The organism is Paenibacillus sp. CMAA1364 (assembly GCF_054373195.1).
In genome coordinates, this window is sequence record NZ_JBITNB010000008.1 from 1 (window position 1) to 57671 (window position 57671).

Here is a 57671-nt window from a genome sequence, read left to right on the forward strand (position 1 = left end):
TCCCATACAAAAAAAGGGGCCCCTAGCCATTTTCATGACTTATGGGACAGCCCCTATTTCATCTTGTTCGCCATTCCGCTTGCCATTGGTTCGCTTGTATACCTTTTTACAGATGTACTATTGCACCGAAAATATAGTCTCTAGTTCAGGGATATATTCCTTGACCATACGACGAACCTGATATATACCAACCTTGCAGATGGGGTTCTTGAAATTCACGAAAGAAAAAGGATATAAAGAACAAGTGCCAGACTACAACTTTTCGTAGTCTGGCACTTTATTTGTAGGAGCATATCGTATAAGATTGTTCACACTGAGCACTCCACACATACGGAGTGCGTTGCAGTACTTTTACTATAATTTCACTAACACTACTAGGAGGAACACATATGTCTAGAACATATTCACGTACGTATATTGAGAATGTCAAGCTTGAAATGATGAATAGATTAGGATTAAAGCAGGTGTTTTATAAGGAACAACTGGGTGATGGCTTAATTTTTGAAGCGGTGGGATTTGATAGAAGAACACAACATCGATTTTGTTTTAGACCGAAAACGGGAACAATTGATGAATTTGTTTCAGGAAAATGGATGAAAGTGCGTAATTTTATAATAAAAGGTTGAGTCTGAGAAAATGAGAACATCGACTACAGAAAGGAGTGAAATCATCATGAAGGTCATTGTCATTGGAGCGGGAATTGCTGGAGCTTCGACCGCATACCAATTGGCTAAGCAGGGAGTAGATGTCCTCATCATCGATCGGAAAGATGAAGGACAGGCTACGGATGCAGCTGCTGGCATTATTTGTCCCTGGCTGTCGCAGCGGCGCAATCAGGCTTGGTATCGGCTTGCGAAAGCTGGAGCGCGTTATTACCCTGTGCTCATTGAAGAGCTTGAAAAAGAAGGGGAAACCGAAACCGGCTATGCCAAGGTCGGTGCCCTCAGTATACATATGGATCCGGAGAAGATCGACAAAATGGAAGAGCGAGCCTACAAGCGTATAGAAGACGCGCCAGAAATCGGTGAGATTACCCGGCTTGATGAACATAGGACCCGTGGGCTCTTCCCGCTGCTCGAGGAAGGATATTCTTCCATTCATATTAGTGGGGCTGCGCGTGTTGATGGCCGAGCGTTGCGTGATGCTTTGCTTCGATCTGCCCAAAGGAACGGGGCTGAACTTATATATGGGGATGCTAAGCTAGAATTTCAATCCAACCGTGTAACGGGCGTAACGGTTGGGGCGAATCGCTATCCGGCTGATATCGTTATCGTATGTGCAGGGGCTTGGGCGCAACCGTTGCTAGAACCTTTAGGCATTGATTTCAAGGTAACTAATCAGAAAGCGCAAATCATGCACTTGCAGATTCCAGATACCAATCAAAATACTGGCAACTGGCCGGTCGTTATGCCACCTTCTGATCAATACCTGCTCGCCTTTGAACAGCAGAGAATCGTGGTAGGGGCGACGCATGAAAATAATGTTGAAGGCTACGATACGAGGATTACGCCCGGAGGAATGCACGAAATCTTGAGCAAATGTCTTACATTCGCATCTGATCTGGCGGAGAGTACGTTCCAGGAAGTGAGGGTGGGCTTCCGTCCTTTTACAGCCGACTTTCTTCCGGTCTTAGGCGCCATTCCAGCTTGGGAAGGACTTCTTACGGTAAACGGTCTAGGTGCCTCCGGATTAACGATGGGCCCTTATATCGGAGTTCAGTTGGCTAAGTTAGCACTTGGAATGGAATTAGATATCGATCTAACCGATTATGACATTCGTAAAGCGATCTTGACGTAAAACCATATATAAAGAATAACCGCACCATGATTTTGATAATAGAGGACTGAATCAATGGACATACAGCGTGCATACCAATACAGCTCCTGCGATAAATCGCAGGAACGCCTACGGAGACGTTAATCGAATTTGAGACTTAAAAACAAATGATAAAATGATGATATCCTTTTTAGATCGCTAGCTTAGATGAGGGCGGTCTATTTTCATTTCTTTTACTGATACTGTTGATTGAATCTCTTTTTGAATTCGCCTGGTGGAATGCCCATCTCATCTGTGAATACGCTGGTGAAATAGTGAACTGTATTAAATCCTAAAATGACCGAAATTTCTTTAATGGTAAGGTCAGCATCTGTAAGCAGCATGCTGGCTTTTCTGATTCTTTCTTTTTTGACATAGCTTGAAAAGGATTGACCGAGCTCTTGTTGACATATACGTGACAAATGTCTTCCTGAAATGTGAATATAGTTGGCTACCTCATCTAATTTTAACGGTCGAGATAGGTTGTCATGGATGTATAGCTTTGCACGGTACATTAAAGAGGAGTAAATGGTATATTCTTTATTTGGTTTATCACTAGGAAGTGGTGGAGTAAATTGTCCAATGACACTTGAGTAAAAGGAAGAACACAAGCCTTGCATGCCACCATTAAACCATATATACGAATTACAGGACATGGTGAGTAAGGATGTCCACAGCTTAACGACGGGTGTCTGTTCTGCATCTTTTATAAAGAAACGTTCCGTTTTTTCAAGTCGGGCGAAAAGCTCAATCAACTTTGCTGTTGAGTTATCTTTATGGAGTTCAAAGGCGACGAATATGATTTCGAGCCCAGCCTCGCTTAAAATTTGGTGTTCAACGAATGGGCGGGAAAGGAAGAGTGTTCCACTTCGCAGCGGAAAAGATTGCTTGTCATCTTGGTACACTCCCTCGCCATTAACGATATAGCACATTTCAAAGAAGGAATGTTCGTGTGGCTTATTATTATAATGATTAGGATGGGCGCCCCAATAGTGAACTAATATAGAAGCATCGGATCCATTAATTTGCGTCACTTCTTTATTCAGTACCATGGAGCCATCTGCAAATAAATGAGTCCATTCCATACCGGTCACCTGCCTTAATAAATGAAATGAACTAACGATGAATTCGCCTTTATAGTAGCATATATTAACACGAGCGTGTATCTCATGTCCTTATTTTATAAACTTGTGACTGAATTTTAAAAAGACGATAACAATAACTCTGATTATACTGAAATTATGAATCAATGAAGTTAGGCACTTGGCCGAGAAGGATGTGAACACGACGCATGAACGAATATTCGATTGCTTTTGATGTAGGAGGATTATTTATTAAATCCGCAATTTCAAATAATGAAGGAGGGATCGTCCCTAATTCTTATGCCGTTTATCCCGCAAAATCAAAAGAAACCAAGAATGAGATCATCGATCACTTAGTTAATATTATTAAGCAGCAAGCGAATAGCATTTTGGATCCTCATTTTGAAATTACGGGTGTGGGGTATGCTTTTCCAGGTCCGTTCGATTACGACAATGGTATAAGCTACATTAAGGATGTTGATAAATTCGAGTATTTGTATGGAGAGAACGTTCACGAACTTATCATTAACCGCCTGCGTGACGAGGCTTCTTTCAGTACAAAATTAAGCGATCGATTTCAAATTGTCTTTGGCAACGATGCAAGTTTATTTGCTTTAGGTGAACGCTTATCAGGCAAGGCGATGCATTACAACAGATGTATTTTCATAACGATCGGAACGGGCGCTGGTTCAGCATTTATGAACAATGGAGAGTTAGTAACAGATCAAGAAGATGTACCGCCAAACGGTTGGCTTTATAATCAGGAGTTCGGGGATTCGATCGTCGATGACTATATTTCCAAACGAGGTATTATTAATCTGGCACGTGATTTGGGGATTCATATGGTAGATGATGAGGTCAAAACGCTTGCGGATATGGCTAGAGCGGAAGACCCGAAAGCTATTTTGTTATTTCAAACGTTTGGTCGGACGATTGGTAAAGCTTTGAATAGGAATATCCAAATCTTTAAGCCAGATGCGATTATCTTTGGAGGTCAAATTACAAAGTGCCATGATTTATTTATCGATGGTATTCGAGAAACACTTCATAATAAAACACTTCCACTCGAGTTCTCAAGTGATACATCACTTAGCACATTTAAAGGCGCATCGGTTTTGCTACAACACAAAGATCATGAAAGGTGGGAATCAATTGACTAATTTCGACTTTTATCCAGAAACTGTAGTAACGGGTGCACATAACAATGCTTGGCAAGGTTATAGCCATATTCAACAAGAGCTTCAAACAGCGATCGAGAGATTAGGGAAGACGAAAACAATAGTAGTGATTGACTGTTATCCTGGTGTGAGAATGGAAGAGCTACAATCTAATCTTATCTCAGCTATGCGGGCGGCTCATACGGTGTATGCTGATGACTTATATTATTCGAATGAGAAAGTAACAGAAATGATTCAGTTTAACTTAACAGAGGATCGTGTATTTGGAAGAATGGCGCTTCATAACTTCAGTGATTTTCTAGATGCTAAGCTTATTGAAGAGGCAAGAGATGCGATTACTAACATTGATCAAGGATTAGTTATTGTTTATGGCGTCGGTGCTAGCCTAGTCTGTGAACCAGATCTACTCATTTATGCGGATATGGCCAGATGGGAAATTACGACAAGATATAATAATAACGCCATTTCCAATTGGAAAGCGGACAATCGTAACGAGGATGCTGTTCGGAAAATTAAGCGGGGCTACTTTTTCGAATGGAGAGTCGCGGATCGCCATAAGCGTAAACTGTTCGAGAAGATCGACTATCTTTTGGATACGAATCAAGACAATGACCCTAAGCTGGTTGACGGGACAAGCTATTTGGCTGGTCTTGAACAAACGGTGAATCAGCCGTTTAGAGTTGTTCCATACTTCGCTCCAGGAGTTTGGGGTGGTCAGTGGATGAAAGAAAAGCTGGGCCTTGATCCATCGGTGAAAAATTATGCTTGGAGCTTTAATGGTGTGCCTGAAGAAAATAGTCTCTTTCTGAAATATGGCGATGTACGTGTCGAGGTACCTGCAATGAACGCCGTATTTAGACATCCTGCACCTTTATTAGGGGAAGCGGTTTATGGGCGATTTGGGGCGGAATTCCCCATTCGATTTAACTTCCTAGATACGTTTGAAGGACAAAATCTAAGCCTACAAGTTCACCCTACCGTTGAGTATGTACAGCAGACATTCGGTGTCCATTATACGCAGGATGAAAGCTATTATGTGATGGATGCAGGGGAAGGCGCAACGGTTTATATGGGTACAAAAAATGATATCAACCGCAATGATATGATCGCAGATTTGGAGAAATCCTATGCAGACGGCAGTCATTTCGATGATGAGAAGTATATCAATCAATTTCCAGCTAAAAAGCATGATCATTTCCTGATCCCAGCAGGAACGATTCATTCGCAAGGTACGAATTCATTAGTTCTAGAAATTAGTTCAACGCCCAACTACTTCACGTTTAAGCTATGGGATTGGGGAAGACTTGGCATGGATGGGCTGCCGAGACCAGTCCACTTGGAGCATGGTTTTAATACGATCCAATGGGAGCGAGATCAGACTTGGGTAGAGCAGAACATCGTTAATCGTGTCGAAAAGGTTGCTGATGGAGAAGGCTGGGTCGAAGAAAGAACCGGCTTACATGAACGGCAGTTTATAGAAACTAGAAGGCATTGGTTCTCGAGCCCAGTTACCCATCATACGGATGGTGGCGTCAACGTCCTTATCTTAATTGAGGGAGAAGAGGCGATCATCGAAAGTACGACAGATGCATTTAAGCCATTCATTCTTCACTACGCTGAGACGATTATCATACCAGCAATTGTTGGCGAATATCGGATAAGTCCTCATGGGAATAGTGTCGGCAAAGAAATCGGCACAATGAAGGCTTACGTTAGAACTTAAAACAAAGTAACATAAGATGTTTTTTGGATTCATGAAATGAACTTTATCAAAAAGGGCGTATTTCCATGTCAGATTTGAATGGGAATACGCCTTTTTTTTATGCCGAGAGTACATTTGTTTTTAATTCCGACTTTACGGGGCGGATTAATTTGAATATAGTATTGAAAAGATTAATTGGGATTGAAGAAAATTTGGAAGCATAACGAAAGGGGCGTATTTCACCTATGAATCCACTAAATGAGGTTGATCAAGCTTTAGAAAATCAACTAATAGACGTTCGAAGAAATTTACATCGTGAGCCTGAACTAGCATATGAAGAATTTAAAACGACAGAGAAACTACGGAAATGGCTGACGAATGCCAATATTCATATTCTAGACCTGCCGTTACAAACCGGACTCATCGCAGAAATTGGACAGAGTGACGGCCCCATTGTAGCCATTCGCTGTGATATTGATGCACTTCCGATAGAAGAACAAACTGAATTGCCTTTTGCTTCTGAGATATCTGGGAAAATGCATGCGTGTGGTCACGATTTCCATACGGCTACTATATTGGGGGCTGCCTTCTTATTGAAGGATCGTGAAAGTGAATTGCCTGGAAGAGTTAGAGTATTGTTCCAGCCAGCAGAAGAAACAGGACACGGGGCGGAAAGTGTCTTAGCAACAGGAGGCCTCGAAGATGTTACTGCAATATTTGGGTTACATAATTCACCAGACTTACCTACAGGTGTCTTTGGAACGAGAACGGGAGCTCTAACAGCTGGTGTCGATCGGTTTGAAATAACGGTAAAAGGTGTTGGTACTCATGCTGCTACTCCTGAGAAAGGTGTGGATAGCATTCTCCTTGCGGCTCAAATCATTACAACGTTACAAACCATAGTAAGCCGACAGAACAGTACTATGGAACCGATTGTGTTAATTGTTACCCGAATTAATGGGGGCTTCACGTGGAATGTACTACCAGAAAAGGTTGAATTAGAAGGTACGGTTCGAACTCATAATGAAGAGATTCGCCGCCTCATTCCAATACAAATGACTCGATTAATTGAAGGGATTGCTGCAGCAGCTGGAGCAGAGGCAGAGTTACATTGGTATCCAGGTCCACCAGCAGCTATAAATGATGGCGAATGGGCTGATTTTACGAAAGAAATCGCCTTACATGCCGGATATGAGGTACACGATATCCCACCGCAAATGGGAGGAGAAGACTTCTCATTATATTTACAGCAGATACCGGGTGCCTTTGTAAATATAGGAACCGGTCCTGCCTATGCTTTGCATCATCCTCGATTCGATGTTGATGAGGCTGCGATATTACCAGCTGCTAAATATTTTGCTTCATTGGCAGAACAAGCATTGTTGAAGCTGATAGAGAAAGCTTAATCCTAAATACGACTGGGGGGAATGTAAATGATTGAATTAAAGGATGTTTACAAAACATTCACTCGGAAGGGGATCACTATTGATGCGCTAAAAGGAATCGATTTAAAGGTTGAAAAGGGCGATATATTTGGGGTTATCGGTTATAGTGGTGCGGGGAAAAGCACATTAATTCGGTTAGTCAATTACTTGGAAAGACCCACTAAAGGACAAGTGGTGGTTGCTGGGCGTGATTTAGGAACATACAACGATAAAGAACTACGAGTTGCTAAGAAGAATATAGGTATGATTTTTCAACATTTCAATCTATTAGAATCTAAAAAGGTATTTGATAATGTGGCAATCCCTCTCGTTCTACTAAAAAAGAATAAGAATGAAATACGCCAGCGGGTACTGGAGCTGCTAGAGTTTGTTGGATTAAGTGACAAAGCGGGGAGTTATCCGAGTGAATTATCAGGTGGACAGAAGCAGCGTGTCGGAATTGCTAGAGCGCTTGCCTCGAATCCGTCTATCCTTCTGTGTGATGAAGCGACATCTGCTTTAGATCCACAGACGACACATTCTATTTTACAGCTTTTAAAGAAAATCAATGCTGAATATAACATTACAGTGATGATCATTACACATGAAATGTCTGTCATTCAAGAGATTTGTAACAAGGTGGCGGTGATGGAAGACGGCCGGATTATTGAACAAGGAAGCGTTCTCGAAGTATTCGGACATCCCAAACATCAGGCTACGCAAAATTTTGTGAAGACGGTTATTCAAAATAGCATTACACCAAGCGTGCAAAAATCCATCAAAAAAGAACCCGGAAGTCTGATTTATAAACTTAATTTTGTGGGGGAAAGGGCCTCTGAGCCTATCCTGTTTGAAATGATTCGCTCCTATGATATAAAGGTCAATATTTTATTTGCGAATACGACGGAGATTCAAGAAACAACATTGGGAACAGTGATTATTCAATTCGATGGTGAGACATCAGAAATTAACAATGCTTTATCTTTTTTGACAAAAGGTGGAGTCGGTGTAGAGGAGGTAGAATCTAATGTTTTCGACCACAGTAACAGGTGACCAATTTATGAAGGCGATTATAGAAACGATTCAAATGGTAGGGATTTCCTTGTTTGTGGGCTCTCTGATAGGGATCCCATTTGGAATATTGCTTGTAATCACTCGTCCGGGTGGGGTATTGGAGAACAAAACGCTTTACGCCATAATAAATCCGATTATCAATATCATTCGCTCATTGCCTTTTATTATTTTACTAGTTGCGATTGTGCCTTTCACACGATTGATTGTTCATACTTCGATTGGAACAAACGCAGCAATCGTACCGCTGATTATCTATATCGCACCTTATATAGGACGGTTGGTAGAGAACTCCTTGCTTGAAGTGAACCCAGGAATTCTTGAAGCTGCTGAGGCGATGGGGGCTACTCCATTTCAAGTCATATGGTACTTTTTGTTGCCAGAGGCCGTCGGATCATTAATCCTGTCTTTGACAACGGCAACGATTGGCTTGATAGGTGCAACTGCAATGGCCGGAACGGTAGGGGGCGGCGGCGTCGGAGACTTGGCTATCGTATATGGATACCAACGATTTGACACTGTTGTCGTAGTTGCCACCGTGATTATTCTTATTATTTTAGTGCAAGGTATTCAATCTTTAGGTAACACACTAGCAAGAAAAATTCGCCGTTACTAGTCATTATATAATATGGGAGGAAATCGACAGATGCGTAATTGGAGTAAGCAAGACAGATTTAAAGCGATATTATCCGGAGAAAGGGCGGATCGTCCAATTGTGAGTGGATGGCGCCATTTTATCGACAAAGAACAAAATGCTGATGATTTAGCACAAACTACGATTTCTTTCACGAAAAAATATGATTGGGATTGGGTCAAGATTAATCCAAGAGCGACTTATTTAGCGGAAGCATGGGGTAATCAATACGACTTTACGGATTATCAGACCGTATTTCCGCGGCAGCACACGACTGCTATTGAAGCAGCGGCTAATCTGTGGGACATCGAAGTCAAAAAGGCTATACATACAGCACCTTTGGCAGAGCATTTAGATGCGGTTAGGCAAATTCGTCAAGGGTTACCAGATACCCCTCTAATCCAAACGGTATTTTCACCATTAACTGTGTTGCTATTTATTGTAGGCCGTTCTGCTTATGTTACAAAAACTGTGTTTGGTATTGAGCACCCAGTAACCTTGGAATCCTTGTTTAAGGAACATCGAGCGGCAGCACACCATGCGTTACATGCGATCTCATTAACATTAGCTGATTATGTACAAGAGCTACAGCAAGCAGGTTCTGATGGTTTGTTCTACGCTGTGACGGGTACAGCTCACCCTGGATTATTCGACGAAGCTATGTTTGATGAGTTGTCCAGACCTTATGATTCTATCGTCTTAGAAGCTGCAAGCTATGGCAAAAACATTCTTCATACTTGCGGAGCCTATGCCCAACCTGAGAAATTCAACGATTATCGGATTGATGGGATCAGTTGGGATACTATAGCCGAGGGAAATCCAGGTTTAGATGCAAATCTCAAAGCTACTAAAGTAGGTGGAGTTGATCATGGTTTGTTTGCTGTAAACAATATTGCACAAATCAAGCAGCAGGCCAAAGAAGCATTGACGTTAATGAAAGACCAGCCGTTTATTCTGTCTCCAAATTGCGCGATCCCACTTAATGTGACGGATGAGGCATTGGAACAACTAAAAAAATCTGTATTTGAATAGGAGCAGAAGATATGAAAAAGATAATGATAGTATTAATGATTGGTGTCCTAGCAGTATTAGCAGCTTGTGGTAATAACCAAGAGGATAACTCTGGAGATAAGAAGAAGCTTACCTTTGGATTTGGTGTGGGTACCTATGAAGAACAATTCCGTCAATCGATTCTACCGATCTTAGAGAAACAAGGTTATTCCGTTGAAATCAAAACGTTCTCGCAAAATATGCAAGTCAATCCAGCGATGAAGGAAGGCTCAATTGACGCAAGTATATTCCAAAGTACATCTTATATGGAGGCCCTCAACAAAGAGATTAATGCGGATATGGTAGGAATCGCTTATGTGCCAGGTGCTCCGCAGGGTCTTTATTCCGTAAATCATACGACACTAGACGATGTTAAAGATGGTACAACCGTAGCTGTTCCGAACGATCCGGTGAATCAAGAACGTGCACTGCGTATTATGGAAGAATTGGGTTGGGTCAAAATAAAGGATGGGGCAGGCGTAGCGGATTTTAACATTAACAGTATGGAATCGGATAAATATGATATTGACATAAAAATATTGGACCCGGCTCAAATCCTAGTGTCCCTTCAAGATGTTGATTATGGCGTTGTAAATGGTAATTATATTGCTAATTCGGACAGAAAGATTACGGATGCCTTGAAAATAGAAAATACGCCTATGGAACACAGAATTATAGTGTCTGTTAATAAAAAGGATGAAGACTCTCAGTGGGCCAAAGACTTGAAAGCAGCTTATGAATCCAAAGAGTTTGAAGAATATATTCTTGGAATAAAGAAATACGATGGTTTTATCCTGCCAGAAGCTTGGGACAACAATTAATTAAGGAAGTGAGCAGATTGACAAAAGAAAAGATTCATTTTATTGGTGGAGGACAGATGGCGGAAGCTATCATTCGCGCATGTATATCCAATAACACCCTATCTGTTAACCAAATCAGTGTATCAGACATGAATGAGGTTCGTCTTCAGTTTTTGAATACCAAATACGGAGTAGATACGGGGAGTTCGCAAGAGCATAGCCTGTCTATAGCAGATATGATTGTAGTTGCAGTTCGCCCACAGGATGATTTGACTACACTTGGACAAATCGTACAACAATTTGCTTCATCCACTGCTGCAATCGTATCGATTGTGGCGGGTGTGACGAATGATCAGTTAGCTGGTTATTTCGGATCTAACCGGCCCATTATCCGGGTCATTCCTAATACTTTGACTGATACAGGGTACGGATATAGCGGAGTAGCGTTAAATGCTAACGCTACTCGTGATCAAGTAGAGCCTTTCTTACTTGGATTTGGAAAGGTACAATATTTGGATGAGGCATTAATGGATGTCTTCACCGGATTTGGTGTGGCTGGTCCTAACTATATCTATTATTTCATTGAATCTCTTGTGGATGCAGGTGTGCTTGCCGGACTGCCGCGTGATCAAGCCCGTAGGGTTACACTGGAGAATTTGATGGGATCGGTAGCTATGCTGCAGCAAACAGAGCTACATCCAAGACAGCTCCTTGATATTAATAATTCACCGGGCGGTGTCGGGATGCATGGCTTGTACGAGTTGAACAACAGTGACTTTGCTGCCGGCCTCCAAAGAAGTGTTCTTGCAGCTGTAAAGCGTACTACTGAGTTAGGAGTGAAATAATCATGGCAACGTTGAAATGGGATCATTTAGTACACTATGTCAATGATCTGGCCAAACCGATTGAAATCTTTGGGGATCATGGTTTGGTTGCTTTTAAGGGAGGCTCTCATAAAGATTGGGGAACCTACAATGCCTTAAGTTATTTTGGACTTACCTATCTAGAGTTTCTAGGCATTGAGAATCTTGAATTAGCAAAAGAAACGGAACATAACCTTGTGGTGAAAGACGCGGTAAGACTTCTGCCGGAGCATGAAATTATAAGCAGAGTAGTTATCCGGACGGATGATATTGAGGAAATAGCTATTTCCCTGAAGGTAGCAGGCTTATCATTATCTCCTATCATCAATGGTAACCGTCTGGATAACGAGGGTAGATTAATAGAGTGGCGTATGATGACTATTAATGGCGACTTTCAAGGATTAGTCTATCCTTTCATCATACAATGGAACGCGACAGATGCAGAGAGATTGGAAAGACTGACATCAACTGGAGTCATTCAGCCCCATCCTGCAGGGGATTCTGAAATCGTGAAAGCAGTATTCAAAGTTTCTGATCCAGCAGCTACCGCTAAACATTGGGGAACGATATTCGAAATGCCTGTTGCAGAGTCAGAGGATGATCGGTTCTGCCTTAAGATTGGAGATAAGTCGTTTGATTTCGTACAAGGAGACGAGAACCAATTCAAGCAGGTGATTTTTGAAACGGATTCGATAGCACTAAAAGGGAAAACCATCAAAATAGGTGAAGGTGAGTATGTATTCGTTTAAGGGTGATTCAAATTATTAGAGGCTTCCACGGCTTAATGCCAGCGGGAGTCTTTTTGGTGAGGAGAAAGAGGCCGCTCTTCTCCAGCACGGCAATTAGCATGATTACGTATCATTAAGGATTTAGAAAATGAAGCCCAGTTCATCATAGCAACTCATTCTCCGACGTGGATATAAATTGCATAAACTAAATTATATTAATAAAATATAACAATACATGTATAGTTGTATACATGAGCAACCAACCGTACAATGTTTGATTGATAGATTGGAAAGTATGTTATTGATGAAGACGACATTGGAGGAATCTCAGCCGGAAGCAAGGACGAGCGCTCGGTCTATACTCACTGCAAGCGGAAAAGGGAGGTAAAGTATGAATATACTTATTATTGAAGACGATCCTAGCATCCAGATGTTGCTTAAATTAAGCCTAGAAGTTGAAGGGTATCATCCGAAAGTTGTAGGCACCGTAGCAATGGGATTAATAGAGATTGAGTCTGGTTATGCGGATATTATACTACTGGATATCATGTTGCCTGACCGTTCTGGATTCGAGCTTCTTCAGATACTCCAACGACAATATAGTGCAGTTCCGGTGATCGTTCTCACTGCAAAGAATGCAATGAATGACAAGATATTAGGATTCCAACTTGGAGCCGATGATTATCTAACGAAACCTTTTGAGACACGTGAACTGATTGAACGGATTAAGGCAGTTATGCGGCGGATGAAGGTAGTGGTGTCTACCGAATTCATTCGGATTGGACCTATTGAAATTGACAAGCATGAGCGTTCCTGTAAGATTGCCGATCAACTCCTAAAAATGACTAGTAAAGAATTCGACTTTATGTGGTTGTTATGTGCTAATCCGAAGAGGGTGTTTACGAGAGAGGATTTGCTAGATCAGGTCTGGGGATACGATTATTATGGTAATACACGATCCGTGGATATGATGGTGAATCGTCTTCGAGAGAAAATGAGACCGAATGAACATTTGGTCGCCACCGTACATGGTTCAGGCTATAAGCTGGAGGTATAGCATATGGGGCTGCGCAATAAGATGTTTATCCAACATGCCGTTACAATCGTTATGTTACTCATGGCGATGTATTATATCGTTAATTATACGCTTAACAAAAGTATGATCGAACGTGATACCCAGACGTTAAGTCAGTATTCTGCGTTGCATAGGATTGAGGCCTTGAAGATTGTGAGTGATAAGAAAATCAATATTGAACAATTATTCTCTGGTACGTATGCACCTTTTATTGCCTCACATTTAGCTTCGAACAGCAACTTCCAAGTACAATTGTTCGCATTAGATGAGACGATTGTCGGTAGCAGCAGTGATAAGGAGAATCTGCTCAAACGTAATGATATCAAGATAGCACTTTCTGGGAACACAACGACCGTTATTACCGCTGGAGAAGGTACGCAATATCTTATCTATTCAGTGCCCTTTTGGTATGAGGGGAAGATGGTGGGTGGATTTCGTTATTTATTGGACCTTCAGGAGAATATAGAAACACTTAACAAGATGCGTAGATGGTTTATAGGAGCAGCAATGAGCGGTTTGATTTTTTCGCTTTTGGCCAGCTATTCCTTTTTATCTTTTTTAGTGAAACCTTTGCATGCGTTACAACAGGCACTTAAGTCCGTTTCGATCGGTGATTTTAGTAGAAAGATAGAGATAAGCAGTCAGGATGAAGTAGGGGGATTGGCTAAGGATTTCAACCATATGTCGGATGCGCTGCAACATCACATTGAAATGCTGCATTATGAACAAGGGAAACAGAAGGCCTTTTATGATAACATCACCCATGAGTTAAAGACACCACTCACTTCAATTATCGGATTCTCTGATTTAATTGCAAGAATGAACCGAACGGAAGATATACAAGACTGTAATATTTACATTCGTAGAGAGAGTGCGCGGTTATTAACGATGGTGGATGATCTACTGCATACATCGCTTAAAGGCAAGGAAGCATGGCGTATCGTACTCGTACGTACTGATGTAGGGACCATTATTACTGACAGCTTACGTATTCTTCAACCAACACTCAAGAAATCAACGATAGCTATCACGGTGGAAATCCCATCTTGTGACGTATATCTAGATCCCGAGCGAACACAACAGGTGATATTTAATGTGATTGATAATGCCATTAAGCATAGTGAATGTACACAACTTCATATTGAACTTACGCAGAATGAATACTATGGTCAGGTTCGTATTGTGGATAATGGGAAGGGAATATCGTATCAGGATCAGCAAATGTTATTTCTACCCTCAGATGAAAAACAGGATCGTGTGATCACTAACGAATCTCATGGATTGGGATTGCCCATCTGTAAGCAGTTCATGGAACTGCAGGGGGGGAGCATTGTTATCAACAGTATGGACGGACAAGGGACGGAAGTTCAGCTCAGGTTCCCAGTAAATACATAAATGTAATCGCTGTTACAAAATTGATACAAATCTAAAATTCTTTTGATATATGTGGAGGTTAAAGTAAATGACAGAGGATATGAAAGGGCTTTCATGGTTTCGTCTCATCCTGTTACAAGTCATTGTGGGTAGTCTATTAATCGTAAGTTGCTCATACGCCTTTCGTACACCTGTTGACGTTGTGCATATTGTACCACCTAAACAGAATAGTCTCGACCGTGTTGCTGGAGTTCCAATGCGCATGGATATTACATATCCAGGTCTAGGAACCCTCACCATTGAGGATCCGAAGGAACTATTGAAATTGAAATCCTCTTTTTCGGGACTATTATCTGTAGGTACTCAGCGTAAATCGAACCAGGTTCCGCGGTTGTTGTTGACAGGAACGATGGCCTACTTGGATCAAGAGGATATTCCATTCCAAGTGGAGACCAACGCGTTTCACTTCGGTGAGAGCTTGGTCAATTCGCTCAATGTGAGTGCTAATATCCGTAAGTTGCAAAGTACCCTCATCGATAAGCTCCTAACTCCGGGGAGGATTGGGTCTGCAGTTGAGAACAAGAAGAACGACGTATTCTCACTTCAGCAGGGTGTACTTACAGCTCTCTCGCAACAAGAGAGACAGGAATTAACGTCACAGATCTTGGCAGCAACGAGCATTATCGATTTCAGCCATTTTAATGACTTGCAACAACCGCCAGACACACACATTGTCATTCAACTTTCGAGTAACTATCGAGAGAAGAAGCACTGGATCCACTTAGATCGATATAACAGTGCATACATTGTGGTATATGACCTTCTAGATGAGACGAACCAAAGAGCTTATTTCAAGTTAAACGATACCTCATATTAAAATTGAAGGGATGGTTTAATCTATGGCAAGAAATAAAAAGAATAATAGTTCGGCCATTATTTTATCGGTCATAGTGATTGTGCTAGTAGCGGGGTTCTTTATGTTCAAATCTGGTATATTTGGTGGCAAAGAAAATCAGAAGATCACCGTATATTCCATCTTCCAAGAGGAAGAAGCTCGTAAATTACTAGATAAATTCAAAGCTGAGACGGGAATTGATTATGATATTCTACGCTTGCCAAGCGGTGAAGCGGTATCTCGTGTTCAGAATGAAATGCCAAATCCACAAGCAGACTTCCTGATGGGTGGACCAGCGGACTCCCACCAAGTGTTGAAAGTAGCGGGTTCATTAGAAGCTTATGTCTCTCCGAATGCTTCTGATATTCCTGATAATATGAAGGACAAAGAGGGATTCTGGACAGGATTCTATCTCAATCCAATTGCGATCGGTATTAATGAGGAACGTTGGAAGGATAAGTTCGGTAGTGATCCATATCCTGAGTCCTTTAAGGATCTACTCGATCCTAAATTCAAAGGTGAGATCGGTATGTCTGATCCAGCAACTTCAGGTACTGCTTATACAGCAGTAGCTTCACTGGCCCAAGTATGGGGTGATGATGAAATGTTGAACTACATTAAGCAGTTGCTACCGAATCTGAAAGAAAGACCGAAGTCTGGCATTGAGCCAATTCAGAAAGCTGCTAAAGGCGAGTACACCATTGGTGTGACTTTCCTAGGTGACCAATTGAAGATCAAATACCAAGGTAATCCGATTGTTAGTATTGTACCTGAAGCCGCAGGTTATGAAGTAGGGGCATTGTCGATTGTAAAAGGTGGACCTAACACAGAAGCTGCGAAGAAATTGATGGACTATATGCTTACAAATGAACCAGGTGAGTTGTATACGCAATCAGCATACGCTGTATCTGTTAAAGCTTCTGTACCGATTCCAAAAGGTGGTATCGATATTAAGACTACGAAATACAACGATGCCTATGATTTGTTGAAAGCAGCTTCCCAACGTAAAGAGTTGCAAAGTGCATTAAAAGATTTGAAATAAAGGAGCCACTGGGGCATTAAGCATGGCTATACATAGTCAGGCTAATGCCCCTTAATTGAATAGCAGAAAGGTGGGAGTCGCCCCCTATGAAAGAAAAAAAGGGCATTGGGGAGTCGATCAAGAGGCTCTTCAAAGATCCGTCGTCACTCGTGCTTGTACTGACCAGTTTTATATTTCTTATTTTGTTTGTCATTTATCCGCTTATAGTTGTTGTATTTACATCAGGTTTTGACAATTGGGCAACATTCTTTAGTAAACCACGTTATGGTAGAGCGTTATTAAATACGATAGTCAGCTCATCGCTATCTGCACTTACTGCAACTGTGTTCGGATTCATATACGCGTATGCCATTCATTACAGTAATATCAAGGGTAAGAAATTCTTCCGATTTATTGCCTTTATTCCATTATTAGCTCCTTCGGTCATGAGTGGATTAGCATTCCTATTACTATTCGGGCGTGGCGGCATGATCTCTCAATGGTTAAATACCAATTTCAATTTCGAACTTGATCTGTATGGACTCCCAGGTCTATGGATTGTTCAGACCATTTCCTATTTCCCGCTGGCCTATATGACCATAACGGGTGTGTTGCGAGCGATATCACCGAATTTAGAGATTGCAGCGCAGAATCTTGGAGCAAGAGGTTTTAACATGTTCCGTACCATTACGCTTAAACTTGCACTACCAGGTGTTATTAACGCCTTCTTGCTAGTTGCTATTAACTGTTTCGCTGACTTCGGGAATCCGAAGCTGATTGGTGGTAACTATACACTTCTAGCTGTTGAGATTTACGGAGAGATCATTAATAACGAAGCAGGACTTGCTTCTGTAATGGGGATTATTCTAGTGATTCCTGCATTGATTGTATTTTGGGTTCAGAATAAGATCTTATCCAAAGGCTCCTACTCTACAATTACAGGTAAGCCAGTATCCGGATTGAAACGAATTACAACATCCAAGAAAGTAGATGCGCTACTCTTTACTTTTAACAGCATGATCTCATTGTTCATTATGTCAATGTTTGCAATTACGATTCTATTTGCCTTTACGAAAAATTTCGGTCGAGATAATACATTCACACTGGATCACATTATGAAGGTTGTATTTAGTTCATCCAGTCCAGCTGTATTGAACAGCTTAGTGTTATCGTTAATCAGTGCCGTACTGGCTGTAGCATTCGCTTTAGTTCTTGCTTATATTGTTGTCCGGAAGCCTTTTCCGGGTAAAAGACTACTTGATTTCAGCGCGGTTCTACCGATTGCCCTTCCAGGGACATTCGTGGGTCTTGCACTAATTGTTGCTTTTAGTAAAGGTCCGATCGTCTTGCAGGGATCTGCGGCGCTCATTGTCATTGCGATGTTACTCAAACAGATGCCGATTGGGTATCGTGGATTGACCGCATCTTTTAAACAAGTGGATAAATCGATCGAAGAAGCATCCAATAACCTGGGTGCGAATAGCCGTAAGACGCTAACAACGATTGTATTTCCAATGCTGCAGAAAACTGTTGTAGCGAATTTTGTCTATGCGTTTATGAAAAATATGAATACACTGAGTACGATTATCTTCTTAATAACTCCAAAATGGGTTGTTGCTGCCGTGGCGATCTTTAACTACGCCGAGACAGGAACCTACTATTGGGCAGCGGCTGTGGCTGTGGGGTTAATGGGTACTACATTAGCTACACTTGGCGTAATCAAGTTGATCTTCCGCTCTAAAGTGAAAATATTCGATTTCTAATGATAGAGAAGGGAGAGGGCACGATGGAATCCAACATTCTACTTGATCTAAGAAATGTAAATAAGGTATTTGGCGAAAACCATGTCCTGAAAAATATAAACTTACAGATTGAAAGAGGGAAGTTCATCACCTTCCTAGGTCCGAGTGGCTGCGGCAAGACGACATTACTACGATCTATCGCAGGTTTCTACACGATTGATGAAGGTGAGGTATGGATTGACGGGAAGCTAGTAAACGATTTACCCCCTTACAAACGGGGAACACCAATGGTGTTTCAGGAATATGCACTTTTCCCGCATATGACGGTATTTGATAATATTGCCTATGGGCTAGATATTAAGAAACGACCTGAAGCGGAAGTGCAACAACGAGTTAAGGATGTTATGACTCAGGTCAAATTAACTGGACTAGAAGAGCGTTATCCCCATGAAATGTCTGGCGGTCAACAGCAACGTGTAGCGATGGCCCGCGCCCTAGTCATGAATTCACCAATCATTCTTCTGGATGAGCCACTTAGTAACCTCGATGCTAAACTACGTGAAGAGGTACGGGTAGAACTACGAACCATTCAGCAGGAGCTTGGAATCACCGTCATCTATGTAACACATGATCAGCTGGAAGCGTTATCGATGTCGGATCAGATCGTGGTCTTTAATAAAGGGGCTATTGATCAGCACGGTACACCGCATGAAATTTACTATAAACCACGTACACGATATGTAGCTGACTTTATTGGTACTACCAATTTTATCGAGGCGGTAGTCACGGAGATTAAAGAAGGCAAGGCCACGATTTGCTACGGTCAATTAGGTGATAACGTTACGATTTCTACGGATGAGAAGTTGACAAATGGTGAGAAGGTTCTTCTGAGTATTCGCCCAGAGTCATTACGTTTAAATCAACTAGAGACGGATGAGTTTCACATCTTCGGAGTCGTCAAATCGTCTATGTTCTTAGGTGAGAAGGAACGATACTTTCTAGCTGATCAATCCGGTAAGGAATGGATTGTGGATGCCTATGATATTGGTCAGAAGACCTTTGAAGGTCAAGTCCAAATGAGTGCAGCGACTGATAAGATCCATATTATTAAAAAAGGTATTGAATAAAATCAAGTAATACCCTAAAAAGGAGAACGGCTGTTTTCCTTCTTTGGGTTGTATATAAGGCAGTTTAGAAGATGACTAAGTGTTAGCAAAAGGGAGGAGACATGTCACTTGAGAAATAGAAGCATTATTATTGCGATGGTAGTGGCAGTTGCGCTTATTCTAATATCGTTTTTTCCCGGTAAGCAAAGTAACCAGCCGCTCAAGATATATGTGATATTTCAGGAGGATGAGGCACGTATTCTGCTGGAAAAATTCAAGAAGGAAACAGGTCATTCCTACGAGGTCATTCGGATGTCCAGTGGAGAGGCGAATTATCATCTGTTGACGATGAACAAGATAGGCATCGATGTCGTCCTTGGGGGACCAGCTGACCTTCATGAGCAGCTAAAGAATAAAGGAAGATTAATTCGATATTCACCACGTATGGTTGATAATATACCCGAAATATACAAAGATAAAGCCGGCTTCTGGACGGGTATGTATATGGGTGCGTTGGCCATCGGCGTGAACGAGCAAGTATGGAAGCAGGATCCTCAACTTGCGCCTTTAGCACTGCCGGTGAGATACGAAGACTTATTACGACCAGAGCTTAAAGGGAAAATAGAAATTCCCGATCCTGAAACATCAGGAACGGGATATACATTATTGGCTTCGCTTGCCCAGGAACGAGGCGAGGAGAAGGCTGTGCAACTTATGCACGCCCTGAAGATGCAAAGCTCGTCGACGACATTCTCAGGAATTGGCTCTGCGCAGCGTCTTGCTGTTGGTGAAGTCGCTGCGGTAGTTAGCTTCATGGGAGACCAGCTTCGCTTCGCGAACTCCGGATACGCCATCTATTCCTCCATCCCTCCACAGGCAGGTTGGGAGGTCGGGGCTGTATCCATCTTGAAGAGTGGAGAGAATAAGTCTGCTGCGAAGGAGCTTGTGGACTTCGTATTGTCGAGCGACGCACAGACGGATTACATGAATTCAGCCTTTTCCTTACCTGTGCTACCGAATATTAAAGCTCATCCACTGCTGGCTTCTGTTCAATTAGAGGAATTACTCACGACATATCGTTTCGACATCGCTGCTGAGCATCGAGATACCTTGCTCTCAAGGTGGCGTGAGGTGAATGAACACTATTAAAGGGGAATGGATCGCCCCGATTTCAATAGCTGCGCTTTACAACTTATTGTGCGCTTGGCAATAATTTGTTCAATAATATCGCTGCCATCGAAGCAAGTAAAAGAGGAGAGCCCAATAAATATTGTGCGATAGTAGGTAAAGAATATAAGAAATCTTTAGGAATGAGTACTAACGCTAACGTTAAAATCATCGGTATCGCAATAACGTACATTTCCTTTTCTCCAATGTTCTCGTTTTTCATCACCTGCATACCGTTAATCGCGATAATTCCACAGACGATGGCGAATACGCCGCCGATGACAGGTGTTGGAATTGAAGATATTAAAGCAGCTAATTTACTTGAACAACCGAAGAGGATAAACCATCCTCCAACAGCAAGAAAGACTCGGCGGCTCGCAATTCCTGTGATGGAAATAATACCTGCATTTGTAGAATACCCGGTAACAGGAGTTGAACCGAGTAATGAAGCAATAAGACAGCTAATTCCTTCTCCAATAACACCTTGGTTAATGTTTTTATCCGTTAACGGTTTATCGATCACGTTGCTGATAGCAAACCAAGTACCTGTTGTTTCAGCCAGCAGTACGATATAAATAATGACCATCGTGATAATAGCAGAAAAGTCGAAAGAAAATCCGAAATCTTTAAAAGGGACCCGCGGCATGCTAAACCATTTGGCGTTTTGAACAGCTGAGAAATCTAGGACACCCATAAACTTTGCAGCAATACATCCGATAATTAACGCAAACATCACGGAAGTTATGCGGAATATAGATCCTTTAGTACGTAACAAAGAACCTAGGATCACGAAAATAAGTAGTACAGCACCAGTAATCAGGGCAAGTAACACGCTTTGATTAATTGTAGCGTCAGTGGCGCCATAAATATTATCTCTTATGGCAACAGGTAATAAGGAAAGACCTACAATAAATATGATCGTACCACCTACAAGGGGGGGGATAAATGATTTAACAATCTTATTGAAAATCCCAGTATAGCCCAAGATAATAACTAAGATCGCACCAATTAAGCCAGCACCTAAGACCGAACTCCAACCTAATTCCCCGCCACCACTAGTGGCATAAATCGTGACGATGGCACCAAGAGGAACATAGGATGGACCCTGAGCCATAGGTAGCTTCATACAGAAATAGGTTTGTACAATGGTTGCAAGCCCAGCAGCAATAAAGGTAGATTGAATCAAAGCACTTGACTGATTAGGTTGTAAACCGATTAACATCGCAATAAGGAAAGGAACGACATAGACATCCATTGCTAATACATGTTGTAAACCTAGGACAGCTGATTTACCGAATGAAATTTTCTCGTCGGGTAAGACAGTTAAATGTTGTAGCCTCTCTTGAGCGCTATCTTGCTTATTTGTTTGTGTTTTCACTTCGTTGTACACCTCGAATTTTATTTTTTATCTTCATTTAAATGAACTATCGCATCGTTCTTATTTTCTCGATCTTGTACATACCATGTACCTAATCATTTTACTACAGCAATTGAGGTGAATACATATAATATTAGGGGTTTGTTAATCAAACGTTCGCCTTCTAGGGCAACATTTGTAATTGTAATCCGCATTTAAGGATATGTCCATAGTAAAAGGCAAATATTATCTAACGAAACTGATTGAGCTTATTTCTTCCAAATGATGCTCTAGTGCATGATTAATGATGAAATAAAGTCTCACAGTTCCGTTACAATCCAGAACAGTGGAATAAATCGCAAATAAGATCACTGAGTTCCGTTACAGCGTTCCGCAATGATCTTTGATCGAAGGTCAAGTACTAGACTTGAGATTATTGAGGATGTCCCTTGGATTACGATCTCAATTAAAATTCGAAGGATTTGGAGACCTAGTTATTTAAGAAGTAAGACAAATTGGCCGATAAACATAATGAGCAATAGAACATGTGGAAGATTTTTTTCCGATACTAACAATTAATGGGGGTAACGCAGCATGAAGAGGATATTTAGTTTAGTACTTATTTTATTATTAATTACACCGATCTTGGACTCCACAGCATTTGCGAGTAATACTGTGAATGCTAAGGTGACGATGAGCAGTACATTTGTTAATGGACATGAGAAGAATCTTAATGGTTTCAATATTTCAAACAATAATTATTTTAGATTGCGTGATTTAGCGGAGCATTTCTCAGGAACTGCAAGTCAATTCGATATAACTTGGAATAAAGCGAGTAACGCTATAGAGATCATTACAGGACGTGCGTATACGCTTGATAAGACAGATAAAGGTAAATATTATAGCAGCAATAGAAATTATTCAGCCAAGCTCTCAACCTCAAAAGTGCTAGTGAATGGAAAGTTACAACTGATTAAGGCATACAATATTGATGGGAATAATTATTTTCAATTGAGAGATTTGGCAAGCAAGATTCCATTTAGTATTGAATATGATAATAAGTCCAATCGATTATTAATATTTACTCCAAACTCAGATCATGCCTACCGCGTTAAGACGGCTTTTGATGCTAAGGATAACTTAGATTCTGCATATTTTCCTAGATGGAAAAGTACAGTTAACTCTTATCTAGTGGATAATAATAATGGGACTGTAAGCGTCATTGAGGCAAATGAGGGTGTAACGATAGAAACATATAACAAAAAGTATGAATTGAGTGCAAAAAAGAAGATTCCTTACGAGCTACCTAAGTTTGGTGGTTTCTATAGCGGTGAGAAGTATAACTATATTGCCTTTGGACAAGACAACTCTGAAGAGAAGGATAACAAAGAAGTAATTCGTATCGTCCGTTATGATAAAAGTTTCAAAAGAATCGACAGTGTCTCCATAAAGGGTGGCGAGAGTTTTACAGTAAAACCTTTTGATGCAGGCGCAGGTAGAATGGCTGAAGCTGAGGATACGCTTGTATTTCACACTTCACGTGAAAGATACACGACAGACGATGGATTAAATCATCAATCCCAGCTCACCATTATTGTGAATACCAAAACCATGACCGTAACCAATGATTTGGGTAGATTCCAAGAAAACCATGTTAGTCATTCCTTTGATCAATATGTATTGTTTGATGGCAGTACGCATGTTCTTGTTGATCATGGTGATGCGTATCCTCGTTCGATTGTCCTGAATAAAGAAGACGGAACAAGCTACAGCGATGTAAACCTGTTTGATATACCTGGAAAAATTGGGGCGAACACCACGGGAGTTTCAGTAGGCGGATTTGAAATGTCTTCGAACAGCTATATTGTCGCAATGAATAGCATTAATCATTCTTTGGTTAAAGAGTATACATCTTATGAGATGGTTGGTTTAAAGAAAGATCAAAGAGATATCATTCTTAGTGTAGTTCCTAAGGATAGCACTGTAGTGAATAATATCACCTTGGCTAAATATGTAGGTACGAATAAGATTGCATCTATACCCAAACTAGTAAAGATAACAGACAACAAGATGATGGTATTGTGGCAGGAATTCGATAATGATTATAATCACGGTGATGTTAAGTATGTTCTGATAGATGGAGCCGGGAAGAGATTGGATAGTATCCAAACCATCAAGAACGTTGTATTATCAGAATGTAATCCTATTATTAGTGGCAATAAAATTGTCTGGTATACGAACAATAATGGCTATCGTTCGTTTTATACGATACCTTTAGATTGATTAAACTAATAAACTAGAAGCTTGAACACTGACTTGAAAGAGGAATACCTTGAAAATGGTGTCTAAACTGGTACCCATACACTAAACACCTTTTTTCAAAGTGTCCAGTCTATGGGTACTAGTTTAGAGAATTCCTCCTTTTTGTTGTCTAATTTAGCTTTGATCAAGAGCATTCAATCGAACAAATTAAAGCTGAAATTGAATTCACCACGGTATGGAAGATTGCCGGATCATTGATGCGACGGAATATTTAACTTACTTGCACGTCAGTCCAGAATTAACAATCGATAAATCTGTTGTGGAACAAGTGTTTTCTTTTGTTGCAGAACAAGGGTACGCTTTGATCAAGGACCTCTATGTGATTCCTTTTACGGAAAAAATCATTGGGGGAAATGAGTCAATCTACTATTGTAGAATATTTGCAGAAGTAAGAGGTTCAAAAAAGGCTAAATTGGTTAAAATATAAATTATCCCTATTGTCGCGAACTATTATATAAAGGAGATGGAGCTTATGAATACTAATTATGAAGAAAATGTAGCTGGTTTTGATAGAATTGATTCGATAAAAGCAGAGGAATTGATAACGGGGGAAGTTGAAGCCGTAATCTATATTGGCAAGGCTGTATGCCCTTATTGTCAAAAATTCGTAAAAACTCTAAAAAGGGTTGCTGAGGAAACGGATACGCATATCTATTACGTCAATAGTGTAGAAGAATCGGATAGGGAAGGCATTACGACCTTCCGTAATAAATACGATATTCCAACGGTTCCTGGATTCATCTTTACTAAGAGTGATAGCGTAAATGTGAAATGCGATTCATCCATGACAGAAGAAGAAATTAAAGCTTTTATAAATAAGTAAAAAAACCGCGGAAATAATGGGCCACTGAAAAAGGTAAGCTTTAGACTTTGTGAAATTCCCAAAATAGATAAAGGCGAATTTTCATTCAATTTCAAATGAAAATTCGCCTTTTTTATGCACTTCACTGTCTTGTTTATTTCAAAAGTGTCAGTATTCTTTTGAGATTAACAGCGAATATGGCCATCGCACCTTGCATATCCATGCCAACAAGACCCGAGGATAATGCCACATCATACCCGTGTCGGTATTTTAATTCACTAGTTTTCGCTTCTATTTTATAGCGTTCTTTTGCCTTTTCTTTGAAGTATTCACTTTCCTGGAATATTTTCTGTCCGCTATGCTCCGCTGATTTGATGCTTATCGAATAGCTCTTTGATTTCGCTCCTTCTTTATAACAACCCTCTTTCAAAGGACATTGCTTACACTTTTCAATATCAAAGTAATAGGTTTCTACTTGATTTCCCCTGTATTTTTCTTTTCTTGACGTGCCTTGCGAATCGCCATATGTCCAGCTTTACAAACGTACATACCCGCGTCCTTATTAAACTCGAATTCATTTTGATTGGTATATTGGATATTATTCTTATCAGAATAGGCTGTGTCTCCAATGACCGTATCAATTTTCATACCTGTTTCGCGGCTTTTTTCAATCCATGTTTGAAGTTGCTTCCCATCACTTTTTTCACCCGTCGTAATTACCGCAGCTGTAATAATACGTTCTTCATTTATTGCAAGATGTGTTTTATAGCCAAAGAAAGAGGAGTCGGCTGTTTTGTGACCCACACATGCATCTGAATCATTCGAAAGTTGAAGTTTCTCGTGGTGATCTTCTACGACTTCTTTTAAATAGTTCAGCTTTTCATCAATTTGATAAACCGTTTTCCGTAGTAGTTTAGATTTTTCAATCAGAATCTCTTTTGGTGATTTCTGATTGAAACGTGCTTTCGTATGCGTGGCGTCCAGAATAATTGCGCTGCTCTTAATGATTTCCTTTTCTAATGCAATATCCACTGTTTTTTGAATCAGCATATCGAGCAGGTTCACATCTTTCAAGCGAATTTTACGAAACTTCGTTAGTGAACAGGGATTGATGACCCCATCTTCAGGCGCCATATCTAAGAAGTATTTGAAAGACATGTCATATTTGGATCGTTCTACGACATCCACATCGGATACATCGAAAATAGATTTCAGCAGTAAATATTTGAACATACGAATGGGGGGAACTACATTACGACCATTATCGAGACAATATTTATTTTGTAATTCATCTTGAACAAAGGAGAAATCAACGAGCTCATTGATTTGACGTAGCATATTATCTTTAGGAACAACGATATCGTAAATGGCTATGTATGGACTTAGATTAAGAGTTTGTTAGTTTGGAATCATCACGAACACCCACCTAGATTTGATACCTTTATTATACGGAAAATAGGCATCCTTCGCACAAATAGATTGTGTGATGGATGCCTGAAAACCAGAATAATGTATTAAGTTCGAAGTAGCGAAGAGAACGGAATTGTCCTGAAGAAGCGGTAGCATTCGTCTTTGCCATCGGATTTCAACCGCTATTGAGGTTATATAATCAAGAAATCTGAGGGCAACAACGATCGTAAGGACAATCCGTTATCGTAGCGACCACACGAACAACTGTTTCTGGACTTTTTCAGTGGCCCCATAATATCCGCGGTTCTTTTTTTATTGTTACCCGATTAGATTTACTTGTTGTATGCTTCAAATTCATAGATACCCAGTTTATTGAATTGGGTGTAATTTCCGCTTGAAATATTAGGCAATACCGCCGAAGTTATGAGAACCCTTAAGTTAGCAGTTGTGATTGTTGGGAAATTAATGACTTTGTAAGAGCCCATTAATTGGCCTGTGTGTACATCCACCCATTGTCCACCAGACCATTGCTGAACCTTGAACGAGCGTACATTATTACCATGTTCTTTTAAAACAACTGTATTTAATGTAGTGACTTGTTTGAAATCCAATTGTAGATAGGCATTATCTGTCACGCCCGCAGGTGCTTGCCAATACGTTGTCTTGTCATTTCCATCGAATACCTGATGCGCATTATATCCGGAATCGCTGGTATTGGCGTAATACCACTGATTACTAGCCAGGTTCGTCATATTCCGATAGGCTTGATGCTGATTCTTCTCGTTTATGACTGCCTTAAGCAACGATTTGGAGTCACTCACAGCTACATCTGCAAATAGATGCCAGATCATGACACCTCCTATTCCCATATCTTGTGCTAGTAGCATCTTTCTTTTGTTCATGTCAATGCCGTTAAAATATACATTCTTGATAACGGGATTGCTGTTATTGTTATCTACCATATAGTTGTAAACGATATCTGTTTCTGGTGTAACCACTACATGTGAGTTGATATCATCATAATCAGGCCAGTATGCGGAACCATCGAACGGTCTGCCATACCAGGCTAGACCCAGATTTATTTTTTCTTTAGGAACACCCATATTTAAGAAATAGTTAATACCAGACCTTGAGTTCTCGAACGGTGCATGGTAGTAGCCTGCATCATAATTCATGTAATTCACATGGTCAATGCTGGCAAATGCATTTTTACTCAAATGGATGCCCCATGAGGATAACGCAAGCGATAGGCCTTTTCCATTCTTGCCGAGCAGTTGCTGCATCTCAATGATAGTGCTACTAAAATGGTTCCAATCTGTTGTATTGTTCGGATACTCCCAATCAATATCAACCCCGTCAAATCCATATTGTGTAAGGAAGTTGTTGACGTTTGTTACATAATTCGTTCTAGCTGTAGGATTGGCTACAACTTGAGCCATTGTAGTTGCGTCGGCATTTAGTGTAATCCATTTCTTTACAGGTCTGTTACCTACGACTTGATGTAATGTATTGAAATATTGTGGCCAATTCGATAAATGCGCCTCATCAGTTCTAGTTATGATATTACCGCTAGTATCTAAAGTGTGGAATCCGATTAGAATGACGTCGGTAATATAATCAAACGCTGAAGAATCAATGTCGTTCTTTTTGAAGCTACCAGGGTGAATATAGCCAGTTACTTTAAAAGTCTTGGGTGAAAGTACATACTTATCGATCCCCACACCGTAAGTAAATGTCTGTCCACCATCATTCTGAAGCTTAATGCTGTTCATTGTGCCAGCGTTCAGCGTGACTTCGATTGTTTTATTAACGAATGTATTCCAACCACCTGTAGAGTTAAACTCTAAGTCTGCTATTTTGACACCATTTACATATAAAGCTTTAGTAGCTACAGCATCATTCGTTGCAAATCGAATCGTCAATTCATATTTGCCTCCAAACTGCCCGCCGTCTATGTTGTGGATCTGATTGTAAGCACCGTTAAGATGCAGACTTCCAACAGCGCTACCCCCAGACGAATTCGTGTAGCTCTGCACATTAGCTCCATTACCAACCGTACCGTTCTCTGCCTCGTAGTTATGTTGATTAGTAGAAGCAGAAGCCTCATTCAGAGGAGGTACGAGCACGAATGAAGTAATGGCAAGTACAACGGATAAGCTTATCATGATCAAGCGTTTAAACATCAAACATCATCCTTTTCATAATTTATTTTAAAATTAAAACGCTTTCATAATTTATATTATCCTTTTTCTAGTAGCGTTTAAAACTGGCATAACTTAAGAATGACCGTTAAAATTAAATATTAATCATTTTCCATGCGGATCATGTAACCTTTCTTGCGAATTTGCTGTTGAATATTTATTAATTCCTCTTTCTTTCCACATGGGTTTCGGTAATAATGTAGAATGATAGCGCATTCAAGGTGTCTGTTAATTGAATTAGGTTGTGAATATAACGAATATATTGGAAGTGAGAGGGTGTGAATGTAGCAGATGAGACGATTCATCCGAATGATTGGTGAGTTGTACCGGACACATTTTGCCCAAAAGCTGTTCAATAAGATATTACTGACCTATTCAGTCATTATTATGGTTACTCTAGTTGCACTTGCGTTCTTTATTTATCAATACTTCACACAATCTATGATTAATAAGGAAAATTTACGGATGCAGGAGACCTCAGCCAATGTCAGCGCATATATTGATCAGCGGTTAGATGTGTCACGAATGATTCAGCAAAGTCTTTATTCTAATGATGTTTTTATGCAGAATTTTGGGGTATTGCTACAGAAAGGCTATTCGGAATATTTAGCATACCGATTTGATAGATTTATAGATACAAATGACCCTATTGGTTCTTCGTTGAAATCATTATCAACCTTTTTTAACAGTGGATTTGATATCGATTCAATTCTTTTTCTAGGAATGGAAGGAGAAGTCTACAAAGTCAACGACCAGCTTTCGTTGGAGATTGTTCCTATGAACGAGCAACCGAAGCTTATAACGAATGAGAACGAAGGGTATGCGGAGAAAATGCTTATCTTCCCTGTCATAGCAGATGACAGTGTTACGAAGCCATTATACATTTATGCCGTAGAGCTCAAAAATCCAGACACACTAGAGCCGATCGGCCAAATGATGATCCAGTTCAATGCGAATGGTATGATGAAGCCCAGTCAGCATATGCTTTCGGACCTAAAAGGAGAAGTCATGGTCATGACACGTCAAGGAGAGGTAATATTTGATTCATCATTGAGATGGTATGGGAAGCAATATCCGATTGAGCATCTACTTGACAGCGATGTGTTGAAGCCGAGTACGGATTCCAAAGGCAAACTGAACTATATAGTCTCCACGGCGAATAAGGCGGGTGTTATCGTTATGGTAGCCATACCTAGTGAAAATATGGGATCCAGTACGAAGGTGAAGCAGTGGATTGCATTACTTACAGCGATATGTATTTCTGCTGCTCTAGTGTTGACATATTTCATGATTTTGCGATTCTCTAGACGTACCAAGGTGATTGTTCGAGCCATGGAGAAATTGGATATGGGACAATGGACCGCGCGTATCCCTCTTTCTAAAGGGGACGAGCTATATCAGATCTCTTATAACTTTAACAAGATGTGTGAACGAGCGAATGACTATATTGAGAAGGTTTATGTGTCTGAAATCAAGCAAAAGAACGCCGAGATTAAGCAAAAGAATGCTGAAATTGTTGCGATGCAGATGCAAATCAATCCGCATTTTCTGTATAACACACTTGAGGCTATACGAATGAATGCTGTGGCTCATGGAGCGTCGGAGGTAGGCTATATGATTTTTTTGCTCGCTACCATGTTCCGCACAACGATGAAAAGTTCAATGATTGTAGAAGTAGCGGAGGAAATGGAGCGTTGTCGAGTATACCTAGAGTTGTTCCAAATTCGCTATCCGAACCGATTGCAAGTGGAGATCGACATCCCTGATGAAGTCATGTACAGCGAGATTTTGAAGTTGTCGGTTCAGCCGTTGGTTGAAAATTATGTTTTGCACGGCTTCAGGCCGGATCAAAACGATAATCTGCTTCGAATTAACGCACATACGCTGGATGGCGTCATTTTTCTTTGTGTATCTGACAATGGTAAAGGTATGCCGCTGTCGGAATTGATGAAGCTTCGCCATTCCCTTAACGAAAAGATAGATCTTGAAGCCAGTTCCGGTTCTATAGGACTTAGCAACGTCAAAATGAGATTACAGATGATGTACGGAATCGAGTACGGATTGGAAATCGAAAGCATAGACGGAGTAGGGACGGATGTTTTATTGAAGATTCCCGCCGTCGTCAAGGAGTGAGAGGTCCATGTACAAAGTCATGATCGTAGACGATGAACCACTTATTCTGCGAGGAATGCATTCCATTATCGATTGGAATGAGCATAATCTTCACATTACATTTCAAGCATCGAGTGGAGAAGAAGCCATTGAACAATTTCTTGGTCAGCCGGTTGATCTTGTCATAACGGATATTCGCATGCCTGGCATCAGTGGTCTAAAGTTGATCGAGACTATTCGGTCTGTTGATCCAAACGTCAAGTTCATTGTGCTGAGCGGCTATGATGATTTCCAATATGTAAAGGAAGGGATTCGTTATGGTATTGAAAATTACTTGCTGAAGCCTATCGATGTGAACGAATTGTCTGCGACAGTTGCAACTACCGTAAGAAAGCTTGAACTCGAAGGTCATCGTCGAATTAGATTCGTCGAAGAGAAACAGATCTTGCGTACCAACGTACTCAATCGGTGGATGAACCGTTCGATTACGATGATGGAATTGAAGCAACGGGCTGAGATGGCAGAGATACCGCTCAATCATCGTGCTTACACGGTTGTAACAGGTTGTCTTTTTAAGTACGATCAGGCCGGAGAGTGCTTCTCGTCGGAAGTGCGTAATGAGATTGTGTCCGACGTGTGCGAAGTCATCAGTACTCATGTTTATGATCTGCAGTCTACCTATACGGTTCATGATTTCGTGGATATCGAAGCTGATATTGTCATCCTCTTCTCAGATCCCGGCGGGATTCTGGATCGCAAAGTGATTGACAAGGGGTTGGAGGACATCCATCGAAGTATTCAGGAAAGATGGAGAGTTGATATTTTATTCACCATAGGCAAGACTGTAAGCGGTTACTCGGAAGTGCCAGAGAGCTATCATCAGGCTAAAAAGATGCAGAACCAGAGAATGATTAATGAGAACCGTATTATCGTCGATGGTGAAGTCAACCAGCGTATGCCAAACATAGCATTTGTTCAGGAGCATCAGTCGTTGATTCCTTTGCTGGTCAAGCAGGACCGTAAGGGGTTACGGCTATGGTTAGATGATTGCTTTATCAAATTGAAGGAGCATGAACATGCCTCTCTCGCGAATGCACAGGACGTGGCACTAGAGATTATGCTACAGGCAGTCAAGCAAAGCGGTAGGAACAACTTCATGGAAAGTATAGCTCAGTTGCTACGGTTACGGACCTTTGATCAAATCCAAGATTACATTCAGCAGTTTTTGGATGAGATGCTTGATGCGGTTTCTATTAATGAAGAGAATCGGAGTCCAGTTATTCGTAAGGTGATTCAAGATATCCATACTCGCTACGATGAAGAGCTGTCACTTAAGACACTCGGACAGACCTACAACATTCATCCCGTTTATTTAGGGCAACTATTCAAGAAGGAGATTGGCGTCAGTTTTAATCTCTATGTAAATGACTATCGCATTCAAATAGCCAAGGATTTGCTCCTTCATACTGAAATGAAGGGCAACGAAATTGCGAGTAAGATCGGTTGCATGGATCCCAACTACTTTTATAAATTATTCACAAAAATTACGGGTGTATCGCCTTCTGATTTCCGTTCCACATATAAAATGGCGTCTGAATGATAAGAATAGCACGCCATGTTAAATCGCTAGTTGCCTAAGGCAATTAGCGATTTTTTTATATAGCAATGGAATGTTTATTCTTAACCAACTATTACACCACGTTAAATTTATTACCTAAAAGATGATTTGTGAACAGTTATATTAAGTTCTGACGGTTGACCTTGGATTATTCCTCTTTCTGGTAAGGAGTAAAGGATGGATAATATAAATAGATGTAAGCGCTATATAAAGTCATAAAAAATTATCTTAGAAAGGAAATGGAGGAATAACAAATGGGAATTAAATGGAGACGATTTAAGCGAAACAAAACATTCCTTTTAATGGTCCTTCCGGCGACGTTGTGGTTTATTATCATGAAATACCTTCCTTTATTCGGGAATGTAATTGCCTTTCAAAAATTCACTTATAATACAAAGGGGATATTCCACGGAATATGGAGTGCGGAATGGGTCGGGTTGAATAATTTTAAGTTCCTGTTTCAGACGGATGCCGCCTACATTATTACACGAAACACACTGCTCTACAATTTAGCCTTTATCACACTTGGCATTCTAATTCCTGTGACGCTATCCATTCTGGTCAGCGGACTGACGAATAAAAGAACATCGAAATTCTATCAAACGGGCATGATGTTGCCCCACTTCCTATCATGGGTTGTTGTTGGTTACTTCGTATTCGCCTTTCTTAGCATGGACAAAGGTCTCCTTAATAGCATCCTCAACAATATAGGGATCGAGTCCAAGATGTGGTATAACGATGCGGCATATTGGCCGTTCATACTGATTCTTGCGCAAGTATGGAAGACGGTTGGTTACTCAAGTGTTATCTATATTGCTGCGATCGCCGGCATAGACAAGACCTATTACGAAGCGGCTGTAATTGATGGCGCCAGCAAGTGGCAACAGATCCGCAATGTTACGCTACCACATTTGAAGCCATTGATTATCATTCTAACGATATTGGCTGTAGGGCAAATCTTCCATTCCGATTTCGGGTTATTCTACCAAGTAACTAGAGATTCCGGTCTGCTGTTCCCAACTACGAACGTTATTGATACCTATGTTTACCGCAGTATGAAGGAAATGGGCGAGTTTAGTATGAGTACTGCTGCAGGATTATATCAATCAGTAGTTGGATGTATTTTAGTTTTAACGGCGAACTTCACGGTCAGTAAAATCAGCAAAGACGATGCTTTATTCTAGCAGAAGGGAGAAATACACATGAAACGAAAGAGTAGTTCTAATATCGATGGGTTTACACGAGGTTGGAATTTGTTTTGGAATGTGATAGTTGGACTCGTTGCATTAGCATGCATTATGCCATTTGTATTTACGATCATCATCTCGCTAACAGATGAGAAGACATTGACGCTTAATGGATATAGCTTCTGGCCTGAGAAGTGGAGTTTGTCGGCTTATACGTACCTGCTAGAGGACTCGTCTCAAATGCTCAATTCATTTTTCGTGTCTATCTTAATTACAGTACTAGGGGTTATCTTGAGTTTGTTACTGATACTCCCCTATTCATATGCCATTTCCAGACCAGATTTTGATTATAAAAAGACGTTTACGATGCTTGCCTTTTTTACAATGTTGTTTAATGCCGGACTTGTTCCATTTTATATGATGGTTACACAGGTTCTGCATTTGAGAGATACGATTTGGGCGCTGATTCTACCTCTTAGCGTTAATGCCTTTTATATCATCGTCATGAGAACCTTCTACAAGACGACGATCGAAGAGGGCATGATTGAAGCAGCTAAGATTGACGGCGCGGGTGATTTCTCTATCTTTGTTCGAATGGTGATTCCGATCTCATTGCCCGGCATTGCTACAATCGGCTTATTCTCTTCCTTGGCGTATTGGAACGATTGGTTCAATGCGATGTTGTTCATCGATAACCCAGACTTGATGCCACTTCAGTATATGCTATCAAAAATCCAAAACAATTTGCAGTACTTGTTAGAGAATACGGATTCATTATCCACATCCGATGCTACTCTGTTGGCCAACCTTCCACAGGAAACGATTCGCATGGCGATGGTTGTCGTAGCAACTCTACCAATCGTTCTTGCTTACCCATTCTTTCAGAAGTTTTTCATTCAAGGATTGACTGTAGGTTCCATCAAAGGCTAGTGTTTAACGCATCCGATGCCTCAAATCGATCGGAGCATTAAATAGATAAATAAATAATGGGAGGGTTTACAATGTTTCTAAGAAATAAAAGAACAGGGTTGGTGTTAACTGCAGTAATTATGTTGTTATCCATCGTGCTAAGTGCATGCGGCGGGAGCAACAACGGACAGAAGCCTTCAAACACAAGTGATTCCAAAACGCCTGTGGTTACCGAGAATGGATCAGACAACAGCCTGAAGCCGTACGAGCTAGTTCTTTATTTCTTCGGTGATCCACAGAAAGATACACAGCTCATTGAGCAAGAAGTAAATAAGTATATCCAGCCTAAGATTAATGCTACGGTAAAAATAAACTTTGTTCCTTGGGGCGAAACAGATCAGAAAATACCTGTCTACTTAGCTTCTGGCCAAAAGATAGACGTATTGTTCACGCAAGCGAGACATATGATTTCATTAGCTTCGAAGGGGGCATTGACTCCAGTGAATGACCTATTGGAGAAACATGGGCAAGATGCCATGAAATCAATGTACAGCAAGTTCCTAGATCTCTCTAAAGTCAATGGAAAGAACTATTCCGTTCAAAATCCCAAGGAAATTGCTTCCCAGTGGGTATTACGTTTTAATGAACCTTTGTTGAAACAATATGGAATTGACGCAACTAACGTCACATCGGTTGAAAGTGCAGAGCCTATCCTGAAGCAATTGAAAGAAAAGGATCCAACGATCTATCCAATTGAACCAACAAAGCAATCGGCTTGGTACGTACCGTTCGATAATGTTATGAACGACATTCCGTTCGGAATGGTTTACGAACCAGCTTCTACGGATTCGAAAATTGTGAATATGTGGGAGACAGCTGAAGCTAAGAAAGCTTTAGCAACAGTTCGTGAGTACTACAAGGCAGGATATATTCGTCCGGACGTCGCAACCTACAACCGTCCAGAGAACGAAGAGCAGGCGGGCAAGTGGTTGACTGGTATCTCTGGAGGAATTCCAACGGCAGAAGTGATCTGGACGAATCGCGCAGGCTTCGATGTTAGCTACAAACCAGTTGAGAAACCAATCGTTACAACGAACTCTGTTATGGGCGCGATGTTGACGATTCCTACAACCTCAGCCGATCCAGAAAGAGCAATGATGTTTATCAACATGCTACATGCCGATGTCTATCTGCATAATCTGTTTGTATATGGTATTGAAGGGATGCATTACGAGAAAGTATCCGATAACGTAGTCAAAGATCTGCCAGCACGTAAAGAACGTTGGAACACAGGATGGTTCCAATTCGGTAACGGATTCCTGAATTACCTAACGGAAGCTGATCCAGCTGACAAGTGGGAGCAGTTCAAGAAATTTAATGATGAAGCACAAGTATCACCACTGGTAGGTTTCATATTCGATTCAGCTCCGGTCCAGAATGAAATTGCTGCGATTCAAAACGTAACGGCTGAAACGATGTTACCTTTAATTACAGGTTCCATTGATCCAGAGGAGTTCTTGCCGAAAGTCAATGAAAAGCTAAAAGCTGCAGGTTCCGAGAAAGTAATTGCGGAAATGCAAAAGCAATATGATGCTTGGAAAGTAACGCAATAATAACATAAATTTAATGCGACACCTCCTCTATGAGGGGGTGTCGTTATACAAGAGGAGAGTCAATCATGACGGGAACCAAGAAAGACGCACTGAACAACGGCGTTCACGATTATACGGAAGCGGATAAGTACATACCTACAGATAACCCAGATGTAATGCGAAATCTAGAGAAGTTCCAAGATCATAAGCTGGGCATTATGATGCACTGGTCACCAGCATGTCAGTTGGGCATCTTCGAATCCTGGTGTATGTCCGATGACAGCGCAGCTTGGTCGAAGATGGACGTTGACTGGACCGATGATATGAACGAGTTCCGGGAGCAGTATCGTAACCTGAGAACTACGTTCAATCCCATCCGATTTCAGCCGGAAGCTTGGGCCGAATTAGCAAAAGATAGTGGATTTCAGTATTTACTTTTCACAACCAAACATCATGATGGGTTCTGCATGTGGGATACCAAGACGACCGATTACAAAATAACAAGTGAGAACACGCCTTTCAACTCACATCGCTATGCTGACATCTGTAAGAACCTATTCGATGCATTCCGGGAACGGGGCATGGATATTCATGCGTACTTCTCTAAGCCTGATTGGAATACGCCATATTATTGGTCGCCTGATTTCGACACTCCTGATGGTAAGACTGATCGAAATGTGAATTACGACGTGACAGAACATCCTGAAATATGGGAGAAATTCGTTCAGATGTCTCACCAGCAAATAACAGAAATTATGACGAATTACGGCCGAATAGAAGCATTATGGCTGGATGGTGGTTGGGTTTGTCCGGACAATAAGGGTCAGGATATTCGAATTGGGGAAATCGTAGAACGTATTCGTTCAACGACACAGCCACATCTGATGGCGATTGATCGGACCGTTGGAGGTCCTTACGAGAACTTTATTACGCCGGAACAGACGGTTCCAGAAGAACCTATTCTAGTTCCTTGGGAAAGCTGTGTCACTATCGGCAAGCGATTCTCGTTCAACTATGACGATGATTTCAAGTCACCTAGGCAACTCGTTAATCTTCTTATTAATATTGTTGCTAAAGGCGGTAACTTGGCTTTAAATATTGCTCCTCAACCTGATGGTAGGCTTCCTGTAAAAGCTATGAATACGTTGCGGCAGCTAGGTTCATTCCTGAAGCGCAATGGAGAGGCGATCTATGGTACACGTGAGTGTGCGCCTTATTTGTCTGATGGAATGGCCTTTACAAGAAAAGGTAACACCATTTATATGTTCTATCTGTATCCTGAAGATTCCTCTGAAGTTTGCAATAAATTCGTATTACCTGATCTCGGGGATATAAGTAGTGTCACATTGCTAAGTGACGATGGCGAGGTTGATATAGAAGTTGCTAAGGAAGGGCGGGTTGGAATCAAAATATTATATCGTACAACGGCAGAAACTCCTTATGCCGATGTATTCCGCATTACCTGCAAATTATGATCAATGGCTTATGAGAATGGACACGAATATTTTTTTTTTTATGATTATCATAATTACTGAGGAAGATAATATTTGACAGGAGGAAAATAAATGGTATTTCATTATCCCAAAATCGGTATTAGGCCTACGATTGATGGCAGAAGACGTGGCGTACGCGAGTCTCTAGAAGCACAAACGATGGAGATGGCGGAACGAGTTGCCCAATTCTTGACAGAACAAATGCGCTATCCCGATGGTACACCTGTTCAATGCGTGATTGCCGATTCTACCATTGGGGGAGTAAGTGAAGCGCAAAATACCCGACTGAAATTTATACGAGAAAATGTAGGCGTCTCCATCACGGTAACCCCTTGCTGGTGTTATGGAGCTGAGACGATGGATATGGATGCCACAATTCCGCATGCCGTTTGGGGATTTAACGGAACGGAACGGCCTGGAGCCGTATATCTTGCCGCTGTTCTTTCTGCCTATGCGCAAAAGGGCATCCCTGCCTTTGGCATTTATGGGGAAGATGTGCAGGAAGCAGATAACCGGGATATTCCGGCAGATGTTCAGGCCAAATTGCTGCAGTTCGCTAGATCAGCCATTTCCGTAGCCTTGATGAAGGGTACTTCCTATTTGTCTATGGGCTCTGTATCCATGGGTATAGCAGGTTCCATTGTGGATGAATCCTTATTTCAGAATTATCTCGGTATGCGCAATGAGTATGTAGATATGTCTGAGTTTGTCCGGCGTCTCCAAGAGGAAATTTACGATAAGAAAGAATTCACACGGGCACTAGAATGGGTACATCAACACTGCGTTAAGGGTACTGATAATAATCCAATGCATCTACAAATCAGTGATGAAGAAAAGAATAAACAATGGGAAATTTGTGTCAAGATGACACTGATAGCCCGTGATCTCATGGTTGGCAATCCTCGATTGGCAGACCTTGGATTTGAGGAAGAAGCACAGGGACATTATGCACTGGCAGCAGGTTTTCAAGGTCAGCGGCACTGGACGGATCACTTTCCAAACGGAGACTTTATGGAAACTATTCTCAACTCCTCCTTTGACTGGAATGGTAGACGCGCTCCCTACATTGTAGCCACGGAAAATGACAGTTTAAACGGTGTGACCATGCTTTTTAACTATTTGCTTACCAACACCGCTCAGATATTTGCCGATGTTCGTACCTACTGGAGTCCTGACTCCGTCGAACGAGTTACGGGTCATGTCATGCAAGGTCACGCTGCACATGGCTTACTCCATCTCATTAATTCTGGATCTGCGGCCTTGGATGGTACAGGTGAAGCAATGGTGGACGGAAAGCCGGGTCTCAAACCTTACTGGGAAATCACCGATCAGGAAATCAACGATTGTCTAAAGAAGACTCAATTCCGGCCAGCCTCACAGGAATATTTTCGCGGGGGCGGTTTCTCCACAGATTATCTGACCCAAGGAGGCATGCCGGTAACTATGGTTCGATTGAATTTGGTTAAAGGCCAAGGCCCAGTTCTCCAGCTTGTCGAGGGTTATACGGTTGATTTACCAGATGAAGTTCATCGTACACTGGATGAGCGGACAGATCCGACATGGCCGACAACTTGGTTTGCACCCAAACTCACAGGTCATGGCTCTTTCAAATCCGTATACGATGTGATGAATAATTGGGGAGCCAATCATGGTGCAATTAGTTATGGTCACATCGGTGGCGATTTAATTACGTTGGCATCCATGCTGCGTATTCCAGTTAGTATGCATAATGTGGAAGAATCCCGTATCTTCCGACCACGGGTGTGGTCTCTCTTCGGGACAGAGAACCTTGAAGCAGCTGATTACAGAGCCTGTAACAATTTCGGACCTCTTTATTAAAATCGTAACTGGCAGGTGATCAATGATGAATAATATTTCCAAAGTGCTTGCCATTGATTTAGGCGCAAGTTCTGGTAGGGTCATTCTAGGAACTTATGATGGTAACAAGATAATTACGGAGGAAATACACCGTTTCGCCAATACCCCTATCCAAGTTGGTGGACGTTTGCATTGGAATGTACTACAGCTTTTTCATGAAGTGAAGCAGGGTATCAAGTTGGCCATCCAAAAGCATGGGCAGCCTCTGAGTATAAGTGTCGACACGTGGGGGGTCGATTACGGATTTATTGACATGGAAGGTAGTCTGCTTCACTTCCCATATCACTACAGAGATCAAAGAACGAGAGAACATTCTTCTCGGTTGAATGAATTACTGCCTGAAAGACAACAATTTGATCTCACAGGCAATCTATCCAATCCTATAAATACCGTATATCAACTTTTTGCGGACTACCAGAATAGCGCTACGGTGCGTCAGCATTCCAAGAACTTGTTAATGATGCCAGATCTCTTTCTCTATTTATTCAGCGGGATTGCAACAGCAGAAATAACGATCTGGAGCACGAGTGGTCTAATGGATCCTATTCGGAACGAACCTAGTGCTGATGTGTTTAACAGGTTGGGACTTCCCTTGATATTAATTCCAGATATAGTTTCGGCAGGAACTGTAATAGGTCCACTACTTCCTAGCGTTCGTGAAGAGCTAGGAGCAGGCTCAATAAAAGTAATTGCCTGCGCATCTCATGACACAGCTTCAGCGATAGCCTCCATCTCCTATGAAAATAAAGAAAGCTCCGCTTTTATCAGTTGCGGTACCTGGTCGGTGGTCGGCAAGGAAACAGAAGCACCTGTATTAACAGAGCATAGCTTCCGCAATGGTTTTACCAATGAGTCCTGTTTCGCGAATGGCAATCGGCTTCAGAAAAATATAACAGGTCTATGGATTCTACAGGAATGCCAAAGAACATGGGACGAGAACAATCTTGTCCTGAATTATGAAGAAATGGTCCTGCTGGCGGAAAAGGCGGGACCTGCTAGATCATTCATTAATCCGAATGACCCGCTGTTTGTCACACCCGGTGATATGTCACAGCGAATTGCGCAATACTGCCATGATACCGCCCAGCCGATTCCGCAAACGCCCGGAGAAATAATTCGGACGATTCTGGAAAGTCTAGCCAACGCCTACACATTAGCTATTCAGGAACTTGAGATGCTTACAGGTACAGATGTTGAAACAATCCACATGGTTGGCGGGGGTATACAAAACCAGCTCTTATGCCAGCTAACTGCGAATGCTACCGGTAAACGGATTGTTGCAGGTCCTGTTGAGGCTAGCGCTATGGGAAATATAATAGTGCAGTTTATTACCCTAGAGCAAATAAACTTCAGTCATGCCAAAGAAGTGCTAGCCAGGTCTTGTGATCTTAAAGTGTATCAACCTGACTTATAAAATGATGAGGAGACAAACAGATGATTAATGACAATACGGAACAAAAATTACGGCTTCAAATATGTGATATCGGTAGAAATCTATTTAACAAGGAATATATCGCCGCAAACGACGGCAATATTTCAGCTCGATTATCTGAGAACGAAATTCTAACAACCCCTACGGGTGTGAGCAAAGGTTACCTGGAGCCTCATATGTTAGTAAAGGTGAATCTGCAAGGGGATATTTTGCAATCTGCAGAGGACTATCGTCCCTCAACGGAAATTAAGATGCATCTCAAAATCTATCGAGATTGTCCAGATATGAACGGAGTGGTTCACGCACATCCGCCTCATGCGACTGCATTTGCAATTAAAGGGGAAGCGCTGGATAAAATGATGATGCCCGAATCCGTAATTGCTATGGGTGATATACCCCTTGCGCCGTACGGAACCCCTTCAACGGAGGAAATTCCTGATTCTATCGCCCCGTTCTTTGGAAAAAAGACAGCAGTGCTACTAGAAAGTCACGGCGCACTAACTTGGGGTAAAGATGTGATGACCGCTTATATGAATATGGAGCGACTGGAATACACAGCCAAGCTTACCTTTCTGACTCGATTAATTAATGGAGAGAGAGAGTTACCACAACATCGCATAGAAGAACTGTTTGCCTTAAAATCCTATTACGGAATGTAAGGTTTATACTGAATTTATAAAAGCGCTGGATGGATTAGTCCCTCCAGCGCTTTTGTGTATACTAAATTTGTTTAGCACAGATTGAATCCATATGGAGGAAGTGTAATAGATATAGGCAGTCTGCAACTTTTCAGTTGACCATAACGTTGTATAGTTATGTATAACGCAGTAAATATATGGAAAGTCATGTGAATACAATTATGAATGGCAAAAGAGAAAGGTTCTTTACGCACGATTGCCTTATCTCTCACTTTCATCATGGCGTTTACAGTTGTACGAGTAACAAGAACGGTTCAATCGATTTAAATGACCTGCGTATTTACGGTCCCGAAGCGATCCTACAGGAAGGTACGACTTATCTTCCGCTTCGCTTCTTGTTAGAGCACCTTGGATATGAGGTGACGTACCACAACAGTTCGAAGGCTATCGGATTGAAAGCTATATTGGAGAATAATCTCACTATCACTTCAAAAGAGATCGGTGCAGACGGAGATGGTAAATCGTTGTTAGTGTACTATCCCATCCTATCGGGGTTCAATAATACCAAGGTGGAACAGAAGATCAATACGTTCTTGAAACAAGAAGCGGATCGGTTCGTAGCGGAGGGTATGCCGGAATTCCTAATTCCGTATTCTGTCTTTACGGGACGTTAATGCTTGAGACAAATCTATCGATGTTCTTTTTTTTGTAAATTTACTAAAAAAAAGATATACTTTATGATGTTGTTGCGGTTTTCCTTTTAGGATGAAGAAGGAGCATAAGATATGAAGAAGTTAACCATTGAAGATGTGGCACAGAAAGCAGGAGTATCTAAGAGCACGGTGTCACAATTTCTAAATAAAAGATACAAATATATGAGTGAAGCTACGAAAAAGAGAATTGAAGACGTCGTAGAAGAACTCAATTATCAGCCTAACGGTCTTGCAAGAAGTCTAAAGAATAATCGGACGCATATGATCGGTGTCATTGTGGCGAATATTGACTATACGATATCGATTCAATGTATTAGAGCGATTGAGAGCGAACTACAAACCCATGGCATACAGGTCATTATTTGCAACGCAGATGAGAATCCTGAGAAAGAAAGTAAGTATATTGAGATGCTAGTAGCACGACAGGTAGATGGCTTAATCATTTTCCCAACGGGCAACAACGCTGAGGCGTATACTCGACTTATTTCAGAGAATTTTCCAATGGTCTTTCTGGATCGGCTTGTTGAGCAAGTCACGACACATAGTTTACTTCTAGATAATGAAATGGCTGTCAAAATCGGCATTCAAGAGTTAGTACACCATCACCATCAGAAGATAGCGATTATCACATTACCTCTTGAGGCACATCGTATAACTCCAAGGTTGGAAAGATTGAGTGGGTACAAGAAAGCGATGGAAGAATGTGACCTCAAGATCAGAGATGAGTATATCAAAAGTGTTCCTAAGGAAGATATACATAGAACGATGGAAAAGTTACTCCGTATGCAGGACCCACCTACGGCGATACTTGCTGGTAATGATATCGTACTCGCAGAGATGTTGAAGTATGCTACTTCACATCATATTCGAATTCCTGAAGATATATCTGTGATGGGGATAGATGATGCTGATTTTGCCCATATATATAACCCTAATATTACAACCATCGGTCAACCCACATATGACATGGGCAAGCAATCCGCAAGAATATTACTACAATGCATTGAAGATAGGGGGACGGGGGTTCCTATTATTTATCGATTTGTTCCCCAATTGAATAAAGGGCAGTCTGTTAAGACAATAGGAAGAGATTCGAACTAAATACGCGACGTGCAGTGAATATTTTTATGATAAAAGAGTGTTTGGGCGGAAGTTGTTTCTGCTCAAACACTCTTTTATTTGTTTTACTTATGTCTAGAGCTTCATAAATGCATCCAATCGCTCACGCGTAGGAAATCCATCACTGTCACCAGGTGACATGATAGCAAGAGCGCCGATTGCATTCCCACGTCGTGTAGCTTCCTCAACGGATAGACCATCAAGAAGCGCACTGACTACACCTACGGCAAATCCATCACCAGCTCCAACGGTATCGACCACTTTGGCTACATGGAAGCCGTGAACGTATCCTTCTTGATCAGCTGTTTTATAATAAGCTCCATCTGCACCTAATTTAATAACAACAAGAGAAATACCACGCTCTAAATAATATGAAGCAATATCCTCGGGGTTCTCAAACCCAGTCAATATTTTCCCCTCACTTATTCCTGGAAAGAACCAATCGCATTGGATGGCTAAATCGTTAATGGTACTCACCATCGTTTCCGTATCTGCCCATAATTTAGGACGTAGATTAGGATCGAAGGATATTTTCTTTCCTAATTTCTTCATAAATTTCATAGCATGGATAGAAAAATTGTGGCATTCGTTAGATAGTGCTGTGGGTATACTCGTCATGTGCATATGTCTGGCTGAAGAGAAATAATCTTCATTGAAATCAGGTACGTCTAATTTAGATGCAGCAGAATTCTTACGAAAATATTCTACAACAGGATCACCTGTTAGAACTTTAGATTTCACTAACATCCCTGTGGAATAGTCTTCTGTAAATGTTACACTTTGGGTATCAATCTTCTCATTGTTTAGAGAGTCTATGATAAATCTACCAAAGTTATCGTTGCCTAGTTTGGTCACAAGACCAACATTCAATCCTAAACGGGATAATCCTATCGCCACGTTCGATTCGGCACCTGCAAGTGCTTTGGAAAAAGAGTTGCATTCATGTAGTGGTCCAGGTTCATTGGCATAAAACATCGCCATAGGTTCTCCAAAAGTAACTACATCCAAATGAGTATTCACTATATATGCCTCCTTATCGTATTAGATCAACCAAGTATTTGTTTTTTATTCAACGAAGTAAGTAAATTTTTGTGACAATATTTATCTAATCGTGTTTTAAAATTCATAATTAGAAATTATCACATAAACCGGTTTTTAACAATAACATTTCCCTTATTGATAAGTTGAGATAATTAAATTAATCCATAAATATTCAAAAACTGTTGATATGTAAGGCTTTGTTGATATTATAATAATTCAATAAAAAACATTTCTCAAAAAATGATATTGACTAATATGATAATTATAACTATTATTTCAAGTATAACAAAAAATAATTTATTAAATTTAGTAAACTATATGTTACATATTAGAAAATTGTTGCTATGTTTGAGGTTAGCTAATCTTTTTAACATTGGAGGGAATGACACGAAATGAAGAAAATTAGAGTATTACAAAATATTTCATCGGTAGGGGTTGTTGCTGTTATTCGAGCAGATACGGCCGAAGTAGCTGTTCGAATGTCTGAGGCCTGTATCGAAGGGGGGCTTAATAATATTGAGGTGACCTTCACAACACCTGATGCAGATCAGGCTATTAAAAGTCTCGCTAAGAAATACGGAGATCGGGCTGTTATTGGAGCGGGTACGGTACTGGATCCCTTAACAGCCAGAATTGCTATTTTGGCAGGCGCTGAATTTGTGGTCAGTCCCTCTTTTGAAGAAGAGACAGCAAAGATGTGTAATCTGTATGGTATTCCTTACATGCCAGGTTGCTTGACCTTGAATGAAATGAAAGAAGCATTAAAGCTGGGAGTTGATGTTCTGAAATTATTCCCAGGTAGCGCCTTCGGACCTGATTATATTAAGGCAGTTAAAGGACCTATGCCTCATGTGAACATCATGCCAACAGGTGGCGTAGATCTGAATAATATGGAACAGTGGATTCGTAATGGCTGTATCGCTGTTGGTATTGGTGGGAACTTAACAGCTCCTGCAAAAGATGACCGTTATGACCTGATTACTGAACTAGCTGCACAGTATGTAGCCAAATTTCAAGAGATTATCAAGTAAATTGTGCTTGCTTACACGTAATACCTCATTTTACTTTTCTATCTACTCTAAGAAGTTCTACATAAGGATTTTCTTTGTTTTCAATTAAATCTTTAATGATCTTGGCACCACTCATCGAGTAACAAGTGCCATTCCCTTCATACCCCAACAGATAATACTTATTATCCTGTAAAGGATCTCTTCCTATAAAAGGCATGCCATCTTTAGAACTCCCAAACAGTGCATTCCAACTACAATCAATTTCTATGTCGATATCCCCCATGATAGATTGAACCTTTTTTAATAATTCTGTATTTTTTTTATTGATCTTATTAAGGTCTTTCTCGACCGTGTTCATATCTTCATCAAGTCCGCCAGCTATGATTCTATGATCTCTGGTTGTTCTACAATAGAGATAGGGATTTTTAGTTTCCCAGACCATAACATTATCTATCCAAGGTGTAGTAGTAAGTGGCTTTGAGCTAAAAGCATAAGTCCTACCAATGGTAGCTTTACCTTTGATTACATCATATAGCTTCGCATATCCTGTAGCTAATATGATATGTTCAAATTCAACTTTGAAACCATCCTTTGTTAAGACGAAATCCTCATGAATATGATCTAAGTCAATAGATGTATTTTCAAAATATCTAACGCCCGATTTCTTGTTCTCATGAGTCAATGCGTTAATGAATTTATAGGGATTGACTTCGGCATCATGCCAAGTTCTTAGTGCACACGGTTTATCTATACCATAAGTGGACTTTAATTCTTGATTATCTAAATATTTAACCGGAAAGTCATACTTACTTAAATACTCATATTCCGTTATTAAACTCTGTTTATCATCTCGATTTGATGCATAGAAGATGCTATCTCTTAATATATAATCTGTGTTTAACTCTAAATTGTTATTTAACGCGGTAAGACTATCCATGCCATCAAGACACATGGTGTAAAAGAGTACAGCTTGTTCTTCGCCTATATCCTTAGCAAGTTCTGAGAGCATCATATCACTTGAATATTGAAGCAGTCCTGTATTAGCGGAGCTACTGCCACCACCTATTGTCTTTCTGTCTATTACCGTAACTTCATAACCAGCATTTGAAAGGACATATGATGCTAGACTTCCAGACATTCCCCCACCAATGACAAGGACTTGAGTCTTTAGATTAGTTTCTACTTTCGGAAAATGATTTTCTTTGATTACGGTTGTGTCCCAATAGAGATCGCCATTATGTAACATATATTTGCCTCCTAAAGATGATGTTATATGTATACCCAAAAACTCAATTTTTAAAAAGGATTATTTTATTAATTGGATTTACATCATATAAGTACTCATCTATTCGATGGGTACCTTTTTGTGTTTTTAATTAAATTCATTATGTATTGTTTGTAGGGCTTTGTAGTATTTTGTATCAGGTTGTTTGAAATATCGATTAGATTCAGAATATAGAAATAAGAGGAGGGGATATCCTATGATTCCCAAAAGAGGATTCTTACACGAATTAAAGAAAAATAAGGTTTTATTCCTTATGCTCACACCTACGTTATTGTTTTTCTTAATTAATTCATATGCACCCATGATCGGAATTTACTATGCGTTTACGAGATTTGATTTCGCTGGGGGATTATTTGGAAGTCCTTTTGTTGGATTGGAAAACTTTAAATTCCTAGTTAAATCAGGAATGTTGTGGTTATTAGCAAGAAACACAATTGGATATAATTTTGCTTTTATAATTATGGTGAATGCACTAGCGATTTTTTGCTCAATCATGCTTAGTGAGTTAAAAGGAAAATGGTTCAAGAAGATAACACAATCTATCATGTTCTTACCCTACTTCATTTCATTTGTTTTATTAAATGCGATTGTCTATAACATGTTTAATTATGAATCTGGTTTTGTGAATTCTACCTTGAAAATGTTAGATCTAGCACCAAGAGATATTTACAATACACCTGGTGATTGGGTGATTCTATTAGTTGTTTTCTATGTATGGAAGAATCTGGGGTACACAATGATTATATATCTAGCAACGATCACAGGGATTAGTGAAGAGTATTATGAAGCTGCGAAGATAGATGGTGCGTCTATATTCCAACGTATCTGGAATATTACGATTCCGATGCTAAAGCCAACCTTTATGATTTTATTTCTATTCTCCTTAGGCTCCATTATGAAAGGACAATTCGAACTATTTTATCAACTTATTGGTAATAATGGCTTGTTATTTAATGCAACTGACATTATTGATACCTATGTATATCGTTCGCTTAGAGTTACCTTTGATATTGGTATGGCAACCGCGGCCGGGTTATTTCAATCTACATTTGGATTTATCTTAATCATTACCGTTAACTACTTCATCAAAAAGGCCAATGAAGATTATGCATTATTTTAAAGAGAATACGCTTACGAAGGAGGTAACCAATTGAAATCAGTAAAAACAGAAACTTACTTATTTAATATCATTGGATACGCAATAATACTATTTCTGTCTATGATCTGCATATTCCCATTTCTATTACTATTGTCTGGCTCATTAACAGAAAATGAATCCATTATCGTGAATGGATATCACTTAATTCCGAAGGTGTTTTCTTTAAGAGCATATCAGGTTGCGCTTGCATTCCCGCAGACCATTCTCAAGGCTTACATGGTTACTATCTCTGTTACGTTAATAGGAACGTTAATAGGACTTTTCTTAATGACGATGGCAGGATATGTGCTACAGAGAAAAGATTTTAAATATCGCAATAAATTAAGTTTTTTCATCTATTTCACAACTCTCTTCGGGGGTGGCTTAGTCCCTTGGTATATTCTAATGACTAATTATCTGAAATTAACCGATTCATATATGGCATTAATTTTCCCAGGACTTGTGTCCCCATTCCTAATTATTCTCATGAGAAGCTTCATTAAATCAGCAGTTCCTGATGAGTTATCTGAATCAGCCAAGATCGATGGTGCAAATGATTTTAGAATATACTATCGAATCGTCCTACCCTTAGCCATGCCCGGCATAGCAACGGTTGGTTTGTTCTTAGCTTTGCAGTATTGGAATGGCTGGTTTATGTCTTCGTTATTTATTAATACGCCAGGCAAATATGAGTTGCAATATTATCTGTACAATATTCTGAATGCTGCGCAATTCGTTTCGCAACTAGGCGTAAGTACAGGCGTTTCACTTGGCTTTGATATGCCAACGGAGTCAATGAAATTGGCGATGGCAATGATTGCAACTGGGCCTATACTCTTCTTGTATCCATTCATTCAAAGGTTCTTTGTTAAAGGTTTAACGATTGGTGCTGTCAAGGGTTAGAACTGTAGTGGGATATACCCACCAGCCTACATATAATTGATAATAAAAGGGAGGATTCACATGAAAAAGAACAATAGAAAATTTCTTAAACTAACAATGGTGTTCATTTTGGTCATGACTTTATTAGCCGGGTGTAACAGCCCCAATAACAGTACGCCAACGGCAGCTCCAACAAAAGATACAGTGACAAATAAGGAACCTGATGCAACAGATGCATCAAAACCAAGTCTAGATATTTCTAAAAAAGTGGAATTACAATTCTACATGTTAGGTGATGCACCAAAGGATCTAGCCATCATTGAATCTAAAATCAATGAAATGTCCTTGAAAGATTTGAATGCGACCGTTAAATTCAACTTTACAACTTGGACGGATTGGGATCAAAAGTATCGTTTGCTCCTAACGACTGGTCAGAATGTTGATTTAATATTTACAGCTGAATGGACACAATTTCAATCTTTTGCTAAGAAGGGTGCTTTCTTACCATTAGACGATTTACTCCCAACGGTAGCTCCGAAATTAAACAGCTATGTACCAAAGGAAATGTGGGAAGGCGTTAAGATCGACGGGAAAATCTTCACAGTTCCTGCTACCTATAAAGAATATGTAACACAAGGATTTGTATATCGAGAAGATTTGAGAAAGAAGCACAATTTACCTAAACCGACTACATTAGAATCTTTTGAAGCCTATTTAGACGGGATAAAGAAGAATGAACCTGGAATTACTCCCCTTGGGGATACAGCCGTTAATGGGATCTCAGATCGCATTACGGACATAACGTTTGATACTGTAGGCTTAGGCGTGCCTTATGGGATGGGCATTAAGTATAGGAAGCCAACGGAGGTTACTTCCTATTGGGGGTCAGAAGCACAATTAGCTGACTTGAAATTATATAAAAGATGGGCAGATAAAGGATTTTGGCCAAAAAATATATTGAACTCTAAAGATGTGGATTTACTTGTTAATGGTAAGGCTGCTGCATTAACGGGTGATAATCCAACTCGATTTAATGATCAAAAGATGCGAATGGCTGCAACACACCCAGATTGGGAACTCGCATACTCGCCTGCCCCTTTCATTAAAGGACATGCGGAACCGAATCATCCTATGCATAACGGCTTTGCCATTCCAAAAGACAGTAAGAACCCAGAAAGAGCGCTTGCTTTCTACGAGAAAATGATAACAGACAAAGCTTATAATCAATTAACGCAATATGGCATTGAAGGTACACATTATACGATTGATAATGGTTATTACAAGATGATTGGCGACAACAATACGAATGGTTTCCCTAGAGAAGGTATGAATGGCTGGGCTTGGAGAGTTCCAGAATTCATGTTGTTTGATCCCGGGTATGATGGTGTGAAGGAAATTTTTGAAGAACTTGATAAAATTCAGACACCGGATATATTTATTGGTTTCGCAGAGGATTATTCTTCATATCAATCTGAAAAGGCTGCGTTAGAACAAGTGGAGAAACAATATCTATATCCTCTTCTCGCAGGTCTTGTTCCAGATGTTGAAGCTGGAGTGAAAACATTTATGGACAAAGCAAATGCAGCGGGCTTGGAAAAAATACAAACAGAATACAAAAAGCAATGGCTACAATATATGAGTGAATCTGGAATTAAATAAGTGCGTATCATGTAATTTATATAAATTATCATTAGAACACGAACAAGTACTCATCTATTAGATGAGTACTTGTTGCAATATTCACTTACACATGTATGATTTGTCGTGGGTTCTCCTATCGTACACCCGGTTGTATCTCTACTCTTTTGCATGCAAAATAAAGGAAAAGAAGGAGGTGAGAGCAATAGAGAGAGTAATTAAGACTTCAACTCCAATTCAAAAGACCTCAAAAGGATGGTTATCCATTGCTAAGTCTCAACATCAGTTAATCATCATGTCAATCCCTGCGATGTTAATTCTGATATTGTTCAGTTACGTTCCATTGTGGGGTTGGATCATGGCATTTCAGAAATATTCTCCTGCCAAAGGTGTACTTGGAAGCGAATTCACTGGGTTGGATACGTTTAGAATATTGTTCAAAGACCCCATATTCTATGAGGTTCTGAGGAACACAATAGTGATGAGTATCATGAGTCTTGGCGCCGGCTTCATTGGAGCGATTGTACTTGCATTGTTGTTGAATGAAGTTAAATTCTCATTGTTCAAACGCACGATTCAAACGATCACTTATATTCCGCATTTCGTATCTTGGATCGTCATAGCTAATATTATCTTGGTGGGACTTTCTCCGGATGGAGGTTTTATAAACGAACTTCTTATGACAGCAGGAATCATTAATGAGCCGATATACTTCATGGCCGAGGGCAAATGGTTCTGGTGGATCCATACATTTGCTGGCCTATGGAAGGAGTTGGGCTGGAGTACAATCATCTATCTGGCTGTACTAGGAGGGGTTAATACCGAACTATATGAAGCCGCTTCAGTTGATGGTGCAGGAAGGTTCAGCAAGATGTGGCATATCTCTATTCCCGGCTTAATACCGACCGCAATGATGCTGTTGATATTAAATACAGGTTGGATATTATCCAGCGGATTTGAATCTCAGTTTTTGTTAGGAAGTAACCTTGTTATTGAATATTCTCAGGTACTCGACCTATATGCGATGAATTATGCCTTTAGTATTGGCGACTACTCTCTAGGGGTGGCGATCAGTATTTTCAAATCGATTGTCAGTATTATTCTTGTATTGTCTGTCAATTTTCTGGCAAGGAAATTAGATCAAGGTAAAATATTCTAGAAGGGAGGAACCATTTTGAGGGGAAGACCTTTAAGCAGTGTCCTATTTAATATCTTCAATTATAGCTTCCTGTTGCTGATCGGCATCATTACGTTATATCCATTTCTGAATCTCATGGCCATATCGCTTAATGAGTCGATAGATACCGTCAAGGGAGGCATTCGAATCCTTCCAAGAGTTTGGACAACAAGCAATTACGAAATCGTTTTCTCGAACCCTCAGCTATTATCCGCCGCTGTTCGCTCCTTGTTGCGGACCGTAATTGGAACTCTACTATCCGTGTTTATGACAACAATGCTAGCGTATACACTTAGTCGACGGGATTATAAGCTTCGCAAAATACTCGCGTTGGTCATGGTCATGAGCATGTATGTGAGCGGTGGGCTGATTCCTTTCTATATACTAATCAAGGATTTACATTTGACCGATACATTTCTAGTATATATTCTTCCAGGATTGATCAGTGCCTTCAACGTTCTCATCGTTCGTAGCTACTTTGACCAATTACCTGAAGGGTTATCTGAATCCGCTAGAATAGATGGTGCAAGTGATTTCCAAATTCTATTCCGCGTACTTGTGCCGATAAGCATGCCGGTTATCGCAACCATTACGTTATTTATCTCTGTTGGACATTGGAATTCTTGGTTCGACAATTATTTATATAATACATCACAGAATCTATCACTGCTTCAGTTCGAACTTATGAAAATATTAATGCAATCCATTAGTCAAGTTACAGGTAGCGCTTCGTCCACGGGTCATATTGATCCAACGTTAGTCAATACAACGAGCCCGGAATCTATTAGAGCAACGTTGACGATCATTGTTACGCTGCCGATTTTATTAGTCTATCCATTTCTACAGAAATACTTCGTCAAAGGGATTACCTTGGGAGCCATGAAGGAATAGTTATCGTAAGGCAATTTATTGCCTTTGATGATAAATAATAAGGGGAAGGGTGTCGAATGTGAAAAAAAAGCTAGGAGTATTCATGTCGGTATTACTTATTGTACTACTCATTGTAGGATGCAGTAAGAGTGAGAAAGAGGACGATCAGACAGGTACAACAGAGACCAATACTCCAGTATCAACGACCGATGACAAACCATCTACACCAGAAGCCATTACGTTCAAAATTAACACTACAGATCCCCAAGCGAGATGGGACACGCCCATTTCCAAAAAGCTGACAGAAACAACAGGCGTTTCATTTGAGTATATCCCAATCATTGGGGGATCCGATGTTGCTCAACAAAAGTATGATCTGTGGTTAGCTTCTGGCGATTACCCGGAAGTCTTGAGCCTTCAACCAAGAGTCCTCGGTAAATATCGGGATGCTGGTGCGCTTATGCCTCTTGAAGACTTAATTGAGCAGTATGGTCCGAATATCAAAAAGAAATTCGGGAAGTTCTATAACTTGTTAAAAGATGCCGATGGACATATCTATTCATTGTACAACGTTCAAACGGCCACAGAAACGCCAGCAAATTCACAGGCGAATTTTGCAATTCAATACGAGGTGTTGAAGGAAGCGGGATATCCAGAGATTAAGACCTTAGATCAACTTTACGATGTGTTATTTGAGTATTATAAGAAGCATCCGACGATCGATGGTCAGCCAACCATCCCGTTCTCTGGTATTGGATCTAGCTTTGTTTACAATAATCCATCTCTTAGTGCAGGAGGACAGCCTGACCATGGGAATTTCATCATTGACAGCGGGAATCAAGTACATTTGAACCTTGTCTCAGACAATAGCAAAAAGTACTATCAATTCTTGAATAAGCTTTATGCCGAGGGTCTGCTTGATAAAGAAATCTTCACGCTCACTTACGATACGGCTCCATCCAAAATTGCACAAGGACGCATCCTAGCTGGATATTATCCCGAGTGGTTCTTATCAGCGCCAGAGAGTTCGATTAAGTCATCAGGCAATCTTAACCGTCAATATGCGAAGCTTCCAATTCTATTCGATCCAAATGTAGAGGATCATTCTAATGCATTTACACCAACTTGGTCCAATAACAACTGGGCGATATCGAAGAATAACAAACATCCGGAACGTGTCATTCAATTTATTGATTTTTTATTTACAGATGAAGGACAGAAGTTGATCAGCTGGGGGATTGAAGGCGTCGATTATGAAATCAAGGATGGGAAACGCTTTAGAAGCGATGAAATCATCCAAAAGATGGCCGCCGATTCCGACTATAATTGGAAGCAAGGGCTTGGGAATAACTATAATCGATTCTCCTTCGGGCATGGAGCTAAGTTGGATGATGGCGATTATGCAACGCCATTGACCAAAGAGTATATGATACGTGGATATGATGATGTGACGAAAGAAGTGCTTGCTGCTTACAAAAAAGATACTTGGGCCGACTTCTTGCCACCACTTGAATATGTTCCTTCATTCTTGTGGCAAATCGCAGAACCAGAAGGCGCTGCTGCCCTTTCCAAGAGAATTCAGCAAGTATGGGATCGTGAATCACCTAAGCTAGTGATGTCCAAGAATTTCGACAAAGATTGGGAAAAGTACCAGAAACAAATCGAATCAGCTGGACAGAAGGAATTAGAAGATCTGTTTACCAAAGCATGGAAGGTAGTTGTTGAAGAGTACAACAAAGCAACCGCCCAATAGAAATTTGTATGTGAGCAAAAAAAATTTAAAAAGATGGGCCGGAGTAATCTATTTCCCGGCCCTATGTATTATAATGAAGGGATGCAAAAGAATGGTAGGATGGTGATCGGAATTTATGAAAATAAGAACTAGTTTCTTTCTGACTACCATGATTGTTGTGGCTCTCTTTTTAGGTTGTTTAATTTACTATATCCTAAGATCTTATAATCAGTTCGTATTCGAGAAAATATCTGAAAATGCGGTACATTCCACTTCCCAGTTCACTCAAAATATTGATAGTTTATTACAATCCTATGAACAGGTCACGGATTTCTTATTTCTGAATGAAGAATTACAAACCAAGATGCTTACGATATATTCTGATTTTGCTGATACTCAACAATCTTATGATGAATACTTGAACCCTTTTACTAAATCGATTACAGGGTCTAGAAATATATTCCGTATGACATTCTTTACTGAGAATGCAACCTATCAATTTCCCAATGTCAAACTGATTAATAATGATATGAAACAAAGTTCCTGGTATCAAATGATGATCAATAACAAACTAAATAATTATTGGTCATATGAAGGAGAAGATGAGTATTATCATCTGAACTTTCTGAGATTGACACAAAGATTGAGTAAATATAAGACAGATGCCCGATTGTTCGTGTCGTTAGATATCAATATGCAAACCATATATAATTTGATCGCCAAAGAAAGTAAGAGAACACGATTTATCGTTTTTCTAGCAGATGGTACTGCGATCATGGATAGCTTTCAGCAGAATGTCGTAGGAAAGAAGCTACAAGATTACCCCTTCCTTCATGCTAATCAACAGAATGGTTCCGAGAGTCAAATTACCTTGGTTGACAATCAATCATATCTGATGAATTTCCAAACGGTTAACTCACGACATAGCGTTAGAGGTATCAGTGTAGCTTCACTGACACCGTTGGATGAACTTACAATTAAAGTAGATGAAATGCGCAGATTTACATTTGTTCTGTTCAGTGTCTTTCTTCTTCTGTTCGGTGTTATTATCTTCAGCATATCCTACGGGTTCACTAAACGATTGAGCATACTGACGGACAAGATGAAACAAATGAATCTAGATAATCTTCAGATTTTAACGTCTGTAAAGGGAAAAGATGAGGCTAGCATTCTAACGATAGCTTATAACCGCATGGTAAGACGTATGGAGCGTCTTATTCACGACGGATATGAAATGGTTATTCAAAAGAAAGAATTAGAGATCAAGACAAAAGAAAGTGAGCTTTACGCACTACAAACCCAAATTCATCCACATTACTTATTCAATGTTCTGAATGCGATATGTGGCAACCTGCTGGAAAAAGGGGATAAGGAAAATGCAAGAATGGTGAAGCTACTTGCCAAGTCATTTCGTCATCTACTAGGGAAGAGCGGTCAAATGATTCCTTTAGCCGATGAAATTGAGATTGTAGATACATATTTGAAAATACAGCGCTTCCGTTTTGGTGAGCGAATGGCTAATGACATCAGAATCCCGGAGAACCTCATGGATATGAAGGTGCCGAAGCTGATCCTACAAACTCTGGTAGAGAATGCCGTCGTACATGGGGTAGAAAACTACGAGCAAAAAACGACTATTTCAATCTACGCACGAATCGTTGATGAGAACAATTACCAGCTGATCGTTCAGAATGATGGACCTTGTATTCCCAAGGATCGTCTGAAAGATATCAAGGAGATTTTAAATCAGCAATCAGACATGCACGATTCCAACCATATCGGACTTCGAAATGTTCAAGATCGCGTTCAGAAAATATTCGGGTTACCATATGGTCTGCAGATCGATAGCTCGAATGATATAGGCACTGTCGTGATAGTCTGCTTGCCATATTATACGAGAGGAGGATCCTCCGATGCATCAGGTATTGTTGATTGATGATGAACCAGGGGCCATTAAGACTTTGAAATATTTATTGGATTGGAACGAGTATGGCTTTCAAATCGCGGGGGAGGCAGCGAATGGCAAGCAAGCCTTAGATCTATTGCAATCGAAAGTATTCTCTTTAGTGATCAGTGATATTAAAATGCCTGTGATGGATGGGTTAGAACTCGTTAAGGAAATTAGAAAGTTCTCGCGAATTCCTATCATTATGATGAGTGGTTATGCAGAATTTGATTATGTCAAAAAGTGCCTCGAATACGGTGTGAAGGATTATTTGTTAAAGCCGGTAGAAGAGGATGAATTCATACCACTTTTGCAAAATATTAAATTAGAAATTGAACATCTACAATTGATCGACAAACAGCTGTATCACGGTGTGCAAGCTATGCGGGATCAAATGTTGAAAAAGTGGGCACACGGATTGATTCGTGCAGAAGACGTCGTTGAACATTTTCCTCTGGTAGGTATATTAGAGTCTAGTGAGGGTGCATTCTGTGCATTCAAAGTGCATATGGAATTTATGGATTCTTTCGACAATCGGTTAATGGAATCAGATGTTTTGCTGAAGCGTTTCGCTGTACGTAATATTATTGAGGATGTTATTGGAAATCAAGGATATGCATTTGAGGAAGATCATGAGCATGTTGGTGTCTTATTGATAGGACAACGTGATGGACTATCTGAAGAGTATGTGAGAACACAAGCTGAACAAATGCGTGAGTGGATAGGTCAATTTGCAAAGGTACCTGTTACGATTGGTGTCGGCAATATGGTGTACACGTTACAGAATGTCGTTGAATCCTTTCAAAGAGCGGATAAAATGCTAGACATGCGTTTCTTATTTGGTAAAAATAGTGTTCTGTCTGGAGAGGTAGCAAAGCTACCTGACGTCAAGGAAGCCAGTACCAAACGGGACATTTCACATATTATTGACGCACTGAAATGGAATGACACATTGGAAGCCAGTCAGTTATTAGAAGATCGTTGGGTCCAATTGATCCGATGTCATTCTGAAGAAGCGATGAAAGCATTAGCAGTTGAAATGTTCGTAGATTTATATCGTGTTGTGAAAGAAAATGGGAACAGTTTGAATACTGTTTTTCCGACACCATGGCAAGATTTCACAATGATTATGGAATCGAAGTCGATGGAGGCGTTGTTTCTACTTGTAGAAAAAAGATGTCTAATTATTGCTGAGTACTTAAATAATAGAAAACAACCTCAAGCATCACAAACGATAGAAACAGTTAAGAAGTTCGCGCAAGAGCAGTTCGCTCAGCAAATCTGTCTGAAACAAATTGCTGAACAGGTATATATGAATCCTACGTATTTGGGAAGACTCTTTAAATCGGAAGAGGGTATATCCTTCAATGAATATTTAATGAAAGTCAGAATGGAAAAGGCTAAGGTTTGTCTACGAAATACTAGCGGGAAAATATACAATAT

At 40.4% G+C, this 57671-nt stretch carries 46 protein-coding genes and 2 pseudogenes (1 of these 48 running past the window's edge); 42 read left to right on the top strand and 6 right to left on the bottom strand.

Annotated features, from left to right (window positions below; translation table 11 throughout):
• Positions 1-389 precede the first annotated feature (389 nt).
• Both ACH8E3_RS07515 and ACH8E3_RS07520 read left to right on the top strand, forming a co-directional pair.
• Positions 390-626 (top strand): hypothetical protein, encoded by a 237-nt coding sequence (locus ACH8E3_RS07515; protein WP_458632005.1) that lies wholly within the window; start codon positions 390-392, stop codon positions 624-626.
• Positions 627-669: 43 nt separating this feature from the next.
• Positions 670-1797: an NAD(P)/FAD-dependent oxidoreductase gene (locus tag ACH8E3_RS07520; RefSeq protein ID WP_458632110.1), complete on the top strand. Its 1128-nt coding sequence runs from the start codon at positions 670-672 to the stop codon at positions 1795-1797.
• Between the two features lie 212 nt (positions 1798-2009).
• Here the strand turns inward: ACH8E3_RS07520 and ACH8E3_RS07525 are convergent, their stop codons facing one another.
• Positions 2010-2900 (bottom strand): AraC family transcriptional regulator, encoded by an 891-nt coding sequence (locus tag ACH8E3_RS07525; protein WP_458632006.1) that lies wholly within the window; start codon positions 2898-2900, stop codon positions 2010-2012.
• Between the two features lie 206 nt (positions 2901-3106).
• Here ACH8E3_RS07525 and ACH8E3_RS07530 point away from each other — a divergent pair, with 206 nt between their 5' ends.
• From ACH8E3_RS07530 to ACH8E3_RS07610, 17 genes and pseudogenes are all read left to right on the top strand, one after another.
• Positions 3107-4057, top strand: a complete 951-nt coding sequence (locus ACH8E3_RS07530) for an ROK family protein (RefSeq protein WP_458632007.1) — start codon at positions 3107-3109, stop codon at positions 4055-4057.
• Complete coding sequence (locus ACH8E3_RS07535) at positions 4050-5798, top strand: class I mannose-6-phosphate isomerase (RefSeq protein WP_458632008.1); 1749 nt, start codon at positions 4050-4052, stop codon at positions 5796-5798. Before ACH8E3_RS07530 ends, ACH8E3_RS07535 begins: the two co-directional genes overlap by 8 nt.
• A 224-nt stretch (positions 5799-6022) precedes the next feature.
• Entirely contained in the window at positions 6023-7183 is a 1161-nt protein-coding gene (locus tag ACH8E3_RS07540; RefSeq protein ID WP_458632009.1) for an amidohydrolase, read from the top strand.
• A 27-nt stretch (positions 7184-7210) separates the two neighbouring features.
• Positions 7211-8254 (top strand): methionine ABC transporter ATP-binding protein, encoded by a 1044-nt coding sequence (locus ACH8E3_RS07545; protein WP_458632010.1) that lies wholly within the window; start codon positions 7211-7213, stop codon positions 8252-8254.
• Positions 8229-8888: a methionine ABC transporter permease gene (locus ACH8E3_RS07550; RefSeq protein WP_458632011.1), complete on the top strand. Its 660-nt coding sequence runs from the start codon at positions 8229-8231 to the stop codon at positions 8886-8888. The genes ACH8E3_RS07545 and ACH8E3_RS07550 overlap by 26 nt, the downstream gene beginning before the upstream one ends.
• Before the next feature lie 30 nt (positions 8889-8918).
• On the top strand, positions 8919-9938 hold the full coding sequence (locus ACH8E3_RS07555; RefSeq protein WP_458632012.1) for a uroporphyrinogen decarboxylase family protein: 1020 nt from the start codon (positions 8919-8921) through the stop codon (positions 9936-9938).
• A gap of 11 nt (positions 9939-9949) precedes the next feature.
• Complete coding sequence (locus ACH8E3_RS07560) at positions 9950-10777, top strand: MetQ/NlpA family ABC transporter substrate-binding protein (protein ID WP_458632013.1); 828 nt, start codon at positions 9950-9952, stop codon at positions 10775-10777.
• 17 nt (positions 10778-10794) lie between these two features.
• Positions 10795-11601, top strand: a complete 807-nt coding sequence (gene proC, locus ACH8E3_RS07565) for a pyrroline-5-carboxylate reductase (RefSeq protein WP_458632014.1) — start codon at positions 10795-10797, stop codon at positions 11599-11601.
• A gap of 2 nt (positions 11602-11603) precedes the next feature.
• Positions 11604-12368: a VOC family protein gene (locus tag ACH8E3_RS07570; RefSeq protein WP_458632015.1), complete on the top strand. Its 765-nt coding sequence runs from the start codon at positions 11604-11606 to the stop codon at positions 12366-12368.
• A 78-nt stretch (positions 12369-12446) separates the two neighbouring features.
• Positions 12447-12530 (top strand): annotated as a pseudogene (locus ACH8E3_RS07575) (AAA family ATPase); the annotation flags it as partial.
• 208 nt (positions 12531-12738) lie between these two features.
• Entirely contained in the window at positions 12739-13404 is a 666-nt protein-coding gene (locus ACH8E3_RS07580) for a response regulator transcription factor (RefSeq protein ID WP_458632016.1), read from the top strand.
• A gap of 3 nt (positions 13405-13407) precedes the next feature.
• Entirely contained in the window at positions 13408-14817 is a 1410-nt protein-coding gene (locus tag ACH8E3_RS07585; RefSeq protein WP_458632017.1) for an ATP-binding protein, read from the top strand.
• Between the two features lie 67 nt (positions 14818-14884).
• Positions 14885-15673 carry a DUF3919 family protein gene (locus tag ACH8E3_RS07590; protein ID WP_458632018.1) on the top strand — a complete coding sequence of 263 codons (789 nt, stop codon included), beginning with the start codon at positions 14885-14887 and terminating at the stop codon, positions 15671-15673.
• A gap of 22 nt (positions 15674-15695) precedes the next feature.
• The gene (locus tag ACH8E3_RS07595) at positions 15696-16733 is read left to right on the top strand and encodes an ABC transporter substrate-binding protein (protein WP_458632019.1); all 1038 of its coding nucleotides are present in this window, start codon (positions 15696-15698) and stop codon (positions 16731-16733) included.
• Positions 16734-16819: 86 nt separating this feature from the next.
• Positions 16820-18475 (top strand): ABC transporter permease, encoded by a 1656-nt coding sequence (locus ACH8E3_RS07600; RefSeq protein ID WP_458632020.1) that lies wholly within the window; start codon positions 16820-16822, stop codon positions 18473-18475.
• Between the two features lie 23 nt (positions 18476-18498).
• The gene (locus tag ACH8E3_RS07605) at positions 18499-19581 is read left to right on the top strand and encodes an ABC transporter ATP-binding protein (protein WP_458632021.1); all 1083 of its coding nucleotides are present in this window, start codon (positions 18499-18501) and stop codon (positions 19579-19581) included.
• A 108-nt stretch (positions 19582-19689) separates the two neighbouring features.
• Positions 19690-20709 (top strand): extracellular solute-binding protein, encoded by a 1020-nt coding sequence (locus tag ACH8E3_RS07610; protein ID WP_458632022.1) that lies wholly within the window; start codon positions 19690-19692, stop codon positions 20707-20709.
• A 43-nt stretch (positions 20710-20752) separates the two neighbouring features.
• Here the strand turns inward: ACH8E3_RS07610 and ACH8E3_RS07615 are convergent, their stop codons facing one another.
• Positions 20753-22105 carry a uracil-xanthine permease family protein gene (locus tag ACH8E3_RS07615; protein ID WP_458632023.1) on the bottom strand — a complete coding sequence of 451 codons (1353 nt, stop codon included), beginning with the start codon at positions 22103-22105 and terminating at the stop codon, positions 20753-20755.
• 573 nt (positions 22106-22678) lie between these two features.
• Here ACH8E3_RS07615 and ACH8E3_RS07620 point away from each other — a divergent pair.
• From ACH8E3_RS07620 to ACH8E3_RS07630, 3 genes are all read left to right on the top strand, one after another.
• A complete protein-coding gene (locus ACH8E3_RS07620; protein WP_458632024.1) occupies positions 22679-24367 on the top strand; it encodes a hypothetical protein in 1689 nt (562 codons plus the stop codon).
• Positions 24368-24581: 214 nt separating this feature from the next.
• Positions 24582-24833 carry a hypothetical protein gene (locus ACH8E3_RS07625; RefSeq protein WP_458632025.1) on the top strand — a complete coding sequence of 84 codons (252 nt, stop codon included), beginning with the start codon at positions 24582-24584 and terminating at the stop codon, positions 24831-24833.
• A 45-nt stretch (positions 24834-24878) separates the two neighbouring features.
• Complete coding sequence (locus ACH8E3_RS07630) at positions 24879-25229, top strand: thioredoxin domain-containing protein (RefSeq protein ID WP_458632026.1); 351 nt, start codon at positions 24879-24881, stop codon at positions 25227-25229.
• Between the two features lie 133 nt (positions 25230-25362).
• Here ACH8E3_RS07630 and ACH8E3_RS07635 read toward each other — a convergent pair.
• Both ACH8E3_RS07635 and ACH8E3_RS07640 read right to left on the bottom strand, forming a co-directional pair.
• Positions 25363-26582: pseudogene (locus ACH8E3_RS07635) on the bottom strand (IS1182 family transposase).
• 368 nt (positions 26583-26950) lie between these two features.
• Complete coding sequence (locus ACH8E3_RS07640; protein WP_458632027.1) at positions 26951-28801, bottom strand: glycosyl hydrolase family 18 protein; 1851 nt, start codon at positions 28799-28801, stop codon at positions 26951-26953.
• A 309-nt stretch (positions 28802-29110) separates the two neighbouring features.
• Here ACH8E3_RS07640 and ACH8E3_RS07645 point away from each other — a divergent pair, with 309 nt between their 5' ends.
• From ACH8E3_RS07645 to ACH8E3_RS07695, 11 genes are all read left to right on the top strand, one after another.
• The gene (locus ACH8E3_RS07645) at positions 29111-30952 is read left to right on the top strand and encodes a sensor histidine kinase (protein ID WP_458632028.1); all 1842 of its coding nucleotides are present in this window, start codon (positions 29111-29113) and stop codon (positions 30950-30952) included.
• 7 nt (positions 30953-30959) lie between these two features.
• On the top strand, positions 30960-32531 hold the full coding sequence (locus ACH8E3_RS07650) for a response regulator (protein ID WP_458632029.1): 1572 nt from the start codon (positions 30960-30962) through the stop codon (positions 32529-32531).
• Between the two features lie 272 nt (positions 32532-32803).
• Entirely contained in the window at positions 32804-33733 is a 930-nt protein-coding gene (locus tag ACH8E3_RS07655) for an ABC transporter permease (RefSeq protein ID WP_458632030.1), read from the top strand.
• A gap of 18 nt (positions 33734-33751) precedes the next feature.
• The gene (locus ACH8E3_RS07660; protein ID WP_458632031.1) at positions 33752-34666 is read left to right on the top strand and encodes a carbohydrate ABC transporter permease; all 915 of its coding nucleotides are present in this window, start codon (positions 33752-33754) and stop codon (positions 34664-34666) included.
• Positions 34667-34737: 71 nt separating this feature from the next.
• Positions 34738-36258: an ABC transporter substrate-binding protein gene (locus ACH8E3_RS07665; protein WP_458632032.1), complete on the top strand. Its 1521-nt coding sequence runs from the start codon at positions 34738-34740 to the stop codon at positions 36256-36258.
• A 65-nt stretch (positions 36259-36323) separates the two neighbouring features.
• Positions 36324-37712 (top strand): alpha-L-fucosidase, encoded by a 1389-nt coding sequence (locus tag ACH8E3_RS07670; protein ID WP_458632033.1) that lies wholly within the window; start codon positions 36324-36326, stop codon positions 37710-37712.
• A gap of 90 nt (positions 37713-37802) precedes the next feature.
• The gene (locus ACH8E3_RS07675; protein ID WP_458632034.1) at positions 37803-39569 is read left to right on the top strand and encodes an L-fucose isomerase; all 1767 of its coding nucleotides are present in this window, start codon (positions 37803-37805) and stop codon (positions 39567-39569) included.
• A 22-nt stretch (positions 39570-39591) separates the two neighbouring features.
• Positions 39592-41022: a rhamnulokinase gene (locus ACH8E3_RS07680; RefSeq protein WP_458632035.1), complete on the top strand. Its 1431-nt coding sequence runs from the start codon at positions 39592-39594 to the stop codon at positions 41020-41022.
• Positions 41023-41042: 20 nt separating this feature from the next.
• The gene (locus tag ACH8E3_RS07685) at positions 41043-41699 is read left to right on the top strand and encodes a class II aldolase/adducin family protein (protein ID WP_458632036.1); all 657 of its coding nucleotides are present in this window, start codon (positions 41043-41045) and stop codon (positions 41697-41699) included.
• Positions 41700-41887: 188 nt separating this feature from the next.
• Positions 41888-42352 carry a stalk domain-containing protein gene (locus ACH8E3_RS07690; protein WP_458632037.1) on the top strand — a complete coding sequence of 155 codons (465 nt, stop codon included), beginning with the start codon at positions 41888-41890 and terminating at the stop codon, positions 42350-42352.
• Between the two features lie 111 nt (positions 42353-42463).
• Positions 42464-43492 (top strand): LacI family DNA-binding transcriptional regulator, encoded by a 1029-nt coding sequence (locus ACH8E3_RS07695; RefSeq protein WP_458632038.1) that lies wholly within the window; start codon positions 42464-42466, stop codon positions 43490-43492.
• 93 nt (positions 43493-43585) lie between these two features.
• Here the strand turns inward: ACH8E3_RS07695 and ACH8E3_RS07700 are convergent, their stop codons facing one another.
• Positions 43586-44530, bottom strand: coding sequence for a sugar kinase (locus ACH8E3_RS07700; RefSeq protein WP_458632039.1), 945 nt, complete (start codon positions 44528-44530; stop codon positions 43586-43588).
• A gap of 413 nt (positions 44531-44943) precedes the next feature.
• Between ACH8E3_RS07700 and ACH8E3_RS07705 the strand changes: the two genes are divergently transcribed.
• Positions 44944-45582, top strand: coding sequence for a bifunctional 2-keto-4-hydroxyglutarate aldolase/2-keto-3-deoxy-6-phosphogluconate aldolase (locus tag ACH8E3_RS07705; RefSeq protein ID WP_458632040.1), 639 nt, complete (start codon positions 44944-44946; stop codon positions 45580-45582).
• Positions 45583-45607: 25 nt separating this feature from the next.
• On the opposite strand, the gene ACH8E3_RS07710 is transcribed toward ACH8E3_RS07705, so the two are convergent.
• Positions 45608-46807, bottom strand: coding sequence for an NAD(P)/FAD-dependent oxidoreductase (locus ACH8E3_RS07710; protein WP_458632041.1), 1200 nt, complete (start codon positions 46805-46807; stop codon positions 45608-45610).
• Positions 46808-47042: 235 nt separating this feature from the next.
• Between ACH8E3_RS07710 and ACH8E3_RS07715 the strand changes: the two genes are divergently transcribed.
• From ACH8E3_RS07715 to ACH8E3_RS07750, 8 genes are all read left to right on the top strand, one after another.
• Positions 47043-47966, top strand: a complete 924-nt coding sequence (locus ACH8E3_RS07715) for an ABC transporter permease (RefSeq protein ID WP_458632042.1) — start codon at positions 47043-47045, stop codon at positions 47964-47966.
• A gap of 30 nt (positions 47967-47996) precedes the next feature.
• Entirely contained in the window at positions 47997-48887 is an 891-nt protein-coding gene (locus tag ACH8E3_RS07720; RefSeq protein WP_458632043.1) for a carbohydrate ABC transporter permease, read from the top strand.
• A 54-nt stretch (positions 48888-48941) separates the two neighbouring features.
• On the top strand, positions 48942-50525 hold the full coding sequence (locus ACH8E3_RS07725; protein ID WP_458632111.1) for an extracellular solute-binding protein: 1584 nt from the start codon (positions 48942-48944) through the stop codon (positions 50523-50525).
• A gap of 175 nt (positions 50526-50700) precedes the next feature.
• Positions 50701-51663: an ABC transporter permease gene (locus ACH8E3_RS07730; RefSeq protein ID WP_458632044.1), complete on the top strand. Its 963-nt coding sequence runs from the start codon at positions 50701-50703 to the stop codon at positions 51661-51663.
• Positions 51664-51678: 15 nt separating this feature from the next.
• The gene (locus tag ACH8E3_RS07735; RefSeq protein ID WP_458632045.1) at positions 51679-52572 is read left to right on the top strand and encodes a carbohydrate ABC transporter permease; all 894 of its coding nucleotides are present in this window, start codon (positions 51679-51681) and stop codon (positions 52570-52572) included.
• A 58-nt stretch (positions 52573-52630) separates the two neighbouring features.
• Complete coding sequence (locus ACH8E3_RS07740) at positions 52631-54304, top strand: extracellular solute-binding protein (RefSeq protein ID WP_458632046.1); 1674 nt, start codon at positions 52631-52633, stop codon at positions 54302-54304.
• A gap of 115 nt (positions 54305-54419) precedes the next feature.
• Positions 54420-56219 (top strand): sensor histidine kinase, encoded by a 1800-nt coding sequence (locus ACH8E3_RS07745; protein WP_458632047.1) that lies wholly within the window; start codon positions 54420-54422, stop codon positions 56217-56219.
• A protein-coding gene (locus ACH8E3_RS07750; protein ID WP_458632048.1) for a response regulator crosses the window boundary here: on the top strand, positions 56197-57671 show its 5' portion. It continues 94 nt past the right edge of the window; the window shows 1475 of its 1569 coding nt (coding positions 1-1475); the start codon lies at positions 56197-56199; the stop codon falls past the right edge of the window. Before ACH8E3_RS07745 ends, ACH8E3_RS07750 begins: the two co-directional genes overlap by 23 nt.

Coding starts and splice junctions, on each gene's coding strand:
- ACH8E3_RS07515 (WP_458632005.1), top strand. CDS start 390: ATGTCTAGAACATATTCACGTACGTATATTGAGAATGTCAAGCTTGAA.
- ACH8E3_RS07525 (WP_458632006.1), bottom strand. CDS start 2,900: ATGGAATGGACTCATTTATTTGCAGATGGCTCCATGGTACTGAATAAA.
- ACH8E3_RS07530 (WP_458632007.1), top strand. CDS start 3,107: ATGAACGAATATTCGATTGCTTTTGATGTAGGAGGATTATTTATTAAA.
- ACH8E3_RS07540 (WP_458632009.1), top strand. CDS start 6,023: ATGAATCCACTAAATGAGGTTGATCAAGCTTTAGAAAATCAACTAATA.
- ACH8E3_RS07545 (WP_458632010.1), top strand. CDS start 7,211: ATGATTGAATTAAAGGATGTTTACAAAACATTCACTCGGAAGGGGATC.
- ACH8E3_RS07550 (WP_458632011.1), top strand. CDS start 8,229: ATGTTTTCGACCACAGTAACAGGTGACCAATTTATGAAGGCGATTATA.
- ACH8E3_RS07555 (WP_458632012.1), top strand. CDS start 8,919: ATGCGTAATTGGAGTAAGCAAGACAGATTTAAAGCGATATTATCCGGA.
- ACH8E3_RS07560 (WP_458632013.1), top strand. CDS start 9,950: ATGAAAAAGATAATGATAGTATTAATGATTGGTGTCCTAGCAGTATTA.
- ACH8E3_RS07570 (WP_458632015.1), top strand. CDS start 11,604: ATGGCAACGTTGAAATGGGATCATTTAGTACACTATGTCAATGATCTG.
- ACH8E3_RS07580 (WP_458632016.1), top strand. CDS start 12,739: ATGAATATACTTATTATTGAAGACGATCCTAGCATCCAGATGTTGCTT.
- ACH8E3_RS07585 (WP_458632017.1), top strand. CDS start 13,408: ATGGGGCTGCGCAATAAGATGTTTATCCAACATGCCGTTACAATCGTT.
- ACH8E3_RS07590 (WP_458632018.1), top strand. CDS start 14,885: ATGACAGAGGATATGAAAGGGCTTTCATGGTTTCGTCTCATCCTGTTA.
- ACH8E3_RS07595 (WP_458632019.1), top strand. CDS start 15,696: ATGGCAAGAAATAAAAAGAATAATAGTTCGGCCATTATTTTATCGGTC.
- ACH8E3_RS07600 (WP_458632020.1), top strand. CDS start 16,820: ATGAAAGAAAAAAAGGGCATTGGGGAGTCGATCAAGAGGCTCTTCAAA.
- ACH8E3_RS07605 (WP_458632021.1), top strand. CDS start 18,499: ATGGAATCCAACATTCTACTTGATCTAAGAAATGTAAATAAGGTATTT.
- ACH8E3_RS07620 (WP_458632024.1), top strand. CDS start 22,679: ATGAAGAGGATATTTAGTTTAGTACTTATTTTATTATTAATTACACCG.
- ACH8E3_RS07625 (WP_458632025.1), top strand. CDS start 24,582: ATGGAAGATTGCCGGATCATTGATGCGACGGAATATTTAACTTACTTG.
- ACH8E3_RS07630 (WP_458632026.1), top strand. CDS start 24,879: ATGAATACTAATTATGAAGAAAATGTAGCTGGTTTTGATAGAATTGAT.
- ACH8E3_RS07640 (WP_458632027.1), bottom strand. CDS start 28,801: ATGTTTAAACGCTTGATCATGATAAGCTTATCCGTTGTACTTGCCATT.
- ACH8E3_RS07645 (WP_458632028.1), top strand. CDS start 29,111: ATGAGACGATTCATCCGAATGATTGGTGAGTTGTACCGGACACATTTT.
- ACH8E3_RS07650 (WP_458632029.1), top strand. CDS start 30,960: ATGTACAAAGTCATGATCGTAGACGATGAACCACTTATTCTGCGAGGA.
- ACH8E3_RS07655 (WP_458632030.1), top strand. CDS start 32,804: ATGGGAATTAAATGGAGACGATTTAAGCGAAACAAAACATTCCTTTTA.
- ACH8E3_RS07660 (WP_458632031.1), top strand. CDS start 33,752: ATGAAACGAAAGAGTAGTTCTAATATCGATGGGTTTACACGAGGTTGG.
- ACH8E3_RS07665 (WP_458632032.1), top strand. CDS start 34,738: ATGTTTCTAAGAAATAAAAGAACAGGGTTGGTGTTAACTGCAGTAATT.
- ACH8E3_RS07670 (WP_458632033.1), top strand. CDS start 36,324: ATGACGGGAACCAAGAAAGACGCACTGAACAACGGCGTTCACGATTAT.
- ACH8E3_RS07675 (WP_458632034.1), top strand. CDS start 37,803: ATGGTATTTCATTATCCCAAAATCGGTATTAGGCCTACGATTGATGGC.
- ACH8E3_RS07680 (WP_458632035.1), top strand. CDS start 39,592: ATGATGAATAATATTTCCAAAGTGCTTGCCATTGATTTAGGCGCAAGT.
- ACH8E3_RS07685 (WP_458632036.1), top strand. CDS start 41,043: ATGATTAATGACAATACGGAACAAAAATTACGGCTTCAAATATGTGAT.
- ACH8E3_RS07695 (WP_458632038.1), top strand. CDS start 42,464: ATGAAGAAGTTAACCATTGAAGATGTGGCACAGAAAGCAGGAGTATCT.
- ACH8E3_RS07705 (WP_458632040.1), top strand. CDS start 44,944: ATGAAGAAAATTAGAGTATTACAAAATATTTCATCGGTAGGGGTTGTT.
- ACH8E3_RS07710 (WP_458632041.1), bottom strand. CDS start 46,807: ATGTTACATAATGGCGATCTCTATTGGGACACAACCGTAATCAAAGAA.
- ACH8E3_RS07715 (WP_458632042.1), top strand. CDS start 47,043: ATGATTCCCAAAAGAGGATTCTTACACGAATTAAAGAAAAATAAGGTT.
- ACH8E3_RS07745 (WP_458632047.1), top strand. CDS start 54,420: ATGAAAATAAGAACTAGTTTCTTTCTGACTACCATGATTGTTGTGGCT.